This is a genomic window from Alteromonas sp. ABE4_545, assembly GCF_056161325.1.
Window position 1 is genome coordinate 57,672 of record NZ_JBSWYY010000013.1, and the last position, 57,671, is coordinate 115,342.

52 protein-coding genes (2 of these 52 cut by a window edge) are annotated in these 57,671 nt (G+C 46.7%); 38 read left to right on the top strand and 14 right to left on the bottom strand.

Going from position 1 to position 57,671, the window contains the following annotated elements; all coding sequences use genetic code 11:
- The 4 genes from ACXAH6_RS12880 to ACXAH6_RS12895 all read left to right on the top strand — a co-directional run.
- Positions 1 to 470 carry the end of a LacI family DNA-binding transcriptional regulator gene (locus ACXAH6_RS12880; protein ID WP_474877406.1) on the top strand. 547 nt of this gene lie to the left of the window's left edge, so only the last 470 of its 1,017 coding nucleotides appear in the window; its start codon lies beyond the left edge, outside the window; its stop codon occupies positions 468 to 470.
- An 81-nt stretch (positions 471 to 551) separates the two neighbouring features.
- Positions 552 to 1,796 (top strand): MFS transporter, encoded by a 1,245-nt coding sequence (locus ACXAH6_RS12885; protein ID WP_474877407.1) that lies wholly within the window; start codon positions 552 to 554, stop codon positions 1,794 to 1,796.
- A 1-nt stretch (position 1,797) separates the two neighbouring features.
- Positions 1,798 to 3,345 (top strand): alpha,alpha-trehalase TreF, encoded by a 1,548-nt coding sequence (treF, locus tag ACXAH6_RS12890; RefSeq protein WP_474877409.1) that lies wholly within the window; start codon positions 1,798 to 1,800, stop codon positions 3,343 to 3,345.
- 113 nt (positions 3,346 to 3,458) lie between these two features.
- A complete protein-coding gene (locus ACXAH6_RS12895; protein ID WP_474877411.1) occupies positions 3,459 to 5,828 on the top strand; it encodes a carbohydrate binding family 9 domain-containing protein in 2,370 nt (789 codons plus the stop codon).
- Positions 5,829 to 5,926: 98 nt separating this feature from the next.
- On the opposite strand, the gene ACXAH6_RS12900 is transcribed toward ACXAH6_RS12895, so the two are convergent.
- Positions 5,927 to 6,385 carry a cupin domain-containing protein gene (locus ACXAH6_RS12900; protein WP_474877412.1) on the bottom strand — a complete coding sequence of 153 codons (459 nt, stop codon included), beginning with the start codon at positions 6,383 to 6,385 and terminating at the stop codon, positions 5,927 to 5,929.
- Positions 6,386 to 6,677: 292 nt separating this feature from the next.
- Here ACXAH6_RS12900 and acnA point away from each other — a divergent pair, with 292 nt between their 5' ends.
- The 3 genes from acnA (at position 6,678) to ACXAH6_RS12915 (ending at position 11,148) form a co-directional block, all read left to right on the top strand.
- Positions 6,678 to 9,395 (top strand): aconitate hydratase AcnA, encoded by a 2,718-nt coding sequence (gene acnA / locus ACXAH6_RS12905; RefSeq protein ID WP_474877414.1) that lies wholly within the window; start codon positions 6,678 to 6,680, stop codon positions 9,393 to 9,395.
- A gap of 146 nt (positions 9,396 to 9,541) precedes the next feature.
- Positions 9,542 to 10,729: a hypothetical protein gene (locus ACXAH6_RS12910; protein ID WP_474877416.1), complete on the top strand. Its 1,188-nt coding sequence runs from the start codon at positions 9,542 to 9,544 to the stop codon at positions 10,727 to 10,729.
- Positions 10,729 to 11,148 carry a hypothetical protein gene (locus ACXAH6_RS12915; protein ID WP_474877417.1) on the top strand — a complete coding sequence of 140 codons (420 nt, stop codon included), beginning with the start codon at positions 10,729 to 10,731 and terminating at the stop codon, positions 11,146 to 11,148. The genes ACXAH6_RS12910 and ACXAH6_RS12915 overlap by 1 nt, the downstream gene beginning before the upstream one ends.
- Here the strand turns inward: ACXAH6_RS12915 and ACXAH6_RS12920 are convergent.
- From ACXAH6_RS12920 to ACXAH6_RS12935, 4 genes are all read right to left on the bottom strand, one after another.
- Positions 11,135 to 13,228, bottom strand: a complete 2,094-nt coding sequence (locus tag ACXAH6_RS12920; RefSeq protein WP_474877419.1) for a putative bifunctional diguanylate cyclase/phosphodiesterase — start codon at positions 13,226 to 13,228, stop codon at positions 11,135 to 11,137. The two genes, ACXAH6_RS12915 and ACXAH6_RS12920, sit on opposite strands and share 14 nt — an antisense overlap.
- 84 nt (positions 13,229 to 13,312) lie before the next feature.
- The gene (locus ACXAH6_RS12925; RefSeq protein WP_474877420.1) at positions 13,313 to 13,636 is read right to left on the bottom strand and encodes a DUF3392 family protein; all 324 of its coding nucleotides are present in this window, start codon (positions 13,634 to 13,636) and stop codon (positions 13,313 to 13,315) included.
- Between the two features lie 124 nt (positions 13,637 to 13,760).
- Positions 13,761 to 14,612: a sugar phosphate isomerase/epimerase family protein gene (locus ACXAH6_RS12930; RefSeq protein WP_474877422.1), complete on the bottom strand. Its 852-nt coding sequence runs from the start codon at positions 14,610 to 14,612 to the stop codon at positions 13,761 to 13,763.
- 13 nt (positions 14,613 to 14,625) lie between these two features.
- A complete protein-coding gene (locus tag ACXAH6_RS12935) occupies positions 14,626 to 15,636 on the bottom strand; it encodes a LacI family DNA-binding transcriptional regulator (RefSeq protein ID WP_474877423.1) in 1,011 nt (336 codons plus the stop codon).
- Positions 15,637 to 15,895: 259 nt separating this feature from the next.
- Between ACXAH6_RS12935 and ACXAH6_RS12940 the strand changes: the two genes are divergently transcribed.
- The 12 genes from ACXAH6_RS12940 to rplI all read left to right on the top strand — a co-directional run bounded on the left by ACXAH6_RS12940 (position 15,896) and on the right by rplI (position 27,155).
- A complete protein-coding gene (locus tag ACXAH6_RS12940) occupies positions 15,896 to 17,053 on the top strand; it encodes a Gfo/Idh/MocA family protein (protein WP_474877425.1) in 1,158 nt (385 codons plus the stop codon).
- 24 nt (positions 17,054 to 17,077) lie between these two features.
- Positions 17,078 to 18,136: a sugar phosphate isomerase/epimerase family protein gene (locus ACXAH6_RS12945; protein WP_474877427.1), complete on the top strand. Its 1,059-nt coding sequence runs from the start codon at positions 17,078 to 17,080 to the stop codon at positions 18,134 to 18,136.
- Between the two features lie 33 nt (positions 18,137 to 18,169).
- A complete protein-coding gene (locus ACXAH6_RS12950; protein WP_474877429.1) occupies positions 18,170 to 19,396 on the top strand; it encodes a nucleoside permease in 1,227 nt (408 codons plus the stop codon).
- Positions 19,389 to 20,270: a hydroxypyruvate isomerase family protein gene (locus ACXAH6_RS12955; RefSeq protein ID WP_474877430.1), complete on the top strand. Its 882-nt coding sequence runs from the start codon at positions 19,389 to 19,391 to the stop codon at positions 20,268 to 20,270. Before ACXAH6_RS12950 ends, ACXAH6_RS12955 begins: the two co-directional genes overlap by 8 nt.
- 50 nt (positions 20,271 to 20,320) lie before the next feature.
- On the top strand, positions 20,321 to 22,006 hold the full coding sequence (locus ACXAH6_RS12960) for a GMC oxidoreductase (protein ID WP_474877432.1): 1,686 nt from the start codon (positions 20,321 to 20,323) through the stop codon (positions 22,004 to 22,006).
- Entirely contained in the window at positions 22,006 to 22,623 is a 618-nt protein-coding gene (locus ACXAH6_RS12965; RefSeq protein WP_474877434.1) for a gluconate 2-dehydrogenase subunit 3 family protein, read from the top strand. The genes ACXAH6_RS12960 and ACXAH6_RS12965 overlap by 1 nt, the downstream gene beginning before the upstream one ends.
- Positions 22,624 to 22,676: 53 nt before the next feature.
- Positions 22,677 to 23,414, top strand: a complete 738-nt coding sequence (locus tag ACXAH6_RS12970; protein WP_474877436.1) for a 3-keto-disaccharide hydrolase — start codon at positions 22,677 to 22,679, stop codon at positions 23,412 to 23,414.
- Between the two features lie 152 nt (positions 23,415 to 23,566).
- On the top strand, positions 23,567 to 25,012 hold the full coding sequence (locus ACXAH6_RS12975; RefSeq protein WP_474877437.1) for a GGDEF domain-containing protein: 1,446 nt from the start codon (positions 23,567 to 23,569) through the stop codon (positions 25,010 to 25,012).
- Positions 25,013 to 25,018: 6 nt separating this feature from the next.
- Entirely contained in the window at positions 25,019 to 25,912 is an 894-nt protein-coding gene (locus ACXAH6_RS12980) for a DMT family transporter (protein ID WP_474877439.1), read from the top strand.
- 144 nt (positions 25,913 to 26,056) lie between these two features.
- Positions 26,057 to 26,455: a 30S ribosomal protein S6 gene (rpsF, locus tag ACXAH6_RS12985; RefSeq protein WP_474877440.1), complete on the top strand. Its 399-nt coding sequence runs from the start codon at positions 26,057 to 26,059 to the stop codon at positions 26,453 to 26,455.
- 2 nt (positions 26,456 to 26,457) lie between these two features.
- A complete protein-coding gene (gene rpsR, locus ACXAH6_RS12990) occupies positions 26,458 to 26,685 on the top strand; it encodes a 30S ribosomal protein S18 (protein ID WP_474877442.1) in 228 nt (75 codons plus the stop codon).
- A 17-nt stretch (positions 26,686 to 26,702) separates the two neighbouring features.
- Positions 26,703 to 27,155, top strand: a complete 453-nt coding sequence (rplI, locus tag ACXAH6_RS12995) for a 50S ribosomal protein L9 (protein ID WP_474877444.1) — start codon at positions 26,703 to 26,705, stop codon at positions 27,153 to 27,155.
- Between the two features lie 68 nt (positions 27,156 to 27,223).
- Here rplI and ACXAH6_RS13000 read toward each other — a convergent pair whose 3' ends face one another.
- On the bottom strand, positions 27,224 to 27,868 hold the full coding sequence (locus tag ACXAH6_RS13000) for an MOSC domain-containing protein (RefSeq protein WP_474877445.1): 645 nt from the start codon (positions 27,866 to 27,868) through the stop codon (positions 27,224 to 27,226).
- A gap of 192 nt (positions 27,869 to 28,060) precedes the next feature.
- Here ACXAH6_RS13000 and ACXAH6_RS13005 point away from each other — a divergent pair, with 192 nt between their 5' ends.
- The 3 genes from ACXAH6_RS13005 to ACXAH6_RS13015 are packed head-to-tail and all read left to right on the top strand — an operon-like array spanning position 28,061 to position 30,152.
- Positions 28,061 to 28,639, top strand: a complete 579-nt coding sequence (locus ACXAH6_RS13005; RefSeq protein WP_474877447.1) for an RNA polymerase sigma factor — start codon at positions 28,061 to 28,063, stop codon at positions 28,637 to 28,639.
- Entirely contained in the window at positions 28,626 to 29,141 is a 516-nt protein-coding gene (locus tag ACXAH6_RS13010; protein WP_474877449.1) for a hypothetical protein, read from the top strand. The genes ACXAH6_RS13005 and ACXAH6_RS13010 overlap by 14 nt, the downstream gene beginning before the upstream one ends.
- A 9-nt stretch (positions 29,142 to 29,150) precedes the next feature.
- Positions 29,151 to 30,152, top strand: a complete 1,002-nt coding sequence (locus ACXAH6_RS13015; protein ID WP_474877450.1) for a DUF4097 family beta strand repeat-containing protein — start codon at positions 29,151 to 29,153, stop codon at positions 30,150 to 30,152.
- Positions 30,153 to 30,181: 29 nt separating this feature from the next.
- On the opposite strand, the gene ACXAH6_RS13020 is transcribed toward ACXAH6_RS13015, so the two are convergent.
- Positions 30,182 to 31,324 carry an ROK family transcriptional regulator gene (locus ACXAH6_RS13020; RefSeq protein ID WP_474877451.1) on the bottom strand — a complete coding sequence of 381 codons (1,143 nt, stop codon included), beginning with the start codon at positions 31,322 to 31,324 and terminating at the stop codon, positions 30,182 to 30,184.
- Positions 31,325 to 31,889: 565 nt separating this feature from the next.
- Here ACXAH6_RS13020 and ACXAH6_RS13025 point away from each other — a divergent pair.
- The 6 genes from ACXAH6_RS13025 to ACXAH6_RS13050 all read left to right on the top strand — a co-directional run bounded on the left by ACXAH6_RS13025 (position 31,890) and on the right by ACXAH6_RS13050 (position 40,215).
- Positions 31,890 to 34,949 (top strand): TonB-dependent receptor, encoded by a 3,060-nt coding sequence (locus tag ACXAH6_RS13025; protein WP_474877452.1) that lies wholly within the window; start codon positions 31,890 to 31,892, stop codon positions 34,947 to 34,949.
- 209 nt (positions 34,950 to 35,158) lie between these two features.
- Positions 35,159 to 35,884, top strand: coding sequence for a SapC family protein (locus ACXAH6_RS13030; RefSeq protein ID WP_474877454.1), 726 nt, complete (start codon positions 35,159 to 35,161; stop codon positions 35,882 to 35,884).
- 16 nt (positions 35,885 to 35,900) lie between these two features.
- Entirely contained in the window at positions 35,901 to 36,932 is a 1,032-nt protein-coding gene (locus ACXAH6_RS13035; RefSeq protein ID WP_474877456.1) for a cupin-like domain-containing protein, read from the top strand.
- Positions 36,933 to 36,947: 15 nt separating this feature from the next.
- Positions 36,948 to 38,432, top strand: a complete 1,485-nt coding sequence (locus ACXAH6_RS13040; RefSeq protein ID WP_474877509.1) for a tryptophan halogenase family protein — start codon at positions 36,948 to 36,950, stop codon at positions 38,430 to 38,432.
- Positions 38,433 to 38,509: 77 nt separating this feature from the next.
- Positions 38,510 to 38,764 (top strand): TIGR03643 family protein, encoded by a 255-nt coding sequence (locus ACXAH6_RS13045; protein WP_474877458.1) that lies wholly within the window; start codon positions 38,510 to 38,512, stop codon positions 38,762 to 38,764.
- A gap of 218 nt (positions 38,765 to 38,982) precedes the next feature.
- Positions 38,983 to 40,215 (top strand): diguanylate cyclase, encoded by a 1,233-nt coding sequence (locus tag ACXAH6_RS13050; protein WP_474877460.1) that lies wholly within the window; start codon positions 38,983 to 38,985, stop codon positions 40,213 to 40,215.
- Positions 40,216 to 40,224: 9 nt separating this feature from the next.
- On the opposite strand, the gene ACXAH6_RS13055 is transcribed toward ACXAH6_RS13050, so the two are convergent.
- Positions 40,225 to 42,051, bottom strand: coding sequence for a sensor domain-containing diguanylate cyclase (locus ACXAH6_RS13055; protein WP_474877462.1), 1,827 nt, complete (start codon positions 42,049 to 42,051; stop codon positions 40,225 to 40,227).
- 190 nt (positions 42,052 to 42,241) lie between these two features.
- Here ACXAH6_RS13055 and dnaB point away from each other — a divergent pair, with 190 nt between their 5' ends.
- Positions 42,242 to 43,624: a replicative DNA helicase gene (dnaB, locus tag ACXAH6_RS13060; RefSeq protein WP_474877464.1), complete on the top strand. Its 1,383-nt coding sequence runs from the start codon at positions 42,242 to 42,244 to the stop codon at positions 43,622 to 43,624.
- A 72-nt stretch (positions 43,625 to 43,696) separates the two neighbouring features.
- Here dnaB and ACXAH6_RS13065 read toward each other — a convergent pair whose 3' ends face one another.
- The 5 genes from ACXAH6_RS13065 to rsd all read right to left on the bottom strand — a co-directional run bounded on the left by ACXAH6_RS13065 (position 43,697) and on the right by rsd (position 46,901).
- Positions 43,697 to 44,905 carry an OmpA family protein gene (locus ACXAH6_RS13065; protein WP_474877466.1) on the bottom strand — a complete coding sequence of 403 codons (1,209 nt, stop codon included), beginning with the start codon at positions 44,903 to 44,905 and terminating at the stop codon, positions 43,697 to 43,699.
- Positions 44,906 to 45,023: 118 nt separating this feature from the next.
- On the bottom strand, positions 45,024 to 45,461 hold the full coding sequence (locus ACXAH6_RS13070; RefSeq protein WP_474877467.1) for a secondary thiamine-phosphate synthase enzyme YjbQ: 438 nt from the start codon (positions 45,459 to 45,461) through the stop codon (positions 45,024 to 45,026).
- Positions 45,451 to 45,915: a chemotaxis protein CheX gene (locus ACXAH6_RS13075; RefSeq protein WP_474877469.1), complete on the bottom strand. Its 465-nt coding sequence runs from the start codon at positions 45,913 to 45,915 to the stop codon at positions 45,451 to 45,453. The genes ACXAH6_RS13070 and ACXAH6_RS13075 overlap by 11 nt, the downstream gene beginning before the upstream one ends.
- Positions 45,905 to 46,378, bottom strand: a complete 474-nt coding sequence (locus ACXAH6_RS13080; protein WP_474877471.1) for a transcriptional repressor — start codon at positions 46,376 to 46,378, stop codon at positions 45,905 to 45,907. Before ACXAH6_RS13080 ends, ACXAH6_RS13075 begins: the two co-directional genes overlap by 11 nt.
- Before the next feature lie 49 nt (positions 46,379 to 46,427).
- A complete protein-coding gene (gene rsd / locus ACXAH6_RS13085; protein ID WP_474877473.1) occupies positions 46,428 to 46,901 on the bottom strand; it encodes a sigma D regulator in 474 nt (157 codons plus the stop codon).
- A gap of 158 nt (positions 46,902 to 47,059) precedes the next feature.
- On the opposite strand from rsd, the gene nudC reads away from it, so the two are divergent.
- Entirely contained in the window at positions 47,060 to 47,917 is an 858-nt protein-coding gene (gene nudC, locus ACXAH6_RS13090) for an NAD(+) diphosphatase (RefSeq protein WP_474877474.1), read from the top strand.
- A gap of 163 nt (positions 47,918 to 48,080) precedes the next feature.
- Positions 48,081 to 49,172, top strand: coding sequence for a uroporphyrinogen decarboxylase (gene hemE, locus ACXAH6_RS13095; RefSeq protein WP_474877475.1), 1,092 nt, complete (start codon positions 48,081 to 48,083; stop codon positions 49,170 to 49,172).
- Between the two features lie 59 nt (positions 49,173 to 49,231).
- Here the strand turns inward: hemE and queG are convergent, their stop codons facing one another.
- The gene (queG, locus tag ACXAH6_RS13100) at positions 49,232 to 50,380 is read right to left on the bottom strand and encodes a tRNA epoxyqueuosine(34) reductase QueG (RefSeq protein WP_474877477.1); all 1,149 of its coding nucleotides are present in this window, start codon (positions 50,378 to 50,380) and stop codon (positions 49,232 to 49,234) included.
- 6 nt (positions 50,381 to 50,386) lie between these two features.
- Here queG and ACXAH6_RS13105 point away from each other — a divergent pair, with 6 nt between their 5' ends.
- The 7 genes from ACXAH6_RS13105 to hflX all read left to right on the top strand — a co-directional run.
- Complete coding sequence (locus ACXAH6_RS13105) at positions 50,387 to 51,886, top strand: NAD(P)H-hydrate dehydratase (protein ID WP_474877479.1); 1,500 nt, start codon at positions 50,387 to 50,389, stop codon at positions 51,884 to 51,886.
- A 26-nt stretch (positions 51,887 to 51,912) separates the two neighbouring features.
- The gene (tsaE, locus tag ACXAH6_RS13110; protein ID WP_474877480.1) at positions 51,913 to 52,395 is read left to right on the top strand and encodes a tRNA (adenosine(37)-N6)-threonylcarbamoyltransferase complex ATPase subunit type 1 TsaE; all 483 of its coding nucleotides are present in this window, start codon (positions 51,913 to 51,915) and stop codon (positions 52,393 to 52,395) included.
- 99 nt (positions 52,396 to 52,494) lie between these two features.
- Complete coding sequence (locus tag ACXAH6_RS13115) at positions 52,495 to 53,775, top strand: N-acetylmuramoyl-L-alanine amidase (RefSeq protein ID WP_474877482.1); 1,281 nt, start codon at positions 52,495 to 52,497, stop codon at positions 53,773 to 53,775.
- A 23-nt stretch (positions 53,776 to 53,798) separates the two neighbouring features.
- Positions 53,799 to 55,607, top strand: coding sequence for a DNA mismatch repair endonuclease MutL (gene mutL, locus ACXAH6_RS13120; protein WP_474877483.1), 1,809 nt, complete (start codon positions 53,799 to 53,801; stop codon positions 55,605 to 55,607).
- On the top strand, positions 55,604 to 56,536 hold the full coding sequence (gene miaA, locus ACXAH6_RS13125; RefSeq protein WP_474877485.1) for a tRNA (adenosine(37)-N6)-dimethylallyltransferase MiaA: 933 nt from the start codon (positions 55,604 to 55,606) through the stop codon (positions 56,534 to 56,536). The genes mutL and miaA overlap by 4 nt, the downstream gene beginning before the upstream one ends.
- Positions 56,537 to 56,613: 77 nt before the next feature.
- Entirely contained in the window at positions 56,614 to 56,859 is a 246-nt protein-coding gene (gene hfq, locus ACXAH6_RS13130) for an RNA chaperone Hfq (protein ID WP_474877486.1), read from the top strand.
- A gap of 17 nt (positions 56,860 to 56,876) precedes the next feature.
- A protein-coding gene (gene hflX, locus ACXAH6_RS13135) for a ribosome rescue GTPase HflX (protein ID WP_474877488.1) crosses the window boundary here: on the top strand, positions 56,877 to 57,671 show its 5' portion. It continues 495 nt past the right edge of the window; the window shows 795 of its 1,290 coding nt (coding positions 1-795); the start codon lies at positions 56,877 to 56,879; its stop codon lies off the right edge, out of view.

Below are 57,671 nucleotides of genomic sequence, written 5' to 3' on the forward strand. Positions count from 1 at the left end.
CGGGTGGCTGTAAACGTATTATGTACTTGGGCGACCCTGCGCATGCTGAATTAGGCGAGCGCCACCGAGGGTATTGCGATGCCCATGAGCAGGCAGGGTTAACACGAGATCCTTCCCTTACACGCACTATTGATATTACCAGCACGGCGGCCTATGAAGATGTGAATTCGCACATTCGACAATTCGGGCTGGATTTTGACGGTATTGTCGCAGTGAGCGATATGTTGGCGCTTGGTGCCCTTAAAGCATTAAAAGAGCGGTATGTGGGTATTCCCAGTGATGTGAGCTTAGTGGGTTATGATGATATAGCCCTTGCTGAGCTGATGCATCCATCATTAACGACCATCAGACAAAATACGAAACAAGCCGCAGAGTTAATGGTGGCAAGTCTTGTCGCCCAATTTAATCAACAGGCCGTACAATCTGAAATGGTTGATATTACCTTAATAGAGCGGCGCTCAAGCCGGTAATAATTAGTTTTTGCAAACGTTTGCAAAAAAACTGAACCACAGGTAGACTGCCGCCAAGATTAGTTAACAGAGTGTTTACACATGTCGAGAATGCTCATCGTTATCGCCATTGCGGCAAGTTACTTTGTGTTCGCTATTTTGCTCAATAGTGTTGGCACTGTCATTCTTCAGTCTATTGATAGCTTTGGCATCTCCAAGCCAGAAGCCAGTGTGTTAGAAGGGTTTAAAGACCTATCAATCGCCTGTATGTCGTTTTTAGTCGCGTCGTTTATTCCCCGCATCGGATACAAGGTGGCCTTACTTGTCGGGTTGGCGCTGGTGGCAGTTGCCTGCTTGGTTACACCTGCTATTGGTGCATTTTGGGGCGTTAAGATGCTGTTCGGCGCAATTGGAGTGGCTTTCGCGTTGGTTAAAGTATCGGTTTACGCCATTGTTGGGCAAGTGGCTACAACAACACGAGCACATTCATCGCTACTCAATAGTATTGAAGGCATCTTCATGATCGGCGTGCTCTCCGGTTATTGGATATTTAGCGCATTTATCGACCCTAACGACACCGCCAATCTGAGCTGGATGTATGTGTACTATTTGCTTGCGGCTTTGGTTGTTGTGACCATTGTATGTGTGGTGTTTGCGCCAATCGAAAAAGCACAGGTAGTAGACAAGCAATCGGCAGTAAAAGACTTTGTGGCAATGCTATCTTTGGCGTATCAGCCCCTCGTACTTATTTTTATTCTATCTATTTTCTTGTATGTCTTGATTGAACAAGGCATTGGAACCTGGTTACCCACTTTCAATCGCGACGTGCTGGGTTTGCCTGTACATGTAAGCATTCAAATGACCAGCATCTTTGCCATTTCGCTCGCGGTAGGTCGCCTTGGGGCCGGTGTAATCTTGCGCAAAGTTAATTGGTATCCGTTTCTCAATGTGAGTCTCGTGTGTATGGCGCTATTGATGGTTCTCACGCTACCTTTGGCAAAAGGGACTGACACGGTGAATATTTCATCATGGGCTGATGCGCCTGTCGCCGCTTTTATTCTGCCAATGATTGGTTTGATGATGGCGCCTATTTACCCTGTGATCAACTCGGTTATGCTAAGCGCGTTACCTACTCACCAACACGCACCAATGACGGGGTTAATAGTGGTATTTTCGGCATTGGGCGGCACTACTGGCTCGGTTGTGACTGGGTTTGTATTTGAATCTATGGGGGGGCATCAGGCTTTTAGTTTGTCGCTTATTCCAATCGCATTAATCTTAATCACTTTATTCCTGTTCCGACGCACGCAAGGACACATGGCGGATAAAGCGGCGGTAGCGGAGTAAGATGATGTTAAATAAAAACGCGACTGCCCATTGGCGAGAGGTGTTGCCATTTTTTCAAAGCGCGCTGTTTCACGATGTGCAAATGGCAGGCTTGTTCAGTGATAGCAAAACGTTCGCCGACGCTATCCCGAAACAAAGCTGGCAAGGTATTATTGAACAATACAATGCGCAAAAACTCAGTAACGGGTTTTCGCTGTCTCAGTTTGTCGACGAACACTTTGTTATTCCTCAGCCCATTAGTTTAACCTGCGAAGCGCCTGCGCTTACGCCTCATGCTTACATTGAACAAATGTGGCAAACCTTGGCAAAAAATCCAGACGAACATAGCGCTGATAGTTTAATTCCCTTGCCCTATGAGTACATTGTACCCGGTGGCCGCTTTAGAGAAATTTACTATTGGGACAGCTATTTTACTGCCTTGGGTTTGGTCGAAGCGGGCCGTTATGACATGGCTACAGCCATGGTGAAAAACTTTTTGTATTTGATCGATGAAGTGGGTCATATTCCCAACGGGAATCGTGCTTACTACCACACGCGCAGTCAACCACCTATTTTAGGCATGCTAGCGAAATTGGTTGAGCAACATCACGCCGACGCAACGCTTACTGAAGCGTGTTTACGTGGTATGGAAAAAGAGTATCAGTTCTGGATGCGTGGTGCAGACACGCTGACCGATTCCTACACGGCAAATGCACGGGTAGTTCGATTAGACGATGGCCTGTATTTAAACCGATATTGGGATGAAGACCCTAGCCCAAGACCCGAATCGTACCGAGAAGACATTGAATTAGCGAATGGCATGTCAGATCAAGACCGCCGCGCTTTTTTCCGGCATATTCGCGCCGCGTGTGAATCGGGGTGGGATTTCAGTTCACGTTGGATGACTAATCCGGCAGACCTTTCGAGTATCCGCACAACAGACATTTTACCCGTCGATCTCAATGCGTTGTTGTTTTTACTGGAAAAACAACTGAGCTGCCTGCACGACCGTTTGGGTAATGCTGAACAAGCAGATTATTACGCTGAACAAATGCAAGCCAGACAGACGGCCATGAACCGTTATTTTTGGTCACCTGAAAACGGGTTTTACTTTGACTACGACTGGCTGCAGCAAACGCGTTGCAATGTGTATTCAGTTGCTGCCGTCTTACCACTTTTTGTAAAGCAAGCGAGTGCGCAACAAGCCGAATCAGTAAAAGGCTATATCGCTCGTGAGTTTTTACATGCGGGTGGTGTGGTTACTACCTTATGTGACACTTACCAACAATGGGATTCACCAAACGGTTGGGCACCCTTGCAGTGGTTTGCTAGCGAAGGATTGGTTAACTACGGTTTTGACACATTAAGCGAACGTATTCGCCGTCATTGGCTTGAAGGTATTGAGCATTGTTTTGAAAATCATCACACGATGTTAGAGAAATATAATGTTGTGGATTTCAAACAAATGGCAAGCGGTGGGGAATATGCAGTGCAACTTGGCTTTGGTTGGACCAACGGTGTGACGCGGGCCTTTTATACACAACAAAGGCAATTGTCTGAATCAAACTAGTCGTTATTCACGCAGATAGGTTACACTGACAAAAAGAACAAATATTGTACACTTTGTCTGCGTGAAAAAATGCATAAAGTGTCGGCGCGAAAATAAAAACAAGGACTGTTTATATGCGACACTTATTTCTCGGTTATCTGTGTGTAGTGCTGCTGGCCTTTTCTGTCGTAGCACAAGCGCAAGATCAAGAAGCCATTCAGGCAACGCGGCCTGGGCATAAAGAGTTGGCACACAAGCCCTTTGGGCTGGCACCTACAGACAGTGTGACCATTCCCAATTTAGCCGCGACGATTACTCTTGATGGTAAGCTTGATGAATCCGTTTGGCAGCAAGCCAACACTCTTACCCTCGATTTCGTCACCCGCCCATACAACAACACGGCGTCACCGGTAAAAACCATTGTGCGCTTATTCGAAGATGGCGAAACCCTATTTGTCGCGTTTGAAGCATACGACCCAAACCCCCACGCTATTCGCGCTTTTTATCGGGATAGAGACCGCATCTGGAGCGATGATTTAGTTGGCATTAAGCTCGACACGTTCAACACGCAGCGACTGGCGTATCAATTTTTTGCTAACCCGCTGGGGGTGCAAGCCGACTCGATTCAAAATGAAATGACAGGCGGCGAAAGTGACAGCTGGAATGCGATTTGGCAATCTCACGGTGCCATTAATGACAATGGCTATATCGTTGAGTTTGCCATTCCACTTCGCACCATGAACTTTGTGGAACAAGATGGCGATAAAATCTGGGGCGCTGAGTTTGTGCGCTTTTATCCACGCAACGAGCGTTTGCGTATGGCCAATATTCCGTGGGACAGAGACAACGCCTGCGACCTTTGCCAGTTGAGTAAGGTAGAAGGTTTTAGTGATGCTACCCAAGGTAATAATTTGGCGTGGGTGCCCACCTTGGTGTTGGGAGCCGGTCGAAGCCGAGATGGTCTAGCTACAACCCAATGGGACTACCACAATACCGCTGAAGTGGGGATGGATGTGAAATGGGGAATCACGCCTCAGATGTCGCTGCAAGCAACGTTAAACCCCGACTTTTCTCAGGTAGAAGCAGACACAGCGAGAGTGAGTATTAATAACACCTTTTCGCTCTATTTTTCTGAACGTCGGCCGTTTTTCGTCGAAAATGCCGACTACTTCTCCTCTAATCAGAACCTAGTGTATACCCGTAATATTGTTGAACCTGATTTTGGTGCCAAGCTAACTGGCCAGCATGGCGCGCACTCGGTGGGTGTGTTTGTGGCAAATGACAATATTACCCGCTTTGTGGTCCCCGGCAACCTGAGTTCCGATGTGGCCGAGTTAGCCGAAGAAACGACAAACGGGGCCTTGCGTTATCGCTATGACGCATCGAATGACCTGTCAGTCGGCTGGGTGTCTACGCTGCGGCAAGCCGGCGATTATCGCAACCTTTTGAATGGGATTGATGTGAAATACCGCTTAACCCAAAAAGACACCCTTCGTGCGCAATATGTGTATACCGATACCCAATATCCCACAACACTATTTAAAGACTTTTGTGACAATGATTGTACGACGGCGTCTGACTATTCAGAAGTGGCGACACGTACTCAAAAAGCGGACCTTCATGATCGTTCGTGGCGTTTGCGGTACCGGCATGAAGAAAAAGATTGGTACATGTGGGCTAATCGGTTTGAAAACGGCAAAGACTTTCGGGCTGACTTAGGTTTTGAAACGCGCGCCGATTGGAATAAATCTGAACTGGGAGGCGGCTATTATTGGTGGAATAGCAACAGTTGGTGGAACCGTATCCGCATCAACGGCGATTGGGACATTACCCACAATGATCAAGGTGAATTATTAGAACGGGAAGTCGAAGCCTATGCCAGTATTCGAGGGACTTGGCAGTCGTTTTTGGAAATTGGTCATTTACGTCGTGATCGCGTGGGCTTGCGGCAAGACAATACAAATTTGGCCATTACTGGGAATAGCACTCGATTTCAGGAGTCTTCCAGTAGTGTATACATGGAAACCAGACCCAACCCGCTCGTTTTCTTCAGTACCTTTATTCGCGCGGGTGACCAAATCAACTTCACCAATAATCGTTTGGGTGAGCAATTGTTTGTTGAATCACGTTTAGATATGAATATTGGTCAACACGCACAAGTGCGATTTAGGCAGGTTTACAGCGACCTCAACGCTGCCGAAGAAGCTTTGTTTACTGCTCGTATTTCCGATGTCAGAGTGACCTACCAGTTTGACGCGAGGCAGTATCTGCGCTTGATAGTGCTTTACAGCAATATAGACCGGAATGCGCGTAACTATATTGAAGAGGTTGCCCCGTTAACGCGAAAGTTGGGGGCGCAACTGCTGTATTCCTATAAAGTGAACCCGCTAACTAAGTTTTTTGTGGGAGTGGCGAGTGCAGGCATAGAAGAAACGCCGCTTACCGCGATGCGCGCTGAAGAAGAGTCAGTGTTTATGAAGTTCAGTTACGCATATTTGCAATAAGACAAGGGTACAGGACTACAACAAACCACTGAGCGACTTAGCGTATTTCGGCGCATCTTTGCAAATGGTAACGCACTCCAGCAGACAGTCGATGTAGGTTAAATAAATTTAGTTAAATCGGGGTGCGCTATTTCTATCCAGTGAGCCAATGCCGGTTCGTCGATAAAACTAAAATCAGCAAAATCAAACCCCGGGGCGACCGAGCAGCCGACCAGCGAGAAGTCTCCGGTCGACTCCGCCGCTTGATAGTGGCCCGCTGGGATCACTGCCGCTAAATCTTCATCGTGCCCACCCAGTCTGCGCTCTTTGAGTTGCTGTTGATGTAAGTCGTACAGTCGTAGCGGTGCACCGTCATAATGATTCCAAATTTCGTCGTGAAGCACGCGATGAAAGCGACTGACTTGCCCTTTGACAAGCAAAAAATAGATGTGCGTTACTGCTGGACGAGAGAGGCCGTGAACCGGTGAGCGAACTTCGTAATCTGAACGGTATATTTGACGATAGTAGCCGCCCTCTGGATGAGGTTGTAGTTTTAGTTTTTCGACTAAAGGGTGCATGTTATGTCTCCGCTTAACCGACCAACTGTTGTGGTCTAAACAGCGTGTTGTTTTTTTAAACTATACCGATTACAAGTGAAAATGTTAATAAAACTTTAACAACATATGTTGCTTGTCGGAGGTGTGCTGCGTTTGGTCTGATCGCTCACTCCCTGCTGAACTTTTTCTCGCCTCATTTAGTACCCATATACGCAACACAAAAAATAACGAGCCAGCCCAGTCAAAGCAGTAAGTTGGCTGCAAATGGCAGTGTCGAACAGGCCGAGCAAACAGCAAAAAGGAAGGTGTATACATGACTTATCGATCAGTAGAAACCCTGAAACTGGACAATCAAACTCACTATCAAATGATTAGCTTTGACCGCGTCAGCAACCAATTTGACTTAGCGAGATTGCCCTTTTGCATTAAGGTATTGCTAGAAAACCTCTTACGTCACGAACAATCAGACTTTGTGACTAGCGAAGACATTGAACGAGTAGCAAAGTGGGATATTGAAGACACCACGCAGCAAGAAATTGCCTTCGTACCCGCCCGCGTCATCTTACAAGATTTTACCGGCGTTCCAGCGATTGTTGATTTAGCGGCAATGCGTGATGCGGTGAATAAACTAGGCGGAGACGCCAAAGCGATTCACCCTATTAACCCAGTCGAGCTTGTTGTTGACCATTCGGTTATGGTTGACCATTTTGCTGAGAAAGACGCGTACAGTAAAAACACGGCGGTTGAAATTCAGCGCAATAAAGAGCGTTATCAGTTTTTAAAGTGGGGGCAAACCTCTTTCGATAATTTTAAGGTGGTACCGCCCGGGCGGGGGATTGTGCATCAGGTGAACTTAGAGTATCTCGCCCGTTGTGCGTTTACCCGTGAGGATGACGACGGGGCATGGGTTTACCCCGATACATTGGTTGGCACCGACTCTCATACAACCATGATCAACGGATTAGGTGTATTGGGTTGGGGCGTGGGTGGCATTGAAGCGGAAGCCGCAATGCTCGGTCAACCCGTTACCATGCTACTGCCGAAAGTGGTGGGTTTTAAACTTACCGGCGAATTGGCCGCTGGGGTAACCGCAACCGACATGGTCTTAACCATTACCGAGCAACTGCGACAACATGGCGTGGTAGGGAAATTCGTCGAGTTTTATGGGCCGGGTCTTAAGCATTTGTCTACCGCAGACCGTGCCACTATTGCCAATATGGCCCCAGAATACGGTGCTACTTGTGGTATTTTCCCGATTGACGATAGCGCGTTAGATTACCTTAAGTTAACAGGGCGTTCAGCGGCGCAAATTGAGTTGGTGGAGCACTACGCCAAAACTGCGGGCTTATGGCACGACGATGACACACCAGATGCCGTTTTCCACGAAAACCTTAGCCTTGACTTAAACGAGGTCGTTCCTTCCGTTGCTGGCCCTAAACGCCCGCAAGATCGCATTGCCCTGAACAAGGCCGCTAGTGCATTCAAACAGTGGTTTAGCCAGCAAATAGATGTGGTAGACGTAGACGCGCAATCAGACTTTGTTGCTGAAGGTGGCGATGCTCCCTTAGTTGACGAGGAACAGGCGTCGTACGTGGCATTGAATGACGAGAAATTCAATTTACAGGACGGGGCGATTGTTATTGCGGCAATTACAAGTTGTACCAATACATCGAACCCTTCTGTATTGGTTGCAGCAGGGTTACTGGCAAAAAATGCTGCCGAAAAAGGCCTCACGCGTAAACCATGGGTAAAAACGTCTTTGGCCCCCGGTTCGCAAGTGGTGACCCAATACCTAGAAGACGCAGGCCTCATGGCTCCTCTGGAAGCCCTTGGTTTTAATCTTGTTGGCTATGGCTGTACAACCTGTATAGGGAATTCGGGGCCACTGCCCGAACCTATTAGCAAGGCGATCCAAAAGGCGAAACTAACCGTAACGTCTGTGTTGTCGGGCAACCGAAATTTTGAAGGGCGTATTCACCCTGATGTAGCGGCAAATTATTTGGCTTCACCGCCTCTGGTGGTGGCTTATGCGTTGGCAGGTAACATGAATATTGACCTGACTTCGGAGCCTCTGGGTCATGATCAAAACGGTGATCCTGTGTATATGAAAGACATTTGGCCTACCGAGCAGGAAATTCAAGACACCATTCAGGCCAATGTGTCGGGAGATTTGTTTAAACAAAAGTACGCAGATGTATTTAAAGGCAACGATGTGTGGAATGACATGACGGTCTCGAAAACCTCTGTGTATGATTGGCCTGATTCTACTTACATCAAGCATCCACCATTCTTTGAAGGCATGGAAAAATCTCCCAAACCGGTAGAAGCCATCGACCATGCACGTTGTTTGGTGAAAGTGGGAGATTCTATCACCACTGACCACATTTCTCCGGCAGGAGCCATTGCGCCATCAAGTCCGGCTGGTGAATATTTACAGTCACTCGGGGTAACGCCTGAACACTTTAACTCCTATGGTTCTCGCCGAGGCAACCACGAAGTAATGATGCGAGGCACGTTTGCCAATGTGCGTTTAAAAAACCAGTTGGCACCGGGCACCACTGGCAGTGCGACCTCACACTTCCCATCAGGTGAAGCAATGTCGATTTATCATGCCGCTATGCAATATCGAGAGGAAGGGGTGCCCGCAGTTGTGATTGGCGGCAAAGAGTACGGTACAGGTTCAAGTCGAGATTGGGCTGCAAAAGGGCCGGCCCTCATGGGGGTAAGAGCGGTAATGGCACAAAGCTATGAGCGAATTCATCGTTCTAACCTCATAGGAATGGGCATATTGCCGTTGCAGTTTAAATCGGGAGAAAGCGCCGAATCACTGGGTATTGAAGGCTCTGAAACCTTTTCTATTGCGCCGGTTGAAAAAGGGCAAACCGAAGTGACGGTTGTTGTTGAAGACCAACAAGGCGAGGTGAAAAACGTTCTGATGGACGTGAGAATTGATACCGCTAATGAATATACCTATTTTCAGCATGGTGGTATCTTGCACTACGTTATTCGTGATTATTTACGCCGTCAATAGTCATATATCGCCTCGGTATGTCACTTACTGAGGCGGTTCTCTCCGCTGTTTTTACTGTCTTTATCAGGTCGATGTAAAAAGTCTGCATTGGCTGACATTTCGCCTATATTTAAAATTATCCGGTCCTCTACCCATATAGGAATATCATGAAGTCGGCGGTACTTTTGCTCTTTTTGTCTACGACCTCGATAGCGGCGTTCGCAGATGGGATGGTAAACAGCGTCACAGCAAGTGGCTTTGGTCGCGTAGTCGCAGGGTATTTAGACGACGACGCAGTTACCTTCGAAGGGTATAAAAACAGCTGGAACGTAAGTGAGCAGTCACTACTTGCTTTGCAGCTTGATTATCAGGCTACCGACACAATTTCTTTTACCACACAATTACTTGCCCACAGCAGCAGCGAGAGAGACTCGGGGATAGAGTGGTTGTATGTTACTTATCAACCTAATCAGTATTGGCAGTTTAAAGCTGGAAAAATGCGGACGCCTTTTTTCAATTACAGTGATGTTATTGATGTGGGTTTTGCCTACACGTGGGTGTCGGTGCCGCAGCAGTTGTATAGTGCGTTTTTGTTTAATCATTACGAAGGCGCCAGTGCTACCTATCAGTTCTCTGTTGGCGATGTGTTTGGCAATATTGAAGCGTATTATGGGCAGTACGACGATGCTACGCGGTTTCAAGATCAGAGTTTCCCTACATCAATCAGCGATATGATGGGGAGTGTGCTGAACCTACGGCAGGATAATCTCAGTTTTCGGGCGTCATTTTTTACCGGGCTTGCAGATGTGGAGCTTGCACTGGTCACCGATTTTGTCGCTCAGCTGCAAGCTTTGGGCTTTAATGAGAGCGCAAACTCTCTGACCATGCACGGCGACGTAGATGTTTACCAACTCGGGCTTAATTACGACAACTTGGCTTACCGCTTAGGGGCTGAGCTGGTTTCCATTCAATCAGACATAGTATTAGGCTCAAACATTACCAGCTATTACTTGTTTGGCAGCAAGAACTTTGACCCTTTCTCTGTGTCTTTGACCTATGCGAATCTCAATCGTGAAAAGCCTAAAATCGCCGATGATATTCCCTTGGGAGTATCGAGCGAACTGGACATGTTGAATTATGCTTACCAGAGCTTTTTCGCCAATTTTCAAACTGCAGATCTTGAGAGTTACTCGTTAGGTATTCGCTGGGATGTGCGTTACAACATCGCCCTAAAAACAGAAGTGACGCACTTCAAAGGCGAAGCGGGTATCGCTACTTTTGTGCTTAAGTCTGCGTCGGCCAGTTTTGATAATCGTGCCAATCTTTATCAAGTTAGCGTGGAGTTTATATTCTGATGAAACGCTTACTATTCACGGCTGTATTTTATTCGACCCTTGTGTTTGCTGATATTAACAAAGACGACTTAGTGATCGTCGCGAATATGGACGGCGGCAAATTAAACTTACAAAAAGGCGAAGTGATAAATTTGTTTATGGGAGGTGCGAACGAGCTTAATTTGTACCCTGTGTCGCTCAAACCTAATAGCCAACCTAGAGTCATATTTAACACCAAGGTGATCGGGTTGACCGAGTCTCGTATTCAATCTTATTGGTCGCAAATGCGTTTTAGTGGCAGGGCCAAACCGCCGCGTGAGTTTGAATCGGTTGACGAGCTACTGGTCTATTTAGCAGAAAACAAAGGCGCAGTGGGTTATATGCCCAGCTCAATACCAGTGCCAGAGCATTTAACCGTTGTGTACGCTACTTCGAATTAAGTGAATGGGTATTCAGGTCGGTTTTTAATATAACGTCGAGAGGTTGGGGGCTGGAAAAGTAAAACCCTTGTAGCAGGTGGCAGCCACTCTGTAGCAAAAAGTGGAGTTGTTCTTTGTTTTCTACACCTTCTGCGCAGATCGACAGTTTCAACTGTTTGGCCATTTCTATAATGGTATTAGTGATAAGTCGATTGCGTTTAGAAGTGTGAACACTGTCGATAAATTGCTTATCAATTTTGAGGGTATCGATAGATATTTGTGTCAAATAACCTAATGACGAATAGCCGGTTCCAAAATCATCAAGTGCTACTGTGCTTCCCATCGCGTGTATTGCGTCGATGAACACGTTCGCTGATGCGAGATTTTCGAGGTAAGTTGACTCGGTGATTTCAAATTCAAATTGTTCTGCTTTTACTTCGTACAGTGAAAATAGCCGCTTAATGTCACTTAATAGAGTGTCGTCTCTCAAGTCGTGAACCGACAAGTTGATCGCAACAGAAATGTCTGTGGTGTGATGAGCAGAGAGGGCGCTAATATCCTTACATGCTTGTTCCAGCACCCAATGTGTAATGGTTGTGATTTTGCGAGCGTGTTCAGCAATAGAAATAAACTCGTCTGGTGGAATAAAACCGAATGTGGGGGAATGCCATCGTATCAAGGCCTCGTAACCTGCCACTTCCAAGCAACTGTTCATTTTCGGTTGGTAAAACAGCGTGAACTCATTGTTGGTTACGGCGTCGTCTATGGCTTGCGCAATGAGCAATTTACGCTTGTGGTCTTCGACCAGCTGTGTGGTAAAGAGTGTGGTGGTGCCTTTGCCATTTAGTTTCGATGCGTACATTGCCATATCGGCATTGGAAATTAAGGTAGTGGCGTCGTAATTGGCGTCACTGGCCTTGGCAATACCAATACTCACACCTATTTGTACGGTCCAATCTTCTATCGTAATGGGTTTGCTTAGCTGCTTGATTACCAAAGCGGCAATGTTTTTTAGCTGTTCGTCATTCTCGAAGTTGTCTACGGTAATAAGGAATTCATCTCCGCCTAAACGAGCTACAGCGTTGGTCTCGTGAATGATATCGACCAACATACTGGCGCACTCCTGCAGCAACTGGTCTCCCACCCGGTGGCCGTAGGCATCGTTAATGGCTTTGAAGCCGTCTAAATCACAAAACAGCAGGGCAATATCGACGTGTCGTACCGCATCGAGCCGTAAATCTAAGGCTAGTTTATCGAGAATAAACTGACGGTTTGGCAATGCTGTTAAGCTGTCAAAATTTGCTAGCCTTTCCATCAAGCTTTGTTGTTCAAGCAGCTGTGAGTTTTGCTCTTTGTTCAGCTGCATTTCTTCGTTGATATCGCGTAATAAACTATTGATGTCTTTTGTGAGTTCTCGAATTTCTTTCTTGCCACGTAGTTCAGCGGTGAGGGTATAGTTTTTTGTTTTTCGAATTCTGTGTGTCAGGCGCCCTAAGTCGAAGAGTGGCTTAAGTACGAGACCTTGCATATATAATAATAACAGAGTGGTTAACACCACGAGTATCAGTACAAACGGCAGCACTGAGCGCACAAAACGCCATTTGGTTGAATTAAGGGGGCCAGATAAGTCATTCACCATCAACAAATACCCAAGCGGGTAACTGGGTTCGCCAATCATTTTAAGTACGATTACGTTACCCTCAGGCGTTACTGCTGGCGTTCCCACCGACAGGGTATCAAGTGTGTCTAACGCTTGTTGTAACGCTTGACGTTGCAGTTGTTGCTCTAACGGCTGAATGGCAGTACCAATATAGATTTCGGATACCTGTTTATCGAGGTCGAGTATTGCTGCGAGTCTTACGTTGTCGTGCTGATCGAGTCGCAATAACAAGTTGTTGATGGCAAAGCTGTCGCGCGAGGAAGCAAGGTATGGGATCAGGTCGCTGGCTAAATTTTCAGACAAGCCATTCAAATGCTTCGACGCCGATTCGGTATACAAATCTTCGTATATGATAACGGCGAGAATGACGACCGCTGAACTAACGAATATTAGCGCAACGAGTGCTATCGCCGAGATGGTAGAGCGTACACTTTGGAACAACGGCTACTTTGACTATTGGGTGAACATAATCAAAGAATAGCAATGTTCTCTAAAAAGGGGATGTGAAACGGCGAGTTTATTAACCTAAATATATTTTCTGCGCTCAGCAAGTAGGCCTAGCAACAAAAATACCGATATAAACCCAATGCCCTGATACGCCCACGGTAAGTATTGGATAATGTGTTTTAAGAAGGGCGCTCCCCATAGTGTCATTGCGCCATAACCGAATGCACACAACAAAACGAACAAAATACTGCGGACTATAAAGTGATAGGGCGCTATGGCGCGTTTGATGTGCTTGTTAATGAGGTCGCCATATACGACTAATAGCGTCGCCATTAACATGATACTCATGTCATCGAAATAAGGTGAAAAAAACTGGCTAATCTGAGCTAAAAACTGGGTCATAAGTACGACATGACAAAAATACTGTTACCACAGTATATCGCGATTTGACGCAGTGAAACTAGGCTTATGCGGGGAAGAAACGCCTAAAACACAGGTGGTGCTTTAGGCGTATAGAAGCGAGTTGTTACTTCGACAACAAGCGTGATGTGGCCTGATAGCCTTGGCTAATTGTGCGAATTTTGTCATCGGTCATGTCGCGCTCAACAAAGAAGTGTTCAACGCCGGACTCTGCGTTTTTCGCGAAGATACGAGCAAAGTCGATGGTGCCTTTGCCAACATCGGCAAATTCACCGTTTTCGGCTAAATCTTTCACGTGGAATAATTTAAAGCGGCCTGGATGAGCCGCAAAGTAATCAAGAGGATCTTTGCCTGCTTTTACTGTCCAGTATAAATCTAGCTCCATAGCCATTACGTCTGGGTCAATATTATTAAGCAGCACATCGTAAGGCACTTCGCCGTCGGTTACCTGAAACTCAAAATCATGATTGTGATATGCGAAGGTAATTCCCGCTTTTTTACACGCCTCGCCAGCAGTACTGAGCTGTTCTACCAAATCATAGTAGGTTTTAATTGAGGTACCGCGCTGCTCTTGAGTTAGGTAGGGCATCACAATGTATTTGTGGCCAATTTCAAGCGCGTTATCTATCACTTGGTCAATTGACGCATTGATCATATCAAGAGGAACATGGCAAGACGGTGCTTGCAGCCCGTATTTATCCAACATGGCTTTAATGTCTTTGGCTGAGTGTTCATAGTACCCGGCAAACTCAACTTCACTATATCCCGTATCAGCGACCAGTTTCAGCGTGTCTGGTACGCTTTTCGCCATCATATCTCTCAGCGTGTAAAGCTGTAAGCCTACTGCCGGTTTTGGTGACGTTGCGCCTGACATGCAACCCATAGGTAGGCAAGCCGCGCCAGTTACCAGTAACCCACCTTTGAGAAACTGTCGACGTGTTGTTGTGATACGAGTCATAGCTGTTGTCCTCTTATTTTTCCGAAGGTGCAGGGCCTGTGCTGGCTCGCACGATTAGTTCGTATGGCATTATAACTTTGGGCGCTTTTTTAATGCGGCCATTCAGTACATCAAGTAACAAATTCACAGTAGTGCGACCGAATTCTTCTGCCGGTTGCGCGATAGTTGTGAGCGGTGGATCACAAAAGCCCGCAAAGGCGATGTCATCGAAGCCCGCAACCGAGATATCGTCTGGTACACGCAACCCTTTTTGTTTAACCGCGTGAATGGCCCCCATCGCCATTTCGTCGTTCTCGCAGAAAATAGCCGTGGGGCGATCAGAGGCAACCAAAATACGTTGTGTGGCTTGTTTACCCGATTGCAACGTGAAGTCACCGGGATACAAAAGGCTCTCGTCAAAGGGCAAGCCCGCTTCTTCCAAGGCTTGTCGATAACCGCTAACCCGAGATTTTGTTAATGGACTTTCAGCCGGACCTTTTACCATTGCAATGCGTTTGTGGCCGTGTCTGATCAAGTGCTTGGTCATGGCGCGAGCGGCTTCTTGGTTGTCGAGTGCAACGGTAGGACACTCCACTTTATCCAGCACCTCACATGCATTCACCATTGGTAATAAACCTTCTTCGTTCAGCGCGTCTTGAGAGAACGGGTTGTGAGCGCGAAGTTGAATCAGGCCATCTGCTTGCGAGGTTTGCACCATTTGTGCGTACTCGGCTTCAATTTTGGCGCTGCCCATCGTGTTGCCCAGTAAAATGGAATAGCCTTGTTCTGACGCCGCTTCCTGCATACCCACAATAACGCGTGCAAAGAACATATTGGCTACAGTAGGTACTAAAACCACTAAATTGTGGGTTTTGCCTGAGCGGAATTTTACCGCCATCAAATTGGGTTTGTACCCAACCTTCTCTACCGTCTCCATCACCTTGTTACGGGTTTTCGCCGATACTCTGTCTGGCTGTTGTAACGCCCTTGATACGGTGGCAACAGATACCCCTGCTAAGTTAGCAACATCACGAATTGTGGACATAGGGCTTTAAATCCTGAACTAAAAACATGAAAAATGTAACCGGTTTACTCAATTTCGCTATTAGATCTGATAAAAACATAACTTTTATTGCTTGTCACGAGTTTGGCTACAAATTTTTCACATTTATTTATCGATAAGCACATCTTTCACCGCACTTAACGGGGTTTTTTACATTGATAGTTGACAAAGTTTTATGTAATCCGTTACATTTTTACAAATTAAGCAATTTTTTAACATTGTGCAAGGTTTCGGGTGACTCATGGCAATAAAGCAAAAGATCAGATTGGGAATGGTTGGCGGCGGTGAAGGCGCGTTTATCGGTGCAGTTCATCGTTATGCAGCTGGTCTCGACAGTGAATATGAGTTGGTGTGTGGTGCTTTTAGCCGTGATGCAGGCAATAACGCACGGTCGGGCGAAAAGTTGGGTTTGTCAGCTGACCGTGTTTATGCCAGTTGGCAACAACTTATTGAACAAGAATCAAAGTTGCCCGCGGCTTCACGCATTCAGGCACTCACCATAGTGACACCTAATCACCTGCACGTTCCTATCACAATTGCCGCGATGGCTGCGGGCATCCACGTTTTTTGCGAAAAGCCAGCAGCGGTCTCATTAGAAGAGGCCGTTGAACTCAAAGCGGCTATCTCTTCGGCTCCGGTGCTTTATGGCTTAGCGCATACTTACTTGGGCTATCCTCAAGTATGGCAAGCACGGCACATGGTTGCGTCTGGTCAGTTAGGCAAAATTCGCAAGGTGTATGTGGAATATCCGCAAGGCTGGCTAAGCGAAAATATCGAAGGTGATAACAAGCAGGCATCGTGGCGCACAGACCCAGCTCAGGCGGGTGGTAGCGGCTGTATGGCAGATATTGGTACACATGCATTTGGATTGGTGGAATTTGTGCTGGGCCAGAAGGTGACCTCGCTTTGTGCTGATATGTACTCACATATCGACGGCCGTCAATTAGATGATGACGGTGCCGCGTTTATTCGTACCGACGGTGGCGCAACAGGTGTGCTGATTGCCAGTCAGGTGTGTGCCGGTGAAGAAAACCCATTAAAGATTCGTGTCTATGGCGATAAAGGTGGAATGGAATGGCAGCAAATGACGCCAGACACCTTGATATACCGCCCATTAGGTGCGCCGTATCAAGTGCTGCGTTCGGGCCTTGGTCAGCCTGGGCTGTGTGAAGATGCATTAGCCCGTTGTCGCGTGCCATCAGGGCACCCAGAAGGGTATTTGGAAGCCATGGCTAACTTGCTAACAGACTTTGCCGCAGCGATTCGCGCTGGTGAAACGGGCAAAGCAGAAGGGGTACCTGGCTTAGCATCGGGTGTACGCGGTATGGCATTCATTGATGCCATGATTAACAGTAGCCAAGCTGAGTCGGCTTGGGTGCAAGTGGCCGACTTAGGTTGAGTCGAGATTTATTAGGAGCATCTTATGGCTGAAATGAAAGGTCCTGCGATATTTCTCGCACAGTTTATCGGTGATGAAGCCCCCTTTAATTCGTTGGAAAACATGGCGAAATGGGCTGCTGAGTTAGGTTATAAAGGTATTCAGGTACCCACTAATGATCCCCGCTTTATTGATTTGGAAAAAGCGGCAACAGACCAAGCATATTGCGATGAGTTAAAAGCAACCTGCGAAAACGCCGGAGTTGCCATTACTGAACTGTCTACCCATTTACAAGGTCAGCTGGTGGCTGTGCACCCGGCTTATGACGAGTTGTTTGACAACTTTGCGCCTGCTGAATTACACGGTAAGCCGAAAGCGCGTACCGAATGGGCGATTAACCAGCTTAAGTTAGCAGCCAAAGCCAGTCAGAATTTAGGTTTAAAAGCCCACGCGACTTTCTCAGGGGCCTTGTTATGGCATTTGGTTTATCCCTGGCCTCAACGCCCTGCTGGTCTGGTAGAGCAAGGTTTTGCTGAATTGGCAAAGCGTTGGAAGCCCATTCTTGACGCTTTCGATGAAGCCGGTGTTGACGTGTGTTATGAAATTCACCCGGGCGAAGACTTACACGACGGTGCGACCTTCGAGCGCTTCTTAAAAGCCGTTGACTATCACCCTCGTGCCAACATCTTATTTGACCCTTCTCATTTTGTTCTTCAGCAACTGGACTATCTTGATTTTATCGACCGTTATCACGACCGTATCAAGATGTTCCATGTGAAAGACGCCGAATTTAATGCAACTGGTCGAAGCGGTGTCTATGGCGGTTATGAAGACTGGGTGGATCGCCCCGGGCGCTTCCGCTCATTAGGTGACGGACAAGTCGACTTTAAAGGTATTTTCAGCAAGTTGACCCAGTACGGTTTTGACGGCTGGGCAGTGTTGGAATGGGAATGCTGCTTAAAAGACTCGACCCAAGGCGCTGCCGAAGGCGCGCCTTTTATCAGTGAGCACATGATCACACGTTCAAAATACGCCTTTGACGATTTTGCCGGTGCATCAAGCAGTGAAACGCGTAACAAACGCATTCTTGGTTTAGACGATTAACCCCTACAAGCAAGACACAAGGACACAATAATAATGATCACAACCCGTCTTAGTATCATGATGTTTCTCCAGTTTTTTATCTGGGGCGGCTGGTTTGTCACCTTGGGCACGTTTTTAGGTAACAACCTTAGCGCTTCCGGCTCTGAAATTGGCATGGCTTTTTCAACCCAATCTTGGGGGGCGATTATTGCGCCTTTTATTATTGGCTTGATTGCAGACCGTTACTTCAATGCTGAGCGTATTCTCGGTGTGCTCCACATTGTTGGGGCAGGGCTCATGTACGCCATGTACAGTGCCAACGACTTCAGTGAATTCTATCCTTTCGTTTTGGGTTACATGATTGCCTATATGCCTACGTTGGCATTGGTGAACTCTGTGTCATTTGGACAGATGCAAGACCCGTCTAAAGAGTTCGGTAAGATTCGGGTGTGGGGCACCATTGGTTGGATTTTAGCGGGTTTGGTGATCAGCTATGTTTTCTCTTGGGACGCAAAAGCTGCCATTGCCGACGGAATGTTGAAAAACACCTTCATGCTTTGTTCTATCGCCTCATTGGTATTGGGTTTGTATAGCTTTACTTTGCCTGCCACTCCTCCCAAAGCAGCACAAGAGTCGGCAAGCTTGTCGTCCGCATTGGGCCTTGATGCTCTGGCGATGTTGAAAGACAAAAACTTTTTTGTGTTCTTCTTATCGTCAGTACTGATTTGTATTCCACTGGCGTTCTATTATCAAAACGCCAACCCTTTCTTAACCGAAATCGGGGTAGAAAACGCAACAGGTAAAATGACCTTAGGGCAGGTGTCTGAAGTGTTGTTTATGTTGGCTATTCCCGTATTCCTCAATCGCTTTGGCATTAAAATCACACTGTTAGTGGGCATGTTGGCGTGGGTCATTCGCTACGCATTGTTCGCCTTGGGTGATGCAGAGGGTGGTGTGGCGCTATTGCTGGTAGGTATTGCATTGCACGGTATTTGTTACGACTTCTTCTTTGTGTCTGGGCAAATTTATACCAATGCAAAAGCCAGTGCGGCCACTAAGAGTGCAGCGCAAGGCCTCATTACCCTTGCAACCTACGGCGTGGGCATGCTGGTAGGCTTTTGGGTGGCGGGGCAAATTACCGACACCTATACCAGTGAAACAGGCCATGACTGGCAACAAGTGTGGTTCTTCCCTGCGGTGTTTGCATTAGTGGTATTGGTTATTTTCTTTGTCAGCTTTAAAAATGAAGCGGTATCAAAAGAGGATATCCAGAATGGATAACCAACGTCGTGCGTTGCTAAAACACAGTGCTGCAGGAGCGGGTTTACTCGCCCTGTCGGGCGCGGCAATTGCTCCGGCCAAGGCAGCAACCACGCCAGCACTCAAAGGCAATATTCATCATTCGGTGAGTCGTTGGACATACGGTGATTTGAGCATTGATAAACTCTGCCAAACGGTAAAAGCACTTGGTTTTTCTGCTATCGATTTGGTGGGGCCAGAAGATTGGCCAACGCTTAAAAAGTACGGTATCGACTCATCTATGTGCAATGGCGCTGAACTTAATCTCACCGATGGGTGGGGCGACGCGCAATTTCACGACGCGCTCACCGAGCGCTATCTCAAGCACATCGACTTGGTTGCTGAAGCAGGCTATACCAATTTAATTTGCTTTAGTGGCAACGCCAGAGGTATGTCACCAGAGCAAGGGCTTGCGAATGCCGTTGCTGGGCTGAAGCGTATTGTTCCTTATGCAGAGAAGCGAGGCGTGGTACTGCAAATGGAACTGTTTAACAGCAAAGTGGATCACCCAGATTATTTTGCCGATAACTCAGCTTGGGGTATCGCCTTGTGTAAAGCCTTGGGCTCTGAACACTTTAAGTTGTTGTACGACATTTATCACATGCAGATAAATGAAGGTGACATTATTCGCACCATTCAAGATCACCATCAGTATTTTGGTCATTATCACACCGCAGGCGTACCCGGCCGGCACGAGATTAATGACTCCCAAGAATTGAACTATCCGGCAATAGCCAAAGCCATTTTAGCGACCGGCTTTGATGGTTATTTGGCGCAAGAGTTTATTCCTACCGCATCAAACGAACAGGGCCGAATCGCATCGTTACGCGAAGCGGTAATGATTTGTGATGTGTAAATCAAAACTACCCGTAAACGGGCGAACAGGCGACGATAAAGGGGAAAGTAATGGCTACCAATCATTATGATGCAATAGTAGTCGGTTCTGGGATCAGTGGCGGCATGGCAGCTAAAGAACTGAGCGAGAAAGGGCTAAAAGTGTTGATGTTGGAACGCGGTAAGAACATCGAACACATCAAAGACTATGTAAACGCGCACAAAGAATCATGGGATTATCCGCATCGCGACATTCCCACTCAGCAAATGAAGATTGACTACCCAGCAATCAAGCGCGACTACCCGTTAAATGAACAAACTTATGGCATGTGGGCGAACGAGAAAGACTCTCCGTATGTTGAAGAAAAGCGTTTTGATTGGTATCGCGGATACCACGTCGGCGGACGTTCTTTGTTATGGGGGCGTCAGAGTTACCGTTTGAACAAAGAAGACTTCATGGCTAATGCCAAAGAAGGTATCGCTGTAGATTGGCCTATTCGTTATGAAGACGTTAAGCCTTGGTATGACTATGTCGAGAGCTTTGCTGGCATCAGTGGTAATCGCGACGGATTAGACGTGTTGCCAGATGGTATTTATCAACCGCCAATGCCGCTGAATGTGGTGGAAAAAGACCTAGCAGCCCGTATTCAAAAGGCCTTTAAAGGCGAGCGTCATATTCTCAATGGTCGTACTTCAAACATGACCGAGCCAAAACCAGAGAACAACCGTGTTAATTGTCAGTATCGCAATAAGTGCTGGTTGGGTTGTCCTTTTGGTGGCTATTTCAGTACCCAATCAGCCACGTTACCTGTGGCAATGGCTACGGGTAACTTAACCGTTCGTCCTTTCTCTATTGTTTCGCAATTGATTTACGACAAAGACAAAAAACGCGTGACGGGCGTTGAAGTTGTGGATGCAGAGAATAACCAAACCTATGTGTACACCAGTAAGATCGTGTTCTTGAATGCGTCGGCATTGAACTCAGCTTGGATCTTGATGAACTCTGCCACCGATGTATGGGAAGGTGGATTGGGTAGCAGTAGTGGTGAACTTGGCCACAATGTTATGGATCACCATTTCCGTGTGGGTGCGTCAGCCGAAGTTGAAGGCTTCGACGACAAATATTATTACGGTCGTCGACCATCTGGCTTCTATATTCCGCGTTTCAGAAACTGGGCGGGTGACAAACGAAACTACCTCAGGGGCTTTGGTTATCAAGGTTCGGCTAGCCGCAGTGGCTGGCAGAAAAATATCGCCGAGCTTGGCATTGGCGCAGATTTGAAAAATGCCATGAGTGAGCCTGGCGGCTGGACCGTAGGCATGACAGCATTTGGTGAGATGTTACCAGACCACAGTAACCGCATTTATCTTGATAAAAACAAAAAAGACAAATGGGGTTTACCTGTATTGGCAATGGACGTGGAAATCAAAGCCAATGAATTGGCTATGCGCAAAGACATGAAAGATGACGCCATGGAAATGTTTGAAGCCGCGGGTTTGAAAAACATTCATGGTTATGACGCTGAATATTTCCCAGGTATGGGCATTCATGAAATGGGTACAGCGCGCATGGGGCGTGATCCTAAAACATCGGTACTCAATGGTCATAACCAAGTGTGGGATGCGCCAAATGTTTTTGTTACCGACGGAGCCTGTATGACATCGGCTTCTTGTGTTAACCCTTCTCTGACTTATATGGCATTGACAGCCCGCGCGGCAGCATTTGCTGTAGAAGAACTCAAAAGAGGTAACCTGTAATGGAACGACGCGACATACTCAAAATGATAGGCGCAGCCACTGGGTGTGCTTTTGTTGGCAGTAACGCTATGGCGTGGGACAAACCTCGTTCGGCCACTTTGCCAGCCAATGCCGGTTTTTCACCGGAGGATATTGGCTTTTTGAATGAAGTGGGTGAAGTGATTATGCCTAAAACCAATACGCCGGGGGCAAAAGATGCCAATGTGGGTAAAACCATGGCTATCTTAATCACAGATTGCTACACCGAAGAAGAAAAGGCCTTGTTCAGAGATGGTATGAAATCGGTTGACGCTAAAGCGCAAAAGGACTTCGGTAAACCCTTCTTGTTACTAGATAAGACCCAAAAGCACACATTGATCAGTGCATTGAATGATGAAGCGATGGCTTACAATCACAAGAAAGGCGTGTGGATGAGCGGTACAACTAAGCCAGGTTTACGCGAACCCGGCAGCGATGCGCCCTTACCTCATTATTTTACGCTCATTAAACAACTTACTTTGTTTAGTTTCTTTACCTCTAAGGTGGGGGCGACACAGGTATTGCGTTATGTGGCAATTCCGGGCAAATACGATGGCGATTTACCGTATAAAAAAGGCGATCGTGCTTGGGCAACCTAAGTTGCCCTTCGGTTTTTTGATTTGCTAAAAAGCTAACGACTATGAGAATTGATATGAAAGTAAAAACAACCGCTGTTGCCTTATGTTCATTGCTTGCTGCTCAAGCTTATGCGGCATTGACACCTGAGCAACAGGCGGCCAAAACAGAAGTGTGGGAGCCAGAGCCTAAAGTGGTGAGCGCACCGATTGATGCACCTCCTTCCGATGCCACCGTACTTTTTTCTGGCGATGCATTAACGCAATGGGAAAGTCTGAAAGGCGGCAAGGCTCAATGGGACGTAAAAGACGGTGTGATGACTGTAAAACCGGGTGCCGGTGATATCGTAACCAAGGCGTCATTTTGTGATGTACAACTCCACGTCGAGTGGAAAGTGCCTCAACCTGAAGCTGGCATGAGTAGTCAGCAACAAAACAACAGTGGCGTGTTTTTACAACAGCGTTATGAAATTCAGGTGTTAGACTCTTATCAAAACCGCACTTACAGCAACGGTCAAGCGGGTTCCGTATACAAACAAACGATCCCCTTGGTCAATGCCATGCGTGCGCCAGAGCAATGGCAGTACTACGATATTATCTTCAAAGCGCCGCGTTTTGATGGTGAAAAGCTCGTATCTCCTGCTTATGTGACGGTATTGCACAATGGTGTGCTAGTGCAAAACCACACCGAAGTACTGGGCAAAACTGAGTGGATTGGTGCGCCGAGTTATGAAGCGCATGGCTGTGCGCCAATTCAATTACAAGACCATTCAAATCGCGTTAGCTTCAGAAATATCTGGGTGCGCGAACTGTAATCTCTCCCCGTTACGCACGAGACTATTGGTAGTTTCGTGCGACAATCAACTAAATTGCTACTCGTTTTTAGTCCAAAAGTGCTTATAATACAGACAGAATGAGCGTTCCTAAGCCATTGGGTCGTTCGGATTTTCATCACATATAAGTATTCATGAATTATTCGTCTGCGAGCGCATCGCTAAAAAACGGCATGGCACACCTTCTTCTCATCATCGCGTGGTTGGGGATGTGGCGTTTATCAATTCTCATGGAGTATGCGCCGCATGCTAGCATTTGGTTTCCGCCAGCGGGCTTAACCTTCGCCGCTTACTTGATTCTACGTTGGCGTGCGCTACCGGCTATTTTTCTCGCGTGTATCATCTCTACCTTTTGGGAGAGCGTGCTGTTTAATGACTTGCGCTCCAGCCAAGAGTTACTCACTACCGGAAGTTTTTTCGCGCTCATCCACAGCCTCGCCTATGGCGGCGGAGCGGCATTAATACGTGGCGCTATCTCGCAGGTAAACTCGTATAATTTGTATCACCTGGTCATGCGCTTTTTGATCGTTGTAGCGCTGTCGAGCTTATTGATGGCCTTGATCGGAACGTATTTCATCTATCATCTCGACCTAAACGCGGCGTTTACCGACACTTGGCTGGCATGGTGGATTGGTGATATGTCGGGCATTCTGGTACTTGCGCCGCTGTTTGTCGGGGTTATTAACCGTTTGTATCCTCAAGTGGGTTTACTGCAATTTTTGCGGTTTAAACCACTGAATAACAATCGCCTACCCTTTATCGTTAAAGTGTGGGTGAGCTGCGCGTATTTGTTGAGCGTGATGGCGCTTGCCAATTACTTCAACTCTGTCGAAATCGCGTTTTTTGTGTTCTTCCTCATGTTGCCCCAAATGTGGATTGTGTACACTGAAACGCCTTTCAGAACCTCCATCAGTTTAGCGGTTTTTAGCTTTTTTATTGCTGCGGTTGTCGCCGTTGTTGGGATGGGGCAGCACGCCTATATTTATCAGTTTGCTATAAACGTTATTGCGTTTGGGGCTTACTTTGCGATGGCGGTGCCTGCTTTGGTTTCAGACAATAAGTTGCTGCACGAAAAGGCCCATGTCGACTCATTGACAATGGCACACTCCAGAGACCACTTTTTTGCGTTAGCAGAGCAGCATTTAAAACACGCCCAACGATATCGTCATTCTTTGTCTTTGGTATTATTTGATATCGATAAGTTCAAGCACATAAACGATACTTTTGGTCACTCTATTGGAGACATGGTGTTGTTTGATGTAGCGAGTTTAGTGCGGTTGCGATTGCGTGAAAGCGATGTATTTGGCCGTTTTGGTGGTGATGAGTTTATGGTGCTGTTGCCTCATACCGCGATTCAACAAGCTCACGATATTGCTGAAACACTGCGAACGACAATAGATACCATGCGTTTTGAAGAAGCAAACATTGAAGTTTCATGCAGCTTTGGTGTTGCTGAAGTCCTCCCTTCAAAAGGCTTACAAGAAGCCTTCGACGAAGCTGACCGCAATTTATATCAGGCCAAACACGAAGGACGCAATCAAGTGTGTATTTCGGTTCCTGAAGACACTCAAACCATTTAATTTAGTATGTCGTTATCGGGTGAATTAGCGGCGCTAATCACGGCCTTGTGTTGGGCCGTAGGCGCGCGTTTATATCGAAAAGTTGGCAGCGTCTTCACACCGTTAGCAATGACATTCTGGAAAGGCGTGTTGGCTATTATTTCGCTCTGGGGCCTTGTGTTGCTTACTGGGCAAAGTGGGCAATTATCAACCCTGTCACAGCAAGGCCTGTTGTTGTTATTGCTCAGTGGGGCTATCGGCATTGGTATTGGAGATACCTGTTTTTTCCAAGCGTTGAAGCGACTGGGAGATAGCCAAACCATGATTGTGGCTGAAACCCTCGCTCCCCTTTTCACTGCGCTACTCGCATGGGCTTTTATTCAAGAGTGGTTATCTTGGCAGCAATGGTTAGGTATGGCCCTGACCATAGGTGCAGTGGACGCGATTATTCAATGCCAGAAAAAATCCACTGCTGACTTTTCCTTAACTGGCTATAGCTTCGCGGCTATTGCCGCCCTGTGCCAAGCGCTTGGTGCGGTAATAAGTCGAGATGTATTAACTTCTACGCAGGTTTCTGCGGAATTGGCCAGTACGGTGCGTTTAGTGGGGGGCGTAGGGCTTATATTGCCCCTTGTCTTGCTTCGTCCTCGCAATTTGTTCCCCGCTTCAACAGGCTCGCTGTGGGCATTACTTATTCTCGCTACCTTGATAGGCACTGTTGCAGCACTTTATCTACAGATGCTGGCATTTTCACAAACAAAGGCCGCAGTGGTACAAACACTGTTTGCCTTGAGTATTGTTATGTCTCTCGGTATTGCCGCTGTTGAAGGGGTAAAAATTAGCGCCAAAGTGAAACTTGCTACGTTAGTGTCTCTCCTTGGTGTCGGGCTGTTGGTGGGGGCGTTCGACTCTGGCTTTTGAAGTTTTTCAAACCGGTGCGAAGTAATCGCTTGTGTGAGCAGTATTTGATCTATATAATGCGCGCCCTTACAGCTATCTAACTAAGTTCCTTGTCTCCATGCAGTTTGGCTGTGCTGCGAGAGACTACAACCGTAAGGAGCAATCATGCGTCATTACGAAATCGTTTTTATGGTTCACCCTGATCAGAGTGAACAAGTTCCTGGTATGATCGAGCGTTATACCACGATCCTTAAGCAAGAAGGTGGTCAAATCCATCGCTTGGAAGACTGGGGTCGTCGTCAGTTGGCTTACCCAATTGAAAAACTACACAAAGCACACTACGTGCTAATCAACGCTGAAGCAACTGCTGAAGCTGTTGAAGAGCTTGAAACTGCTTTCCGTTTTAACGACGTTATCCTACGTAACCTTGTTATGCGTACTAAAAACGCAGTGACTGAGCCTTCTCCAATGATGAAAGAAGAGCCTCGTCGTGAGCGTCGTGAAGACTCTGCTCCTCGTGCAGAGAAGCAAACTGAAACCGTTGCAGAAGAGAAAGGAGAGTAATCATGGCTCGTTTTTTCAGACGTCGTAAGTTCTGCCGTTTCACCGCTGATGGTGTAACTGAGATTGATTACAAAGATATCGCTACTTTGAAAAACTACGTTACAGAGAGCGGTAAAATCGTACCTAGCCGTATTACTGGCACAAGCGCTAAATATCAGCGTCAACTGTCTAGTGCTATCAAGCGCGCACGTTTCCTTGCGTTGCTTCCATACACTGACTCACACAAGTAATATAAGGGGTAGCTACGATGGAAATCATTCTACTTGATAAAGTCGCTAACCTTGGCGGTTTGGGTGATCAGGTTACAGTTAAAGCAGGTTATGCTCGTAACTTCTTGTTCCCACAAGGTAAAGCTGTTCCAGCAACTAAAGCTAACGTTGAGAAATTTGAACAACGTCGCGCTGAGTTGGAAGCGAAAATTGCTGAGCAACTAGCTGCTGCACAAGCACGCGCTGATAAAGTTGCTGAGCTTGGTGAAGTGACTATCGCAGCATCTGCTGGTGATGAAGGTAAACTTTTCGGTTCTGTTGGCACTGCTGACATCGCTGCTGCTGTTACAGCTGCTGGCGTTGAAGTTGCTAAAGCAGAAGTGAAACTACCTACTGGTACACTTCGTGAAACTGGTGAGTTCGATGTTGACTTGCAGCTTCACTCTGACGTAATGGCAACTATCAAAGTTATCATTATCGCAGAAGCCTAAGCACTGATTTGTGTTTTAGAAAAAACCGCTGCTTGTCAGCGGTTTTTTTGTGCCTGACGTTTGAGTTGTTATGACTTGTTGGCGCGTTTCGTTGCACGTACACACTTTTCTCGCCATTCGTCGTCAAGTGGCGCAAGCTCAATATATTCAGCGGCATCGGCAAAATAATCTGCGTTGTACACTGCTCGCATTAAATGATGTACCGATACACTCTTTTCTGGGCGAGACACCAAAGTTACTTCATCATCAACCTTGATCTTACCTGTTTCTAACACGCGGTAATACCAACCGGTATGTCCTTCATTGCCGAGAAGGCGGTCTAAATTTTTGGTATCAAATCGCTGAGATATTTTCACGCAGGGCGCTCTGGGCGCACTCACTTGTAAAACGACTTCTCCAAAGCGGTACACGTCTCCAATCATCACATTTTCGTCGGTCATATCAGGCACAGTGATGTTTTCACCTATACTACCCGCTATCGCTTGTTCAGCGAGCTCAGGATAGGTGTCGAGTATTGTGGTATAGCTCGATAGACTAAATTGATGCAAAACCTTTTCAGGGCCTCCGTGAAGCTTTAGATTGGCTTGCTGGTCTTCGTCTGTGCCGTCAACATTCACAGAGAGTGCAGATATTGGTTGTTTCACAATACTTGAGGGGTTGCCTCTCGGCCCTAAAGGTTGAGGTTTACCAGCATACAAAGCAGTAACTTTCACGACGTGTTCCTTAAATAAACTCGATTGCCACACCATAACATTGAAAAAATAGCAGTAAAAAGTTTTTTGGCATTTAAACCTTTAGCCCTTAGGCTACGACTAACTCAATACAAAAACGATAAATGAGTAAAGAGGTACCACAGTGTTAGCATTGGCTTTCTTTACCAAGTACCTATTTCAACAAGGAACTAGATGACAAGCGCAACGGGAAATGTGGTGGATGCTCAAAGTGCATTTAACCAAGTTCAACAGCAAACGCTGATAAACAAAGCGCAGAAAGGGTGTAAAACCTCGTTTCAAGCTTTGTATCACGAGCATGTTGGACGGGTTTATGCGCTTTGCTATCGCCTTACCGGAGACAAGAGCTTGGCTGAAGATGCAACCCAAGAGGTGTTTATTCAGTTATGGCGAAAAATTGGTAATTATTCGGCGCAGAGTAAGTTTTCAACCTGGCTACACAGTGTCGCTGCAAATGTCACTGTGTCTTATATGCGTAAGCAGAAAGGCTGGTTTCAGCGCATGTTTAATATTGAAGACAGTACCGAAGCCAACTCAGCTATCGCTGAAGCAAGTGGCGGTGATGTGGATTTAGAGAGCTATATTGTGAGATTGCCCGAGCGCGCCCGTATGGTTTTTGTCCTTCACGCGATTGAAGGCTACCGACATGAAGATATAGCAGACTTATTAGAAATGGCCGTGGGTTCAAGTAAAGCCCAATTTCATCGGGCTAAACAACTATTGAAAGAATGGATGGGCGATGACAGTGAATAATTTTGACAAAGCCTTGCAGCAAAAAATCGACGCGCTCCCCAAAGAACAGCAACCAGAACGCGATTTGTGGAATGGCATTGCGATCGGCATTGAGCGCCAGAGCGACGACAACACAACGAACTCTCGCTTTAGTCAGCGCTGGCCAGCTCTAGCCGCGAGCGTCGCTATTGTGGCTTGTTTAAGTTGGTTTGGTATCCAGTATCAGGGCGTGGGCCAACAGAGCGAAACGGCGAGGTTAGATGCCACGCAGTTGATATCAGCATTGAGTGATCAGCATCAAGCACAAAAGCAGGCTTTGCTTGTGAGCTACGCTGATCAACCAGCATTGACCCAAAATTGGCAACAACAACTCGAAGAATTGGATGATGCGGCTAACGCGATTAAAGCGGCATTAGCACAGGACCCTAACAATACGGCGTTATTTCGTATGTTACAGAACGTATATCAACAACAAATTGACCTGATTGAGCGAGTGCACGCGCCCAAGTGGCAACAAATTTAAAAGGTAACCATGATGCAATTTTTAAGTGAAAATAATCGAACTTGGCCTCGTGCAATTTCAATCGTGAGTGTCGCGGTTGGTTTGTTTGCGTCAGCCTCTGCGTGGGCTAACCAAAAGGTCAACGACACGTTAGATGTAGACACCAACAGTTACATTGAAATTGAACATATCAACGGCAAAATTGAAGTGATTGGTTGGGACAAAGCTCAGGTTAAAGTGGAAGGCGAACTCGGCGAGAAAACCGAAGAATTCATTTTTGAACGACACGGTAAAGACGTGACCATTAAAGTAGAAGTAGAGCCTTACCGCTATAACTGGCGGGAAGAAAACTACGGCTCTTTTGGCGATAACTTAGTGGTTCACGTGCCGCATGGCGCAAAGATTTCCTACAATGCGGTTAATGCTGGTGCGTCTTTTAGCGATATTTCCGGCGGGCTAGGGGTAGAAATGATCAACGGCGATATCGACTTGAATAACATAAGTGGTCGTACCCGACTGGAGTCTGTTAATGGTGATATTCGGTTTAGTAAGCAAACTGGTGATCTGCGCATTGAAACAGTGAATGGTGACATTTCTGGCGACCATGAAGACTCTCGCGAACTGGCAATAGAGTCGGTCAACGGTAACATCAACGTGACGACCAATAGCGAGGAAGTGAGAACTGAAACCGTTAATGGCCGCATTAAATTGATGCTTGATAAAATTCGAGAGCTCGATGTTAATACCGTAAATGGTCGAGTTGATGCCACCATGCAGTTACTAAGCGGTGGCGATATTCGCGCAGATTCGGTTGGGGGAAGTATCGATTTGTATTTCCGAGATCCACTCTCTGCACGGTTTGACATTGAGGCACATGCCGGCGGTAAAATAACTAACAATTTGTCGGGTGAGACCATGAAAAAGGCGAAATACGGCCCTCGTCGTTGGTTGGAGTTTGCCTATGGAGAAGGGGCCGCAAAAGTAGAAATATCAACAGTAAGCGGCAAAGTGAGTGTTAACCGCGCGGAATAAACTTAACGCTATACTTAGATAACAGCAGGTTAGCCCCTGCTGTTATCTTTTTGGCTGACGAAACCCGTTTGGGCAATGTCAGCTAAGGGGTCTAACATTCCCAATTGGGTCAGTGCTAGCTCATACGCGCCAAGGCAAGCACCTGAAAGAGGAGCGCTTTCCGGTAAAGCGCTGGCTACAATTTCAGTCGGGGTAAAAAGGTCGTCGGCGATACGTTGCCTTAGCGTATCGACCAAAGCGGGGTAACTACATAGTGGCCCGCCTAATATAATGGTAGAGGGGTTGATAAAAGTAGCCGCAGCAGCAATGATATCGGCAATACGGTTGACCGCGGGGTGTGCGTCTAGCGGTGCGCCATTCATCAGAGTTTGCTTTAATCTGTGCTCAAGTACGAAGTCTTGTAAATTGGCGTGTTCGTTGACTTTGATATAGCCAATTTCTCCGGCCAAGCCATGGCCACCGCGAACCAAACGGTCGTCTACTACCACACCAGCGCCAATCCCTTTGCCCAGATACACATAGATAAAGTTATCAGGATGGTTGAGCTTGGTTTCAGCTCTTTCTGCCAGTGTGGCCCAGTTTACATCGTTGTCTATGGTTACAGGGCAATCTACCAAGCCAAAGAACAACCGCGGGAAATCGATATGGTGTGCGATGGGAAAGGGTGAGCGTGGCAATGCGATAACTTGCCCCGTTGTGACGTTGACAGGGTCTGCAATCGACACCCCTACTGCGAGTAGTGGTGTCGTGATACTCGCTAATACTTCAGAAACAATACGATGCAGCGTTTGTTCAAAGTATTCCACAGTGCAATTTGCGTCATATACGTGTGATGACTCAAAAGTAACTTTTTTAGATAAATCGAGTACCCGCACTTCAATAAATTCGCTGTTCAACGCTACACCCAAGACACAGCCAGCCTCAGCATTGAGTTCATAAATAACGCCGGCTCGACCTTGGGTGTTTTTACTCTTTCTCTTGGTTTCAATAACGAGCGCTTGGGCAACGAGACGCTGTGCTGCGCCTGATATAGTGGGCTTAGAAATACCGGTAACTTGAGCAATGGCGGCTCGGGTCATTGGGCCGTTTTCTCGTAAACAGCGAAAAAAGTGCCGGTCAGTTGCTGCTGCTAAATGGGTGAAACGCGTAGAACTTTGTGCCACTGTACTCATTATTTTTACCGAACATTGCTAAATACAATTTATCATACAAACGGGTGCAAGCCTCTTTATTACCGCATTCTACTATCGATTAGCAACGTCGATTTTTACTAATCGATTTAAAAAATTCGTCCATGCTGGGGGAGCTATCATCACTGTTAAGAATACCCCATCAAAACAGCATCATCTTAAATCAATGATATCGATTACATTATACGTGCTATAAGTGCGGATTATAGGCGATTGCCACGGGATCGCTATGTGTATTGTTTTGTAAAGATAAAGTTAATTCTTACGTATAATAGACTAAAGAATGAATTTGGCTAACTTTGTTAAGACGGTTAACAAAGTACTTGCATTATGGTCTGACGATGATCTATAACTGTATTGTTACATTTAATTAACGTTGTATATTTGTGTAAATAGATTTACCGCAACAAACGTGAAAATTAGATGTAACCGGTTTCATAAGGCGGGTTAAAGACACGGTACAAAGTAGATGTCTTGGTGCAATCAATCATCGCCTTCAAGCCATAGAAGATACATTTAAACGATTAATCTCACTTGGAACATAACTATGTTTAAAAAGACTAAGTTGTCAGCAGCTGTATCAGGAGCATTTTGTGCCGTAATGGCATCGCATGCTTTAGCGCAAGAAGCCACCGTTGAGAAGATTGAGGTACGTGGTGTACGCGGTAGTTTGTCTCAATCTATGAATGTGAAGCGCCAGTCATCGGGTGTTGTCGACGCTATTTCAGCGGAAGACATGGGTAAATTCCCAGACACCAACCTTGCTGAATCATTGCAGCGTATTACGGGGGTGTCGATAAACCGCGTAAACGGTGAAGGTTCAGAAGTCACGGTTCGTGGCTTTGGCGGAAACTTTAACTTGATCACGCTAAACGGCCGTCAAATGCCTGCCGCGAATGTGGCATCGATTACGGGTAACCCGTTAGATCAAGGTGCATCTGGTACCACTCGCTCTTTTGATTTTTCAAATCTAGCGTCAGAGGGCGTGAGCGGCATCGAAGTCTATAAAACAGGTCGCGCTGCCGTTCCTTCGGGCGGTATTGGTGCGACTATCAATATCAACACTCTAAAACCCCTTTCTCAAGGTAAAAACAAAGCCTCAATTGGCGCTAAGGCCATGCGTGATGAAAGTGGTTCTGGTGTTACACCTGAACTAAGTGGTGTGGCCAATTGGGTGAGTGAAGACAGCAAGTTTGGTGTAGCTGTTTTTGGTTCATATCAAGAGCGTGATTCTGGCAGCCGCCATATGAGCGTAGAAAACTACCAGTTGTACAATTGGGACGTAAACTCTCCAAGCACGTTTGGATTAGTGAGCGGTGCTAACGTAACCAATGCGCCTGAACAAGGCCAACTTGTCGCAATGCCTTCTAACTTAGGTATTGGTGTGAACGAAGACAACCGCAAACGTATCAATGGTATGTTGACGGTACAATACGCACCTTCAGACTCGTTAACGCTTACGGCTGATGCCACCTACGCAAGCAATGAAATTGAGTCTATGTCGGTCGTTGACGGTATTTGGTTTGCGCGCCAGTTTACCGACATGGAGTTTGATGGTAACCCAGTTGTTGCTACACCTATTCGCTCTACTGAAGACATCGACGGCGGTAAAGATTTCTTCTTCCAAAACTTACTTATGGCAGCCAAAGATGAGCTTAAATCTTTCGGTGTTAACGCAGATTGGTGGGCTACGGAAGATTTAAACTTACGCTTTGACGCATCAACGTCGACAGCGTCTAGTGGCGGTAATGGCCCGTATGGTAAAAACGTGATTCGCTTTAACGTTGCTGGTGCTACTGCGGGTTGGCAAACTGTTGATTTTTCCAAGTCGCTTCCGCAAGCAAGTATTGTGGTTGATGACTCAATAAAAGGGAATGACAACGGCATTTTTGATTTGCCCGACGTAGGCCCTCAGGTGACAAGAGCGTTTGAATCTGACCAAGAATCGGATGTGAGTCAGTTCCGTTTTGACGGTACTTGGCACAAAGACGCAGACGTACAAATCGACTTTGGTGTTGGTTACTTGTCTACCGAAATGCAGCAAACTCGTTATGAAACCGAGGCACAGCTTGGTGGGTGGGGCGTTGCGGATGTTGGCAATATTCCAGAAGGCCTGTTAGATGTCACATGTACGGCATGTGCATTTGAAGATCACGATATGAGTGGTGTAGACGGCGCTGATTCAATTGCAGTACCAGCTGGTTCTAGCACTATTGCGCTTGGTAGTGTGTCATTCCGTGGTAACGCGCGAGACTTACTTGATGCTGTGGCCCCTATGTATGGCTATACACCGGGTGATTTACCAGCGGTCAGTAGCGCCAACAATACGGTAAAAGAAGACATCTTGTCATTGTACGCCATGGCGACAATGGACGGAGAAATTGGCGGAATGGAAGCGAACCTTGTCGTGGGTGCCCGCTATGAAAAAACAGACGTTGAGTCTATCTCTATTCAAACCATTCCTGAGCGTATTGATTGGGTATCGGATAACGACTTCCGAGTGCAATTAGGCACTGGAACAGACTCACTCTCACAGAAACATTCGTATGAGTCTTTCTTACCAAATATCGACTTCTCGATTAACCTCACCGATGATTTGAAAGCGCGTGCGTCATACAGCATGACTTTGGCACGCCCAGCGTACAATTTGATGTATACCGCTACCAGTATCGGTGTACCTAACCGACCAACATACCTAGGCGGTGTAGGTTCTGGTGGTCGTGGTAACGCTCAACTTGATCCACTAGAGTCAAATAACTTCGACTTGTCACTTGAGTACTACTACGGTGACGCCAGCATGGTGTCGATTGGTTATTATCGCAAAGACGTAGATAACTTTGTTGGTACTCAGCAAGTTTCTGAAAACCTATTTGGTTTGTTGGATGCGACCTCTGGAGCTTCTGGTACAACATCGGGAGATGCCATTGCGGCCTTGGAAGCACGAGGTATTGAGGTAACCGAACGTAACTTCTTTACTATGACTGCTTTATTGTCGAACCCAGCAGCATTCCCGAATGGTGCAGACGATTTTGAAGAGGGTCAGGCATTCGCTGACAGCGTATTTGCAAACTACGATGTGGCACCTGGAGCCGGTGATCCTGAGTTGATGTTCGAAGTGACGCAGCCAGTGAACAACCAAAGTGCACGTATCTCTGGTTATGAGTTTGCATGGCAGCACTTCTTTGGCGATACCGGTTTCGGTTATCAAGCGAACTTCACAATCGTAGACGGTGACATTGGTTACGACGTGGGCGCTGATCCAGCGCTAGACCAGTTCGCACTCGAAGGGTTGAGTGACAGTGCCAACATTGTACTTATCTACGAAAAAGAAGGGCTATCAACGCGTATCGCTTATAACTGGCGTGATAAGTTCCTGTCAGAAGTTAACCGTTCTGTATCTTCAGTACGTAACCCACTATTTATCGATGAGTATGAACAAATCGATATCAACGTGAGCTACGATTTCTCTGAAGACTTTACGATGAGTCTTGACGTTATCAACCTGCTTGAAGAAGGCCAGCGTCAATACGGTCGTAGCTACAACAACGTATTCTTCGTTCAAGAACTGGACCGACGTTTTGTGTTGAGTGGTCGCTATACTTTCTAGTGACCTTCCCTTCTTTATGCGCTTAGGCGTGTAAAGAAGGGTTTGCTGTTGAGTTGTATGCCTTATTGTTTTGTGTGTTTCCAATAAGGCATTTTTTTCTTTCGCCGTAGTTTCTATCATTGATTATTTTTTCACTACGTTGCATGGTATAGCCCCTTAGACGGATAGAAATTATCGTTGCCATTCAATACAACCAGTAGGTTCTCTTTATGACCACGCCAACTGCATTGAATAACGTGGAGCACAAAGATCTCTGCGTCATTACCCAGCCTGTAGCAGGCACTCCTGACCGTGTTAATCGCTGTTTAATTCACGTGAATGAAATCGCAGATTTACACAAAGAATTCCCGATATTGTTCTATCGTGACCCCGCTTCTAATCAGTTACAAACTCATGCCATTTTGGGGTTAGACAAAGACGAAAACTTATTTCTTGATGAACAGGGTTGGACTAGCCGCTATGTGCCCGCATTGCTCGCTAAAGGGCCGTTTAGTTTGACCTATCACCAACACGAAGGGAGCGACCAGCCGGAAGCGGTGATTTGTGTTGATATGCAAGATACTCGTGTGAGTACAACAGAAGGGCAACCCGTGTTTTTGCCTTTTGGCGGAGATGCGCCGTATTTATCTGGTGTGAAAAAAGCCCTGCAATCGATACAAGTGGGCGCACAATACGACAATACTTTATTTACACTGATGGAATCTATGTCTTTGCTTGAGCCTGTCTCTATTCAAATTAAATTGAATGACGACATGCAAATTAGCTTTAATCAGTATTTAACTGTTAGCCAAGAAAAACTCGCTAATTTGAGTGGTGAACAATTAGCCCAACTGAATCAATACGGCGTGTTGGGTTTGCTATATTTTTCGGTGTCGTCGCTGGCGAACTTTCAGCGCCTTATCGATCTGAAAAGCGTTTCTTTGCAAGGATTATAAATAAAGGCGAGCTATTGTGAGCGAAACATTTCAACCGGTACAAGTATTAGAAGGGGTCACGCCAGAGAACATCCCCTTTGATAAGCTGTTTGAAGCAGACAAGCCCGTTATTTTGAAAGGGCTGGTAAAAACATGGCCGATGGTCGAGCAAGGGCAAAATAACGCGTTAGTGGTGATGACAGCCCTAGAACAAGCTTACAGTGGCAAACCAATGCTCGTCTATAAAGGTGCGCCGGAAATTAAAGCGCGATTCGGGTATAACGATGCTTGTAATGGATTTAATTTCGTCAGTGAACGTTCAACGATACCTGATGTGTTTGCCGCTATTCGAGCGCAATTAGATAAACCCTCCCACGATTATCTCTATATTAATTCGTTGCGTTTAGATGATGGTTTTCCCTCCTTGGTTAACAGTCATACTCTGCACTTTGACCACCCAGAATTTCATCAAAATCGGCCGATGGCCAAAATCTGGTTGGGCACAGAATCTATTGCGGCCGCGCACTTTGACCAGCCCAAAAACCTTGCGTGTTGTGTGTTGGGTAAGCGTCGTTTTTTGCTGTTTCCACCAGACCAAATCGCTAACCTGTATCCCGGGCCTTTAAGCCCAACACCCGGTGGCCAAGTGGTCACTATGGCTGATCTGAACAATCCAGATTTTGAAAAGTATCCACGGTTAGAGGAAGCGTTCAAGCATGCTCAAGTGGCTGAGCTGGCACCGGGGGATGGTTTGTATTACCCCAGTATGTGGTGGCATGAAGTGCAAAGCTATGACCGTTTCAACGTAATGGTTAACTTTTGGTGGATGACAGCGCCCGCTTACATGGGCAGTGCAATGGATGCGTTATTGCATGGCATGATGAGTGTGCGTGATAAGCCCGACAGCGAAAAGCAAGCATGGCGAGCACTGTTTGACTACTACGTGTTTGGCGAATCAGACAAGGTGACCGCGCATTTACCCGAGGCCTGCCAAGGTGCTTTAGCTCCGATGGACGAAAATCAAGGGCGAATGATGCGAGCAATGCTACTTAAAAACTTGAATCGGTAATACCTCATGAATCAGATGAATAACAAGAAAACGAAAGTCGTGGTAGCAGGTGGCGGCACGTCTGGTTGGCTCACGGCTTATAGTTTAGTCACCCGCTTGGGCGGTGTGCTAGACATAGAATTGGTTGAGTCTGAACAAATTGGTACCGTAGGTGTGGGTGAGGCAACCATCCCCACTATGCGCTCTTTTCATCAGTTAATGGGGATTGATGAGCGCGAATTTATGTCGGCAACCCATGCTACGTTCAAGCTAGGCATCGCGTTCGAGAATTGGGGCAAGGAAAACGACAGTTATATTCACTCTTTTGGTGAAATTGGTCAGCGCTCGTGGATGGCCGAGTTTCATGAGTTTTGGATGCAGGTAAAGTCTCAAGGTGTCGAGACCAGTTTAGACGACTATTGTTTGGAATTAATGGCTGCTAAGGCCGGCAAGTTTGCTACCCAAGTGGGAAAGCGCCCCATTAATTACGCCTTTCATTTAGATGCCACTGCCTATGCGAAATATCTGCGAGAAAAAAGTGAGCGTGCTGGTGTTACTCGTACTGAAGGTAAAATCGCGAAAGTAGAGACAGATCCGGAAAATGGTTTTATCACCACGTTGTGCCTTGATTCAGGTAAGCGTGTTGAAGGCGATGTGTTTATTGATTGTACCGGTTTCAGAGCTTTGCTCATCGGTGAGTGTTTGGGGGTTGAATACGAAGATTGGAGCCACTGGCTGGCGGCCGACAGCGCGCTAGCACTACAAACTGAATCTGTTGAGCCGCCTAAACCATACACGAGAGCCATTGCCCACAAAGCCGGATGGCAGTGGCGTATTCCACTACAACATCGCACTGGCAACGGCATTGTTTATAGCCAGCAGTTTTTGAGTGACGATGAAGCCGAACACACCTTGCGTCAAAACCTCGAAGGCGAATGCCTAACAGAAGTTCGAAAACTGCGGTTTAAGACCGGGCGTCGAACTCAGGCATGGAGTAAAAACTGTATTGCTATTGGCTTGTCGAGTGGCTTTTTAGAGCCGTTGGAATCGACGAGTATCCACTTGGTGACAACGGCGATTTTCCGATTGATGAAGCTATTTCCTTTCTCTGCGCAATGTGAATACCAAGCGGCACAATTTAATAAGGAAACATCTAAAGAATTAGAGGCGATCCGCGATTTTATTATTCTTCACTATCATCTGACTGCGCGTAATGACAGTCCGTTTTGGGACCATTATCGCAGTATGGATATTCCCAGCTCGTTGCAACAGCGGATGCAAATTTTCAAGCAAAATGGCTATGCCTCACCAGACGACGTGGGTTTGTTCCGCGTTGACTCATGGGTACAAGTGATGATGGGGCAAGGACTAATGCCAGAACAAAATCACCACGCGGCTCGAATCCAAGGCGGCGACGTGCTCAAACAGCAACTTCAAGCCCTCCGTCAGCAAAATGCGTCTCTGTTAGCTCAGTTGCCTGATCACCAAGCCTTTATCGAACAGTATTGTCCAAGTCGTTAGTTGTTATAAAGTAAACTTTTACACATCCTATTCTCCGCTCTATACGTACTACCTTACAAACACAATGAGGTAGTACCGTGCAACTCTATACCGAAGAAGATATCTCCCGCATCATTGAGATGGCTTGGGAGGACAGAACGCCGTTTGAGGCGATAGAAAAGCTGTATCAGTTAGACGAAAAACACGTGATTAAATTAATGCGAAAAACCCTCAAATCGTCTTCATTTAGGATGTGGCGAAAGCGGGTGAGCGGCAGGAAAACAAAGCATGGAAAACTGCGTTCTCCTGCGATTAGCCGAGGTTATTGTCCTTCACAATACAAGCGTCAATAACCGTATTTAAATTGTGGTTAATGGCGCGGAACCGCAGACAGCCTCTGGCGTGAGGCGTGTGCGAACGGAGAAATATAGACTTTACGCTAATTGTATTTTTATGTTTCTCTTTGAGAGTGCGCCATTCTTTAGACATCAGTATAAATTTGTCGATTAACTAGCGCTTTTTGGTTGCTTATTGGTTATTCTGGCTCTAATACGTCAAGAGAGTAGTTAAGATGTTTAAGGTTCTGGTCACTGAAGATAGCCCCATTGTTCGCAAAATCCTGTACAAACTGATTGAAGATAACCCTTATTTTCAAAGTGTACTTTGCGAAGATTTGGCCAGTGCCGCCAAACAGTTAGCCAGTGGCGAAGAATATCTAGCAGCGATTGTCGACCTTAACTTACCCGATGCCCCCAACGGGGAAATTGTAGAAGTTATGCTGGCTCATGAAATACCAACAGTGGTTCTCACGGGGAATTTTGATGAGCATCTCAGACACATGTTACTGGATAAAGGGGTATTGGATTACATTACCAAAGAATCCCGATATTCATACATGCAAGTGGTTAAACTCATCGACAGACTGCGGAAAAACCTTACAACTAAGGTGTTGGTGGTTGATGACTCTTTAACTAGCCAGAATTTTTTATGTGGGTTTTTGCAAAAATTTCGCTTTCAGGTGATGTCGGTTAACGATGGAGTTGAAGCGTTAGAAGCTCTTGAAAAACATCGCGATATCAAACTGGTGATATCGGATTACATGATGCCCAACATGGATGGCTTTGCACTCGTTAAGAAAATCCGCCAAGACCGACGGCTACAAGATTTAGTCTTTATTGGCTTGTCAGCGAAAGGTAACAGCATGTTGTCGGCTAAGTTCATTAAGAGTGGCGCGAACGATTTCTTGAGCAAGCCCTTTTATCACGAAGAGTTTTTCTGTCGCGTGTTGCACAATCTAGAATCTCAGGAAATGCTAGCCACTATCCGAGATTCAGCCAACTTAGACCCTCTCACTAAAACCTATAACCGTCGTTATTTGTTTGATTATGGCGTGTCATTGGTTAAGCAAGTTGGTGAACAAGGTGGCGTTACGGTCGCTATGTTAGATATTGACAACTTTAAGCCGATTAACGATAACTATGGGCACAAAACCGGTGACCAACTGTTAGAAGAGTTTGCGGGTTTGTTGAAGCTACATTGTAGCCAAGATTTAGTAGCGCGATACGGCGGAGAAGAATTTACCGTAATATCACACCGCAACTACGAAGACGCGGTCGCAGACTTAGCTAAATTTATGAATGTGGTGCGCGAACAAGAGTTTACTGAGCACAGGCTGTCACTAACGTGCAGTATAGGCGTTTGCGCGGATGATGCGCCCAACCTTGAAAAGCTCATAGAAATAGCGGATACCCGCTTATATCGCGCTAAACACAGTGGTAAAGATCAAATAATCGAGATGGATTAGCCGGCAATGCTAGCCGGCGTCTTTACACTCACTGCTTTTCGTTTGATTGCGCCCGTTTCGTTTGGCTTCATACAGTAAAGCATCACATTGAGATACAATGGCTGATACGGGCATTTTGCTGCGTACCTCGAGTAAACCACAGGAAAAACGCAGTAGCGCGGCGCTCGATAAGCCAGGAATATTTTGCCGAACAAGCACGTTTCGCATGGCATCTATGCGACTTTCTCCATGGCGCAATGACGTATTTTTCAATACCAATAGAAACTCTTCACCACCGTGACGGGCAAAAATATCATCGTCTTCTAGTTGGTACTTTATTGTTTTGGTGAAGTACTTTAATGCCGCATCACCCACTTCATGCCCATACTCGTCGTTAATGAGCCTAAAATGATCAATATCTAATAGTGCGATACACAGTGGGCTGTGCGTTTTGTCTGCTTGCTTGATGCTCTGAGCTAATAGTCGCTCGGCATGCCAGCGATTATGGATCCCCGTTAATTGGTCCAGTTGAGAAAATTGTTCAAGTTGTTTTTTCTGATGAAGAATACGCCATAACAACAGCAACACCAAAGCGCACAGTACTGAGGTGATAATGGCTAAGGTTGTCATGTATTGTGACTTGGCGTGCTCAAGGCTTGCTCGTTGTTTTAAAAAACGCATCTGCTGGTTGTCCAGCATTGCACTTATATCGTCAAAGTCTTCTGGACGGTATTGGTATGAAGATAACGTTAGCGTGTTGTCGAACAGCGTTTTATAGATGTGGGCTGCTTCTTTGTATTGATGCTGCAATAGGGCGTGTTCTGCCTTTGCACGTTGGAAGCGTTGCAGATTCTTAGCTCTAGGTGGAAGGTCGGTTAATTCTGCCTGCATATTGCTTAAGTATCTCTCTACCGCTGCCTCATCTTTGCGTTGGATGGCAATTTGTGCCAGCGCGTAATAGAGGTGAAAGCGGTTGCTGTCGGCTTCGAGACCTTGCTGAGTAATATAGGCCAACCCGTCTTTAGCGAGGACTTCCGCTTGATTTATGTGGCCTAATTCACGGTTGGCGGTAGATAAAAGCGCATAGGCACCGATAGCAATATAGTAAATACCGGCCTTGCGTGACGCTTGCAGAATGGGGTAGGTAATATCGAGCGCGCTCTGCAAATCATGAAGCTTTACTTTCGCTCTGGCGATACAAAATTGACTGTCTAGTTGCGTAAAAATGTCGTCCTGCATGTAATTGCCATATTTTTCGCAATAGGCCATCGACATGGGAAAATCACCCAATTGATAGTATGCTGCCGCCAGATCGTGGTACATCACAACCAGCGCATAGTCGTATAGCGTCGCAACATGGGTCATGTCTGGCGCGGTATCGACAATGTTTTTAATGGCAATAATGGCAGAGTAGTTAAAGCCGTCATCAAGTAAGCGTTCTACTTTCATTGACGTTGCCCAGCGTTTTATTCTTGGCCAATGCTTGCTTTCTGCCCGCTGGATTATTGCATCAATGTTGTCATAAAACGCCGCACTTTCATCTTCTACAAACGAACGAAGTACTTCGCCCTCGTAGAAATACTCGGGGTAATCTCGTTGTAAGAGTTCGCGTTCTGCCGACGTTAAGGTGTAGTAGTTTTCTGCTAGATGCGTATTGATATACAAAGAGTTGTAAAAATACTTGCCGATAGGCGTGGAAACGTCGAACACTGACGACGCCGTTAACGCGTCGAGCCGGTCGATGACGGCCAGTGACAAAATGCGCTCTCGTTCTTGTTCGTAGTTGGGGATGGAAACTTGCGCTAGGGCAGTTAAAGAAGCTGACAAAAGAATTAAAGCTAAGAATACGCTTCGCATAAATCACTACAGTAATATTATTATAATTAGACAATGCATCCGTGCTGGCATCTTGAGCGCGCGATTATACATGGATTTACACTAAAGTAGAATATTGGCAGCGGCAGAGTGTGAAGCGGGATGTTTTATCGAGAATTTACAGGCATAATACGCCTCTGTTTTGTTATCTCACATCAGGTAGTAAAAGGTCGTGTCTACGCCACAAAATGAAAATAAAGTCGAAAAGTTGAAGGTTCCCCCCCACAGTATTGAGGCGGAACAGTCTGTACTCGGCAGTATGCTCATTGATCCCGAGAGTTGGGATAAGGTGGCAGAGCAAGTTACCGAAACCGACTTTTACAACCGCTCTCACCAAATTATCTTTCGTGCGATACTGCGCTTGCTTGCGCAAAACTTGCCGGTTGACCTGATCACGGTATCAGAAGAATTAGAGCGACACGACGAACTCGATGACGCTGGTGGCTTTGCTTATTTGGGGGAACTTGCCAAAAATACCCCAAGTTCAGCGAACGTGGTTGCTTACGCCAAAATTATTAGCGAGCGGGCGATCACGCGTGAACTGATAGGCGTTGCCCATGAAATCGCCGAGGTAGGGTATAACCCAGAAGGCCGAGACAGTGCCGACATTCTCGATATGGCCGAAAGTAAAGTCTTCGAGATCGCCGAGCGACGCACAGGCGAAAGTGAAGGCCCACAAGCTGTAGAAAATGTCTTGGGCAAAACCATCGACCGCTTAGAAGCCTTGGTCAAATCGAATAAAGAAGTCACGGGTGTAACGACGGGCTTCACCGACTTGAATAAAAAAACCAGTGGTCTTCAACCATCCGATTTGATCATTGTGGCTGCACGTCCGTCTATGGGTAAAACAACTTTCGCGATGAATCTTTGTGAAAACGCGATGTTGGATGAAGAAAAGCCAGTCTTAGTATTCAGCTTGGAAATGCCGTCGGAACAAATCATGATGCGTATGCTTGCATCTCTAAGCCGCGTGGACCAAACAAAAATACGTACCGCACAACTCGACGATCAAGATTGGGCGCGTATTTCCAACACCATGGCGATGCTAAAAGACAAAGATAACTTATTTATTGATGATTCCTCAGGACTAACGCCAATGGACGTGCGAAGCCGCGCACGTAAACTTGCCAGAGAGCGTGGAGGCATTAGTTTAATCATGGTGGATTATCTTCAGTTGATGCGCGTGCCGTCTTTGTCCGACAACCGTACACTAGAAATTGCGGAAATTTCTCGCTCATTAAAAGCCTTGGCAAAAGAACTTAACGTGCCTGTGGTGGCTCTGTCTCAGCTAAACCGTAGTTTGGAGCAACGAGCTGACAAACGCCCAGTTAACTCTGACTTGCGTGAATCTGGTTCAATCGAGCAGGATGCCGACTTAATCATGTTTATTTATCGTGATGAGGTGTATCACGAGAACAGTGAATACAAAGGCGTGGCAGAGATTATTATCGGTAAGCAGCGTAACGGCCCAATCGGTACGAGCAGGTTGACCTTCCAAGGTCAATTTTCTCGGTTTGACAACTACGCCGGGCCAGAATTACCCGACGAGTACTAGTCTTTTTTATTTTCTCCGATTTCAGACAAAAAAAGAGCAGGCTAAGCCTGCTCTTTTCGTTACAGTAGATGATTAGTCGCGTACTGGTACTTCAACAGTTTCAGATACAGTGACTTCGATACGACGGTTAACTTTGTGTGCTTCGGCAGTATTGCTGCTATCAAGCAAGCGTGACTCACCAAAACCTACAGCTGCAAGACGTTCTGCATCAATGCCATAGTGCTTCACAAGTACTTCCACCACAGCTTCAGCGCGACGCTTTGATAGATCCATGTTGTACGTGGCTTTACCAGGTGCAGAGGTGTGACCTTCAATCACCGCATTGGTTTTACCGTAACGCTTCATAAAGTTGGCAAACTCTTCTAACTCTGTTGAGTCAGGGTTTTTAACTACTGTACTGTTATTATCGAACAGAATACGTAGAGACTGTGTTACTTCTTTTTCTTTAAACACAGTACAACCGTCTGCGTGTACTTCATCACCTAGCGGTGTTTCTGGGCATGCATCAAGGTTATCAGCAACACCATCCTGGTCACTGTCACCAATGATGGCACAACCCACGTTATTCACTTCTGTGCCTTTAGGCGTGTTAGGGCATTGGTCATTGGCGTTAATAACGCCGTCGCCGTCTTTGTCGATGTTACAACCTTGGCTATCAACACGTGTACCAGCTGGTGTTGCCGGGCAGCGATCTAGGTTATCGTTGACACCGTCACCATCACTGTCGCCAATTGGCGCCACTGGCATAGGTTTTGGTTGGCTAGTGGGTGTACTACCGTAGTAATAGGCAAGCCCTAGTTTAAAGGTATAGTCGCTGTAACTTTGACCAAAGTCATACATGTAACCCGCTTCGGTTACTAGCTTCCATTTGTCGTTTAGGTCCCAGTGTTTACCTGCACCGATAGCTGCCATGCGATAAGTGTCGTCTAAGCTTTCGTGACGCAAACCACCAAACAAATACAGGCTGGTGTTGTCTAAAAAGTACAACGCATCAAGGCCGAACATGTGGCCACTGTCATCAATGCCAGCGGCATTGGCATCGAGGTTTAGGTAAGTATATTCAAGGCGTGCAGCCCAGTTAGAAGTAAATCGAAACCCGCCTTCTATGCCCAGTCCGAAGCCATCGTCGAGGCCACCTGTCGGTGCGGGTTTGTCTCCATCAACATCGTAATACAAGCCATAGCCTGCAACCCAATCTTTAGAGGTGTCACGCTCTTGGGCAGAAACAGATAAGCTACCTAATGCAGTGGTAGCAATAACGAGAGGGAGTAAATTTTTCATGTCAATACAATCCTGTGTTGAATAAAATACTTGTATCAGCACTTTCGGTGCCTAGGGAGAGTTGATATATAACAATGCACCAAGTGTGCCAGCTTGAATGCTGAAGAAAATTTAGGCTTTATCCCGTTACGCCCTGAAGGGTTGCGAGTATTCTTCTTCGTCCACCATGGTCGCGATGTTCTGCCAGCATAATACCTTGCCATGTTCCCAGAGCTAAGCGGCCCTGTTGAACTGGAATGGTCAGCTGGCAACCTAGTATACTCGATTTGATATGCGCTGGCATATCATCTGGGCCTTCGTAGGTGTGAGTAAAATACGGTGAGTCTTCTGCGACAGAATGATTAAAAAAGGCTTCTAAATCGTGTCGCACCGAGGGGTCTGCGTTTTCATTGATCGTTAAGCTCGCACTGGTGTGTTGTAACAATAAATGTAGCAGGCCCACTTCAACGGTTTTAATTTGCGGTAATGCTTGCTCTACTTTCTGCGTAATGAGGTGAAAACCTCGGGAGTAAGCGGGCAGAACAAGCGTGTCTGAATACCAAACGCTATTTGTCAAAGCATATTTCCAAGTGTGCCAGTCCAGTGTCACTGTTAAATGGAAGAATGATTTTGGGGCCGTCGACTTGGTGACTGATACTGTGTCGATGCCCAGACACCACGACAGGAGTGGCCATAGCAAATTCGTAACCGCGTTCGCCGAGTTCGCGTTTTGCATTGCCGCATATCATATTGGTTATTTCGCCCACCATGTCTGCCACGTCGGCGTTGATTTCTGTCACCTTCTCACCAACCATGCGTTCCATAATCGTCAGGGCAAGTGCTTCGTCAAACGTAATCGACATTGAGCCTCTTACTTCAGGGCCAACCATACCAATTAATCCAGACACATCGCCCTTGGCAACTTCATCATTTTTGCGCTTGGGTTTTCCCGGTGTGAGCTTGGTCTGAGCCATGGTTTCCGTCACGTTCAACAAACCCGTTATAAACGGATTAACAAACTCAGCATTCATGTTCTTTCTCTCCGGGCACTGTTGCTTCGGCCTCTTGGCAGTCGGCACATAAACCATGGGCTTCTATGGTTTGTTTGGATACTTTAAAACCGTGGTTTTTCGCCTGATTTTCCAAAGTTTCTTGTAAACCTTCAGATTGTATTTCGGCTACGTCACCACAACTGTCACAGATCAAAAACTGGACAGGGTGACTGCAACCAAAATGGTGACAGGCGACAAACGCATTGGTTGACTCTAATCTATGAATAAAACCGAAATCGAGAAGAAAATCCAGCGCACGGTAAACAGTAGCGGGTTTCGCACTTGATTCGGTTTCTTTTAAACTGTCTAACAGTTCATAGGCCCCCATTGGACCATGTTTAGACAGCAAAATCTGGTACACTTTTTCTCGTAATGGCGTAAAGCGGGCACCGCGCTGTTCACAATAAGCACGGGCTTTGGTTAATACTGTTGAATTATTCATCTAATAGTTTGGTTACCATCGCTATACCAGTCAACACTGATAATAATCTTTAGAGTGCAGCTTCAACCTGCTTGATGTTGTCTGAATTATGCATGTGTGCAATTAATTCGTCCTCTAGCTCGAACCTTTCTTCGAGGGTCTCCCCCAGTTTTGCTAAGGCTGAGTCAAAGTGCTTGGCTTGTTCAGCCGTAATCGCATCAACGTAGGCATCATTAAAAGCCAGTGCTTCGTCAGTCGTTACCGCAAGTTTAGGATAGACACGCTGTTTGAGCGCTGAACCTTCGTTATCGTCGGCCACTAACATATCGTAAACTTCGAAGTGTCCTGCAGAGAGATAATCCATGAGGATTTCGCAAAAGTCACTGATTTTGTTTGAGTCTGGCAAGGCCGTTGAGGACTGTTGCCCCACACCGGCAAGGTCGCAGTACTGGATCAGTAACTCCATTCTTTCGTGCAGCCAGTTATCAATAGTGGTGTGGCGACCACCCCATTTATTCTTCGCTCGCTTTACTTGATTCAGCATTGGCGTTGTCTCCTAGACCGAACACGCACTTTTCTACTACTCAGAGTATAACACCGCCTCACAGACTGACAAATTTAAGCGTGCTTAGTTCTCACATCTATTCGCGCCTCGGGTGTGCTAAACTCGCTACATCGTTTTATTTAAATGGCTGATATTGCATGTTAAAGCCTGTGTCTGTTAACCAAGCGACCCCGTCGGAAACCACGCTCAATACCTCGCTTTATGGGCGTTGGTTGATTTTTGTTGGCGACAAATTACTGGTGCCGAGCGAGGCGTCTTCCATTCCAACAACAGGCTGGCAAGCCTTGCCATTTCTGCATCACTACCGCGATAAGGTGCATGAACTCATCGACGAAGATGCAGGGTTAACAGAAGCACATTATGTACTTGATCTTGGGCATGAACATATTGATGAGAGCGGTTGGGAGCTGCGCTCTATTCGCAGTATGATAATGGCCCAGCCTGATTACGTATTTAACGTGATTGCGAAGGCATGGCAATTTACGCATTTTTTACGCACCCATCAGTTTTGTGGGCGCTGTGGCAGCCGTACAGAGCCGGTTGATTGGGAAATGGCTGTGCATTGCCACACCTGTTCACATCGTTGTTACCCTCGTGTATCACCCTGCATTATTGTGGCAATTTATCATCAAGATAAACTCTTGCTGGCCCAAGGCGTTCGCCATCGTGATACGCGTATGTATTCAACGCTCGCTGGCTTCGTCGAAAGTGGAGAAAGCCTGGAAAACGCCGTCCACAGGGAAGTATTCGAAGAGGTTGGTGTAAAAATCAAAAACCTCGAGTATTTTGGCAGCCAGCCATGGCCTTTTCCTCATTCACTGATGGTGGGGTATATCGCAGAGTGGGACAGTGGCGAAATTCGTGTACAAGAAAACGAAATTGACGATGCGCAGTGGTTTCATTACAACGCGTTGCCTACCATTCCACCTAAGCTTTCCATTGCAGGGCAGTTAATCGATGCGGTGATAAAGCGCCTTGATACCGGACAAAAGTAACACTTATGTTCTATACATTACAGGCGACTGGCGGTTTTTGACGGGCTTTTTGATTTGGCACAAAAAAGCTGATTACCACGATAGAGTTTATTCCGCCCTAGGCGGTATAAATCCTGTTATACTCGCCACAATTTCACACTCCCAACTGCTTTAAGGGTTTTGTATGTCAGAGACACAAGGGACCATTGAACGCCCTGCGTTAAAAAACGACCGTTATCTACGCGCACTGCTAAAACAGCCGGTAGACGTTACACCTGTTTGGATGATGCGTCAGGCAGGACGCTATTTGCCAGAGTATAAGGCAACTCGCGCTGTGGCCGGTGACTTTATGTCATTGTGTAAAAATGCAGAGTTGGCGTGTGAGGTGACACTACAGCCTTTACGTCGTTTTCCGTTAGATGCCGCTATTTTGTTTTCTGACATTCTTACTATTCCAGATGCAATGGGATTGGGGCTGTATTTTGAAGCGGGGGAAGGCCCTCGTTTTGAGCGCCCTATTAGCTGTGCCGCCGACGTCGATAAAATTGGTATTCCCGATCCAGAGGGTGAACTGCAATATGTGATGAATGCAGTTCGCACTATTCGTCGAGAATTAAAGGGCGATGTGCCGTTAATCGGGTTTTCAGGCAGCCCCTGGACACTAGCAACCTACATGGTTGAAGGTGGCTCTAGTAAAGCGTTCACTAAAATTAAAAAAATGGCCTTTGCCGAACCAGCTATTCTTCATGCTCTATTGGCTAAGCTGGTAGACTCGGTCACGTCTTATCTCAACGCTCAAATTGCAGCTGGTGCACAGTCTGTCATGGTGTTTGATACTTGGGGCGGGGTACTTTCTCCACGCGATTACAAAGAGTTTTCGCTCCAATATATGCATCGCATTGTTGAAGGCTTAACACGCGAAAATGAAGGCCGTCGCGTACCAGTAACCTTGTTTACTAAAAATGGTGGTATGTGGTTAGAAGCCATTGCGGCCACAGGTTGTGACGCTGTGGGTCTAGATTGGACCATTGATATTGCCGATGCCAAAGCGCGCGTCGGTGACAAAGTTGCGCTGCAAGGTAACATGGACCCTTCTATGTTGTATGCGCCACCGGCACGTATAGAGGAAGAAGTTGCGAGTATTTTACAGGGCTTTGGCACAGGTTCAGGCCATGTCTTTAATTTGGGGCACGGTATTCATTTAGATGTGCCTCCTGAGCATGCTGGCGTGTTCGTGAATGCAGTGCACAAGCTCAGTGAGCCCTACCACAAGTAACATTTCGCCGAATAGCATGGCTCGTAGTCGCGCGCCATGCTATTGCAGGTATGCCATTATTAACCCGCGTCGCGGGGAAGTCCTTTTTCCACCACCCGAATAAGACGCTGTGTCAGCCTGCTCGATTTTGGGGAGTGATGTGATTTTTCAGTTTGCTTCTCCAATGCCCAAGTAATGTGTGGGGTTAAGAGATCACACGCTTCAGACAATACTGTATTTAATGCATCGACATTGTGTTGATGGTATGGGCTATTACCAATAGCAATGGCGATGTTACGGCGCCATTTGCGATAGCCAATACGACGAATCGGTGAGCCTTCAGTATTGCGCAGGAAAGTGGCTTCGTCCCAAGCAAATAAATCTAACAGGCGTTGCCCGTGTAGTTGCTGTCGGGCATAAAAATCACGCTCTTCAGTAATCTCCGCGTATCGATTCCAAGGGCACACCAATTGACAATCATCACAACCATAAATACGGTTACCCATTGCTTCCCTGTATACCTCAGGGATTACCCCATCATATTCAATGGTCAAATACGAGATACACTTTCTGGCATCAACTGTGTAGGGCGCAACAATCGCTTGGGTAGGGCAAATGGTTAAACATGCGGTGCAATTACCACAGCCATCTTCTTGTTTGTTGTCATCAACGGGCAGTGGCAAGTTAACAAACAACTCTCCCAAAAAAAACCAAGAGCCGGCCTCTTGGTTCAGCGTTAATGTGTGTTTGCCTGTCCAGCCAATACCAGCTTTTTCGGCAATGGCGTGTTCTAATACGGGGGCTGAATCGACAAAAGGGCGAAACTCGGTGTCGGCAAATACGGCTTGAATCTTCTGGCCGAGCTTTTTTAACTTATTGCGGATCACTTTGTGATAGTCCCGCCCCAGCGCATAACGCGAAATATAGGCAATATTGGGATCGTTCAAGTGCTTGGCAAAAGAAGCATCGGGAGGCAGGTAATTCATTCGCACAGAGATGATACGCAGTGTGCCCGGCACAAGTTCGTCAGGTCTGGCGCGCTTCATCCCGTGGGTTTGCATAAACGTCATGTCGCCGTGATAACCCTTTTCTAGCCACTCAGAAAGGGCTGCTTCGTGTCGACTCAGATCAATATCAGCGATACCTACTTGTTGAAAACCTAGCGCCTTGCCCCAAGCCTTGATATCGTTTGTTAATTGAACTAAATCTATTGAACCTATTTTGGACATGTTCTCATGCTAGATACCGAAATCACCGCAAGTTTACCATATAAATTGTTTCGCGCCGATCAAGTGCGGGAAAACGAACGCGCTGCTGCTGAAAAAAGTCGCGTGGATATGTTTACCTTGATGGAGCGCGCTGGTAAGGCGGTGTTTAAGCAATGTCAGTTGCTACTGCCGAATACCGATGCGTTTTTGGTATTGGTAGGGCAGGGAAATAACGCAGGCGACGGTTATATCGCAGCATTACAAGCGAAGCAAGCCGGTAAGCAGGTACACCTTTGTGCCATTGAGCCTCATCGTATTTTGGAGGCCGACGCAGGACGCGCTCAAAAGGCTTGGCTTGACGCTGGGGGCAAGATAGAGAGTTTCCAACCCGAGCTTTTGAGCAAGTGTGGTTTGGTTATCGATGCGTTATTAGGGACGGGGATAAACAGTTATATTCGTAACGAGTTTGCCGACGTGATTGACGCCGTTAACGCGTCTGCTTGCCCCGTTGTGAGTATCGACGTGCCATCGGGGTTAGACGCTAACACTGGGCAATCTCTTGGGCGCTGCATAGAAGCCGATGTTACCGTAACGTTTGTGGGCATCAAGCCGGGTTTAACCACGGGGGCGGGCAAGCAATCTTGTGGCACTTTGGTGTTTGAAGACCTTGGCATTGGCAAGGCGTTCAATCAGTTGGCGCGTTCATCTGCCACCTTGTTAGAAGTGGAACAATTCAAGGGGTTAGCGCCCCGGGAAATTCACAGCCACAAAGGGACTTATGGACGCTTGTTGTGCATTGGGGGAAACAAAGGGACGGCGGGTGCCATTCGCCTTGCCGGTGAAGCGGCATTGAGAAGTGGTGCGGGTTTGGTAAAAGTGTATGCTCACGAAGCGTCGAAAATTCAGGTCAGTGCAGGGCGACCTGAGTTAATGGTAACGGATGAAAACCTCGAAGAAGCGCTAAACTGGGCCACTTGTGTAGTACTCGGCCCCGGACTAGGGCAAGACGATTGGGCTGTAACCGCTTTTGAAATGGCGATGAAGCACTGCCAGACACATCCTAAACCTATGGTTATTGACGCAGACGCACTGAATCTTTTATCAAAACACGCGCTGTCTTACACTGTTGAGTCGAGTATTATTACGCCTCATGCTGGAGAGGCGGCTCGGTTGTTAGGCGTAAGCGTAGATGAGGTCGAATCAGACCGGTTTAACAGCGCGCGTCAATGTGCTCAGCGTTATCACGCAACGTGCATTCTTAAGGGCGCTGGCAGTATTATCGACAATGAAACCCAAACTTGGGTGTGCAAACACGGTAACCCCGGAATGGCAAGCGCTGGTATGGGAGATGTACTCAGTGGGATTCTCGGCGCAATGTTAGCCCAAGGGTTATCAAAGGACATGGCGGCCAAATACGGCGTATGTGTTCATGCGCAAGCCGGTGATGAGATTGCGCGTTTATATGGACAACGTGGTATCCTAGCCAGTGATTTATTTGAAGCAGTGCGGGCGTTAGTGAATCAATAAACGCCTGCCAGTTCTAGGAACTATGCATGGCGTATCCACAATCAACTTTTTATGCTGCTGGCTTGAGCGACACCGAAGCGCTGGCAGTTGATCTCGCATCAGCCCTTAAGCAGTCTTTGCCGACAGGGCTGGTCGTGTATTTGAATGGTGACTTAGGGGCAGGCAAAACCACCTTCAGTCGATACCTTATTCAATCTCTTGGTCATTCAGGTAGCGTTAAAAGTCCAACTTATACACTGGTTGAACCTTATGAGTTAGAGCGCGTCAATATCTATCATTTCGATTTGTATCGACTCGCTGATCCGGAAGAGTTGGAGTTTATGGGAGTAAGGGATTACTTCGCAGATAACTGTGTTTGTTTGGTAGAGTGGGCTGAAAAAGGGGCGGAGTGCTTGGCAGCGGCAGATTTAGTGATTACTATTAATGCAGTTAGCGGAGGTCGCCAATTCACCATTGATGCCACCAGTCACCAAGGTGCCCAGGTTTTACAACAATGTAAGCGAATTTAAGCTTGCACCGAGTGGTGAACTCCAGCCTACATAATAATTGATAAAAGGCCATGTGAACTAACGATGTTGCGCTATGTATTCATTCTCTGCAGTTGCTTAATGTTCAGCGCCATTGCAGAAGCAAAAAATAAAATAGACGGGTTGCGCATTTGGCCATCTCCCGGCAGCACGCGTGTTGTTTTGGATATGCAAGACGCGCCTGAGTTCACCTATTTCACCTTGAAAAACCCAGAACGGCTCGTTATCGACCTTGGGAATACCAGTTCCAAAACCGACTTAACCGCGTTTGAAAACGACAGCGACCTTGTGCGACGAGTACGTTATTCAACGCCCAAAAATAAACAATCGGCACGAGTTGTTATCGACCTCACAAGAAAAGCCTCGCCGAGCTTGTTTGCAATGACGCCCACCAAGCCTTATGGCCATCGGCTGGTGATTGATTTGGCCGATTCACAGCCGGGACAACAGCCGGTAGTTATTGGCACTCAGCACAATAAACGTGACCGAGACATTATTATTGCCATTGACGCTGGGCATGGCGGCGAAGACCCAGGCTCTATTGGCCCTACTGGGACATACGAGAAAAATATAACGCTGAGTATTGCCAACAATTTGAAGAAGATGGTTGATGCCGAACCGGGCATGCGCGCAGTGATGACGCGCTCGGGCGACTACTATATCTCTCCTAACCGCCGACCTGAATTGGCGCGCGAAAACAAAGCAGATTTGCTCATCTCTATTCATGCTGATGCATTCACCCAACCAGAGCCGCGCGGTGGGTCTGTGTGGGTATTGTCAATGCGGCGCGCAGACAACGAATTAGGTCGATGGTTAGAGAAAACCGAACGTCACTCAGAGTTATTAGGTGGTGCTGCCGAAGTGATTTCTGACAATGCCAGCGAAAGATATCTCGCTGAAACTATTTTGGGTTTGTCGATGGACCATTCCATGTCGACGAGTTACGACCTGAGTAAAAAGGTATTGGCAGAACTCAAAGGCGTGACTCATTTACACAAAAAAACGCCCCAAGCGGCGAGCTTTGCGGTGTTAACTGCGCCGGATATTCCTTCTATTTTGGTGGAGGTAGGCTTTATCTCTAATCCACAAGAAGAAAAAAACCTCAATTGGTCGGTGTATCGACAACGACTCGCTAAATCTATGTTTGAAGCGGCGAAGCGCTATTTCAGACAAGTACCGCCTGATGGCACCTTGTGGGCCAGTCAAAAAGAAACTAACCGCACACACAAGGTGCGTAGTGGTGAGTCTTTATCGCTGTTGGCTCAACGCTATAATGTAAAGGTAAGTAGTATTAAAGAAGCCAATAACCTCACTACTGATGTAGTGAGAATTGGTCAAGTACTTACCATCCCCAGTACCTAACTAGTCAATATCGGACCAATCGTTTGCCCATAAAGTTATTACCCGCCAGACTGGCAAACCAAATTGCCGCTGGAGAAGTTGTTGAACGCCCAGCGTCTGTCGTAAAAGAACTGATCGAGAATAGTCTTGATGCAGGGGCGACGCGGATCGAGTTAGAAATTGAAAAAGGCGGCCACAAACGCATACGTATTCGAGACAATGGCAGTGGCATTCCCAAAGATGAACTCGAACTTGCATTAAGCCGACACGCTACCAGTAAAATCGCTACCTTGGATGACTTAGAGCATATTTTGTCATTGGGGTTTAGGGGAGAAGCGTTAGCTAGTATTAGCTCTGTGAGTCGTTTAACACTCACGTCGAAGCCAGAAGCGCAGGAGCAAGCTTGGCAAGCATACTGCGAAGGGCGAGATATGGGCGTGGCCCTTGCGCCCGCCGCTCATCCGGTCGGGACCACCATTGATGTAGCAGATTTGTTCTACAATACGCCTGCCCGTCGCAAGTTCTTACGCACAGAAAAAACAGAGTTTCAGCATATTGAAGACGTTTTCAAGCGCATTGCATTGAGTCGACCTGAAATTGCATTGGTACTGAAACACAATGGCAAGCAAATTAAGCGGTATGCCGGTCACAAAGGTGATAAATCTGTGGCATTGGGACAGCGAGTAGCGGCAGTTTGTGGCAAAAAATTCATCGACAATGCCACGTTTTTGGAAACCGAATATCAAGATCTGAAAATTTACGCTTGGTTAGGTAATTCAGCAACGCTTCGCAGTAGCAACGACATGCAGTTTAGTTTTGTGAACGGCCGCGGCATGCGCGACAAGCTGATCACTCATGCTATTCGTCAGGCGTATGAGAGCGTGCTTGCTAGTGCCGAACAGCCCGCCTTTGTGTTTTATCTAGACATTGACCCCGGCGAGGTAGACGTGAATGTTCACCCAGCCAAACACGAAGTGCGTTTTCATCAAGGGCGTTTGGTGCATGACTTTATTTGTAAATCGGTTTGTGATGCATTAGCGCAATGTGAGGGCGATTCACAATGGCAAGACGACGAGGAAGAGCCTACGCATGACTACATTCGCCCCTTGACGAGCAGTCCGTCTCATCATGCATTTGACGGCACAGGTCATTCGGGACACAAAATCATGGATACGCATGCCAGAGAAAGCAATGATACAGGTATGCGAACAACGCCAAGTCATCGCCCTGCAGGCAGCAGCGGCAATCAAATAGCACGAGGGGCTAAGCCCGTATCTGCCGATTATCAGGCAAATTATCAGCGATTGATGAAAGTAGAAGACGGAGAAACTGGTCCTATCTCAAATGAATTGGGATTTATATCTATAAATTTAAATCCCAAAAGCCGAATCTATGTATATAATGAAATCGCTATTTTACTAAAAGCTAAGGCTTTACTATGTGATTGGCTGGCAGACAAATTAAGCCAAGCTGGGCCTTCACAACCTTTGCTGATGCCTGTGATGTTAGCTGCCGAGGCGCCGAGCGCGCCCGTGAGTGCGTTGTTTCAGTCAATGGGCTTTGGCGTACAGCACGTGGCTGGGAAATGCCGGTTACTACAAGTGCCGGGTGGCACAAGGCATTTTCCGTGGGTGCGGCTGTTTGAGTTGATGCTCAATGCTCAACCTACTGACAATAGCGGCCTTGTCGCGGCATTGGCATCGCAGCCAGCGCTGTGGGAAGACGCCATAGACCACGATATTTGGTATTGGCTGGACAGCCAACCAAGCGGCCAGCAGTGGCAAAAAATAGAAGAGAATGGAGCGCCAAAAGCGTTGAGCGAGATTATTGATTGGTGGAGCGTGTCGGAATGACAAGCTCACAAGATACAACGCCTGTTATTGCGATTATGGGGCCGACAGCCTCCGGCAAGACAGGTTTAGCGCTAGCAATAGCGGAGCGCGTAGACTGCGAAATTATTAGTGTAGATTCGGCGTTAATCTACAAGCAAATGGACATTGGAACTGCAAAACCCACCGCTGAAGAGATGGCGCGAGTAAAGCACTGGCTGGTGGACATCCGAGATCCGTCAGAAAGTTATTCAGTGGCAGAATTTTGCAATGATACCATTAGCTTAATTACATCGATTAAGAAGCGTGGTAAGGTGCCGATATTGGTCGGAGGCACAATGATGTATTTTAATGCCTTGATAAATGGAATTTCGCCACTACCTAAGTCTGATGAAACACTTCGTCAGCAGATTAATGACGAAGCAGACCAACGCGGTTGGTTAGCGTTACATGAAGAATTAAAAGAATTTGACCCAGTCAGTGCGGCGCGAATTCACCCTAACGATCCCCAGCGTTTAACGCGGGCTATCGAGGTTTTTCGTAGTTCTGGTAAGTCGTTGACTTATTGGCAACAGCAAAAAGGGGAGCCATGTCCCCATGCTATCAGCCAGTTTGCTATCGCGCCTGAAGCGCGCTCAGTACTACATGAAAGAATTGCTCAACGTTTTGATTTAATGCTAGAGCAAGGCTTTGTTGATGAAGTGAAGAAACTTTATCAACGAGGTGATTTACATGAGGATATGCCGGCTATTCGATCGGTTGGATACCGACAAGTTTGGCAATATCTTAATGGTGAGTTGAACTATGCAGAAATGCGTGAGAGAGGTATTATAGCAACGCGTCAGTTAGCCAAGCGGCAAATGACCTGGCTACGCGGTTGGCCTGACATAACGTGGCTTGACACCTTTGCTCAAGATAATTTGACTAAAATTGAAGCTAAAGTCACACTTTAAGTTGTGATGTGTGATATACAATGAAGCGCTGGGGCAAATTTTTTTGTCGGTTTTATAATAAAAACTAAGGATATGAAATGGCTAAAGGGCAATCTTTACAAGACCCATTTTTGAATGCATTACGCAAGGAGCGGATTCCCGTTTCGATCTATTTGGTAAATGGCATTAAGTTACAGGGCCAAGTTGAATCGTTCGACCAATTCGTGATTTTGTTGAAAAACACGGTCAGTCAAATGGTTTACAAACACGCTATCTCAACTGTCGTACCTGCTCGTGCGATTACTATGCCTACTCAAGGGGACGCAGACAATAAGAGTGAATAATTTAAAAGGTAACGCGCTTGTTTGACCGTTATGAAGCCGGTGAACAGGCTGTACTTGTTCATGTCAATTTTGCTGACGAAAATAGTAAAGAAGACCTGGCGGAACTGGAGTTATTGGTTTCGTCCGCAGGGGTTGATGCTGTTGACGTTTTAACAACCTCTCGTACTGCGCCACACCCTAAGTATTTTGTAGGTTCTGGAAAGGCTGAAGAGATCGCTGCGGCGGTGAAAGCCAATGACGCTAATGTAGTGATTTTTAATCATGCCTTATCGCCTTCTCAAGAACGCAATTTAGAGGCTATCTGCAAGTGTCGTGTGATCGATCGCACTGGGCTGATCCTGGATATATTTGCTCAACGCGCTCGTACTCACGAAGGTAAATTGCAGGTAGAGCTGGCGCAGCTCAGACACATTTCTACTCGCCTGATTCGCGGCTGGACTCACCTTGAACGTCAAAAGGGCGGGATAGGTCTTCGCGGTCCGGGCGAAACCCAGTTGGAAACAGACCGTCGTTTGTTACGCGGCCGTATTAAAGCGATCCTTCGTCGCTTAGAAAAAGTGGCTAAACAGCGAGAACAGGGTCGACGCTCTCGTAAACGAGCAGAAATTCCTACTATCTCGCTGGTGGGATATACCAACGCGGGTAAATCTACACTTTTTAACACTATCACCGATGCCCATGTTTATGCGGCAGACCAGCTCTTTGCGACACTAGACCCAACACTGCGTAAGATCGACATCAAAGATGCGGGTACCGCCATTTTGGCCGATACCGTGGGCTTTATTCGTCACCTTCCGCACGACTTGGTTGCA

Coding starts and splice junctions, on each gene's coding strand:
- tsaE (WP_474877480.1), top strand. CDS start 51,913: ATGGCGTATCCACAATCAACTTTTTATGCTGCTGGCTTGAGCGACACC.
- ACXAH6_RS13105 (WP_474877479.1), top strand. CDS start 50,387: ATGCTAGATACCGAAATCACCGCAAGTTTACCATATAAATTGTTTCGC.
- ACXAH6_RS13050 (WP_474877460.1), top strand. CDS start 38,983: ATGTTTAAGGTTCTGGTCACTGAAGATAGCCCCATTGTTCGCAAAATC.
- rsd (WP_474877473.1), bottom strand. CDS start 46,901: ATGCTGAATCAAGTAAAGCGAGCGAAGAATAAATGGGGTGGTCGCCAC.
- ACXAH6_RS12895 (WP_474877411.1), top strand. CDS start 3,459: ATGCGACACTTATTTCTCGGTTATCTGTGTGTAGTGCTGCTGGCCTTT.
- ACXAH6_RS12960 (WP_474877432.1), top strand. CDS start 20,321: ATGGCTACCAATCATTATGATGCAATAGTAGTCGGTTCTGGGATCAGT.
- ACXAH6_RS13065 (WP_474877466.1), bottom strand. CDS start 44,905: ATGAAAAATTTACTCCCTCTCGTTATTGCTACCACTGCATTAGGTAGC.
- ACXAH6_RS12965 (WP_474877434.1), top strand. CDS start 22,006: ATGGAACGACGCGACATACTCAAAATGATAGGCGCAGCCACTGGGTGT.
- ACXAH6_RS12955 (WP_474877430.1), top strand. CDS start 19,389: ATGGATAACCAACGTCGTGCGTTGCTAAAACACAGTGCTGCAGGAGCG.
- ACXAH6_RS13025 (WP_474877452.1), top strand. CDS start 31,890: ATGTTTAAAAAGACTAAGTTGTCAGCAGCTGTATCAGGAGCATTTTGT.
- ACXAH6_RS12940 (WP_474877425.1), top strand. CDS start 15,896: ATGGCAATAAAGCAAAAGATCAGATTGGGAATGGTTGGCGGCGGTGAA.
- ACXAH6_RS12970 (WP_474877436.1), top strand. CDS start 22,677: ATGAAAGTAAAAACAACCGCTGTTGCCTTATGTTCATTGCTTGCTGCT.
- hemE (WP_474877475.1), top strand. CDS start 48,081: ATGTCAGAGACACAAGGGACCATTGAACGCCCTGCGTTAAAAAACGAC.
- ACXAH6_RS12925 (WP_474877420.1), bottom strand. CDS start 13,636: ATGACCCAGTTTTTAGCTCAGATTAGCCAGTTTTTTTCACCTTATTTC.
- queG (WP_474877477.1), bottom strand. CDS start 50,380: ATGTCCAAAATAGGTTCAATAGATTTAGTTCAATTAACAAACGATATC.
- ACXAH6_RS12915 (WP_474877417.1), top strand. CDS start 10,729: ATGAAACGCTTACTATTCACGGCTGTATTTTATTCGACCCTTGTGTTT.
- ACXAH6_RS13080 (WP_474877471.1), bottom strand. CDS start 46,378: ATGAATAATTCAACAGTATTAACCAAAGCCCGTGCTTATTGTGAACAG.
- ACXAH6_RS12945 (WP_474877427.1), top strand. CDS start 17,078: ATGGCTGAAATGAAAGGTCCTGCGATATTTCTCGCACAGTTTATCGGT.
- ACXAH6_RS13010 (WP_474877449.1), top strand. CDS start 28,626: ATGACAGTGAATAATTTTGACAAAGCCTTGCAGCAAAAAATCGACGCG.
- rpsR (WP_474877442.1), top strand. CDS start 26,458: ATGGCTCGTTTTTTCAGACGTCGTAAGTTCTGCCGTTTCACCGCTGAT.
- ACXAH6_RS12910 (WP_474877416.1), top strand. CDS start 9,542: ATGAAGTCGGCGGTACTTTTGCTCTTTTTGTCTACGACCTCGATAGCG.
- ACXAH6_RS13075 (WP_474877469.1), bottom strand. CDS start 45,915: ATGAATGCTGAGTTTGTTAATCCGTTTATAACGGGTTTGTTGAACGTG.
- treF (WP_474877409.1), top strand. CDS start 1,798: ATGATGTTAAATAAAAACGCGACTGCCCATTGGCGAGAGGTGTTGCCA.
- ACXAH6_RS12975 (WP_474877437.1), top strand. CDS start 23,567: ATGAATTATTCGTCTGCGAGCGCATCGCTAAAAAACGGCATGGCACAC.
- ACXAH6_RS12950 (WP_474877429.1), top strand. CDS start 18,170: ATGATCACAACCCGTCTTAGTATCATGATGTTTCTCCAGTTTTTTATC.
- ACXAH6_RS12885 (WP_474877407.1), top strand. CDS start 552: ATGTCGAGAATGCTCATCGTTATCGCCATTGCGGCAAGTTACTTTGTG.
- ACXAH6_RS13020 (WP_474877451.1), bottom strand. CDS start 31,324: ATGAGTACAGTGGCACAAAGTTCTACGCGTTTCACCCATTTAGCAGCA.
- hfq (WP_474877486.1), top strand. CDS start 56,614: ATGGCTAAAGGGCAATCTTTACAAGACCCATTTTTGAATGCATTACGC.
- ACXAH6_RS13040 (WP_474877509.1), top strand. CDS start 36,948: ATGAATAACAAGAAAACGAAAGTCGTGGTAGCAGGTGGCGGCACGTCT.
- ACXAH6_RS13030 (WP_474877454.1), top strand. CDS start 35,159: ATGACCACGCCAACTGCATTGAATAACGTGGAGCACAAAGATCTCTGC.
- rplI (WP_474877444.1), top strand. CDS start 26,703: ATGGAAATCATTCTACTTGATAAAGTCGCTAACCTTGGCGGTTTGGGT.
- ACXAH6_RS13015 (WP_474877450.1), top strand. CDS start 29,151: ATGATGCAATTTTTAAGTGAAAATAATCGAACTTGGCCTCGTGCAATT.
- acnA (WP_474877414.1), top strand. CDS start 6,678: ATGACTTATCGATCAGTAGAAACCCTGAAACTGGACAATCAAACTCAC.
- ACXAH6_RS13115 (WP_474877482.1), top strand. CDS start 52,495: ATGTTCAGCGCCATTGCAGAAGCAAAAAATAAAATAGACGGGTTGCGC.
- ACXAH6_RS12930 (WP_474877422.1), bottom strand. CDS start 14,612: ATGACTCGTATCACAACAACACGTCGACAGTTTCTCAAAGGTGGGTTA.
- ACXAH6_RS12980 (WP_474877439.1), top strand. CDS start 25,019: ATGTCGTTATCGGGTGAATTAGCGGCGCTAATCACGGCCTTGTGTTGG.
- miaA (WP_474877485.1), top strand. CDS start 55,604: ATGACAAGCTCACAAGATACAACGCCTGTTATTGCGATTATGGGGCCG.
- ACXAH6_RS13055 (WP_474877462.1), bottom strand. CDS start 42,051: ATGCGAAGCGTATTCTTAGCTTTAATTCTTTTGTCAGCTTCTTTAACT.
- ACXAH6_RS13005 (WP_474877447.1), top strand. CDS start 28,061: ATGACAAGCGCAACGGGAAATGTGGTGGATGCTCAAAGTGCATTTAAC.
- ACXAH6_RS12900 (WP_474877412.1), bottom strand. CDS start 6,385: ATGCACCCTTTAGTCGAAAAACTAAAACTACAACCTCATCCAGAGGGC.
- rpsF (WP_474877440.1), top strand. CDS start 26,057: ATGCGTCATTACGAAATCGTTTTTATGGTTCACCCTGATCAGAGTGAA.
- ACXAH6_RS12935 (WP_474877423.1), bottom strand. CDS start 15,636: ATGTCCACAATTCGTGATGTTGCTAACTTAGCAGGGGTATCTGTTGCC.
- nudC (WP_474877474.1), top strand. CDS start 47,060: ATGTTAAAGCCTGTGTCTGTTAACCAAGCGACCCCGTCGGAAACCACG.